This is a genomic window from Pantoea dispersa (assembly GCF_014155765.1).
GTDB classification, from domain to species: Bacteria; Pseudomonadota; Gammaproteobacteria; order Enterobacterales; family Enterobacteriaceae; genus Pantoea; species Pantoea dispersa.
The window spans coordinates 56,722-114,392 of sequence record NZ_SCKT01000004.1; the positions used below are offsets into that span (position 1 = coordinate 56,722).

A 57,671-nucleotide genomic window follows, 5' to 3' on the forward strand; every position below is an offset into this window, starting at 1 on the left:
CTGGCCAGCGTCACCAGCGCACCGGTCAGCGCCACCATGCCGACCAGCGGGCTGGCGAACAGGAACTGCACGCCGGTTGCCAGCGCCCGCAGCGGATGCTCGCGCGGCTGCGGAGGCGGGGGCAGCGCAGGTAGCTGCAGCAGCGTCAGCACCGTCAGCAGCGTGCCGAAGGCGGTCAGTCCGTAATTCCACAGCACGCCGCCGTGCGCGATCACCACACCAGCAATTGCCGGCGATAAAATCGAGCCGAAGCGCACCGTCAGCATGGTAATGGCGCCGGCCTGCATAATATTTTCGCGTCCCACCAGCGCTGGCGTTGCGGCCAGCAGCGCCGTGACGCCAATCGCGCCAAAAAAGCCGTCCCACAAGCCCAGCAGATAGACCGCCAGCAGCGAAGGCGCGGGCAGCGCGGCATTTATCGCCAGCGCGACAAAGCCCAGCCCGCAGGTGGTGCGGGCAAACAGGATCAACGTCTTACGCTCATAGCGATCGGCCAGCACGCCGCCGGTCAGCAGGCCAGTAAACATGCCGGCAGCGGACAGTGTGACGGCGAGGCCCACCAGCAGCGGTGAATGGGTCATCTGCTGGATCTGCACCGGCACGGCAACGGCCAGCATGCCGAGCGCCACAATCGAGATAAAACGCGCAATAAAAACCGCGCGAAACGCCGCGTGGGTTTTCAGCAGTGAGAGATCGATAAAGTGAGAGGGTTTGTTCATTGTTTCGCCTTTTTGCACCAATTTTCCTCATCATCCGCGAGGCGACTCATGGTAACATAGGCAAACGCGAGTAATAACGATAACAAATATCATTATCAAATTACGTTGCACCGCAACGAGGTCGAACAGTGAAGGTTTAGAACGCTATGCGCCAGATCCGTGCATTAGCAGGCTCAGGGATTCTGCTTTTGCTCCTCATGGCGCTCAGTCTGATGCTGGGTGCCAAATCAATACCGCTTTCCGATGTGTATCACGCTCTCACCGCTTCCTGCTCCAGCGCGGAGTGCATCATCGTGCGCGATGCGCGCCTGCCGCGCACGCTGGCCGGTCTGCTGGCGGGCGTGGCGCTGGGGCTGGCTGGCGCGCTGATGCAGAGCCTGACGCGTAACCCGCTGGCCGAGCCGGGCATTCTGGGCGTGAACGCCGGTGCCGGTTTTGCCATCGTGCTCGGCATCGCGCTGCTGGGGGCGGACTCCCCGCTGCAGTGGCTGACGCTGGCCTTCAGCGGCGCGCTGCTGGCGGCGCTGCTGATGACGGTGATTGGCGCGATGGGCGGCGGGTGCGTCAATCCGGTGCGTCTGACGCTGGCAGGCGTGGCGCTGGCGGCGGTGCTGGAGGGCTTAACCTCCGGCCTGTCGCTGCTCAATCCGGACATTTACGATCACCTGCGCTTCTGGCAGAGCGGCTCGCTGGATATCCGCGATTTCAGCGTGTTGCGCACCCTGAGCCCGGCGGTGCTGGCCGGTGCGGCGCTGGCGCTGGGGCTGGCGCAGTCACTGAACAGCCTGAGCATGGGCGGCGATATGGCGGCGGCGCTGGGCACGCGCGTGGTGCGCACTCAACTGCTGGGCCTGCTGGCGATTGCCTTACTGAGCGGCGCGGCGACCGCCGCCGTCGGACCGATCGCTTTTATCGGCCTGATGACACCGCATTTTGCCCGCTGGCTGGTGGGCAACGATCACCGCTGGCTGCTGCCGGCGACGGCGCTGATCACCCCGGCGCTGCTGCTGGCGGCGGATATTCTGGGGCGGATGATGGTGGCAGGCGAACTGCGTGTCTCAATTGTGACCGCCATCCTTGGCGCGCCGATGCTGATTTTGCTGGTGCGGCGCCAGCGCGGGCGAGGTGGACTATGACGCGGCGTGCCTGGTTGCATGGCGGCTGGCTGCTATTAGCGTGTGCGCTGCTGACATGGCTGGCGCTGACGCGCGGTGCGCTGCCGATTACGGCGGAGCAGGTGTGGCAGGCGCTGCGCGGGCAGGGAGCGGCTAATGTGCAACTGATTGTGGTGGAGTGGCGGCTGCCGCGCGTGCTGATGGCGCTGCTGATCGGTGCGGCGCTGGGTGTCAGCGGGGCAATTTTTCAGTCGCTGCTGCGTAACCCGCTCGGCAGCCCGGATATTCTCGGCTTCAATACCGGGGCTTACAGCGGTGTGCTGGTGGCGCTGGTGCTGTTCAATCAAAGTATTACCGCGATGACCGGGGCCGCGCTGATCGGCGGTATCGCGACGGCTGCGCTGGTGTATCTGTTTGCCTGGCGCAACGGGGTGGAAACGTTTCGGTTAATCATCGTGGGCATCAGCGTGCGCGCGCTGCTGATGGCGCTCAATGCCTGGCTGATTATCAGCGCTTCGCTGGAGTCGGCGCTCAGCGCCGGGCTGTGGAGCGCCGGCTCGCTCAACGGCATCACCTGGGCGAAAACGCCGCCGGTGGTGACGGTGCTGCTGCTGTCGCTGCTGCTGGTGGCGCTGTTAACGCGCCGCATGCGTCTGCTGGAGATGGGCGACGACACCGCCTGCGCGCTCGGCGTGCCGGTGGAGCGCAGCCGCCTGTGGCTGATGCTGCTGGGCGTGCTGCTGACCGCGGCGTCCACCGCGCTGGCGGGGCCGATCTCGTTCGTGGCGCTGCTGGCGCCGCAGATTGCGCGCCGGCTGAGCGGTGGGGAAAAAGGCGCATTATGGCTGGCGGCGCTGTGCGGCGCGCTGCTGTTGTGCGCCGCCGATTATGCCGCGCAGCATCTGTTCCTGCCTTATCAACTGCCGGTTGGCGTGATCACCGTCAGCCTGGGCGGACTCTATCTGATTGCGTTACTGGTGCGGGAGGCGCGACGCCAATGATCGATATTTCTTCACGGCTGTATGGCGAAGGCCTGACGCTGGGTTATGACAAAAAAGTGGTGGCGGAAAATCTGTCGGTGGCGATTCCGCAAGGGGAGCTGACCGTGATTATCGGCCCTAACGCCTGCGGTAAATCCACCCTGCTGCGTACTCTCAGCCGCCTGCAGGCACCGCTAAAAGGTGACGTGCTGCTGGACGGCGAGGCGATTGCACGTTATCCCACCAAAGAGGTGGCGCGCCGTCTTGGCCTGCTGCCGCAGAGTTCGAACGCACCGGCGGGCATCAGCGTGAGCGAGCTGGTGGCGCGCGGACGTTATCCGCATCAGTCACTGTTTGGCCGCTGGCGCGCGGAGGATGAAGCGGCGGTGCAGCAGGCGATGCTGGCCACCGGCGTGGCGGACCTGGCGCAACAGGCGGTCGATACCCTGTCTGGCGGGCAGCGTCAGCGCGTATGGATCGCCATGGTACTGGCGCAGCAGACGCCGCTGCTGCTGCTGGATGAGCCCACCACCTGGCTGGATATAACCCACCAGATTGAGCTGCTTGAGCTGATGCAGACGCTCAATCAGCAGCATGGCCGCACGCTGGTGGTGGTGCTGCATGACCTTAATCATGCCTGCCGCTACGCCACCCATCTGATCGCCATGCGTCACGGGAAGATCATTGCCGAGGGCAAGCCTGGCGAGATTGTGACGCCAGCACTGATTGAGCAGGTGTACGGATTACGCTGTGTGATTGTTGAGGATCCGGTGGCGCATACGCCAATGATTGTGCCGCTGGGGCGCGGGCGCTAAAGCAGAAGAAAGGGCTGTTGTTTAAACGTCTTCTGCCATACGGTTCCCTCTCCCGTCGGGAGAGGGTTAGGGTGAGGGCAAAACCGCTACGTCAGCAACTGCTGCAACAGCGGCCCGATCTGCTCAAACATGCGAGGCGAGATAATCTCGACGTGGGCGCAATCCATCGGCCACACCGTCAGCTCACCGACATAGGGCGCCCAGGCGCGGCGCGCATCCTGGCCTGGCTGCTGCGTCTGTTCGGCGAGGAACAGCGTAGCGCGGCCGCCGAAGCGTGCGCTGCGCGCCGTGGCCAGCAGACGCACCGAGCTGGCGTAGTTGGCTTCGATGGTATCGAACATGGCCTGCATCTCTTCACCGGCCTGATGGCGCTGCGCGGCGATAAACTGTTCGCGCTCGCGATTCACCTCCTCCAGCACCGCCGGATCCAGCACATTCTCGCCGCGCTTCTCATCCCAGTTCTGCGTTTCCGGCGGCCAGGTGTCGAGCAGGCCAAGGAAGGCGACCTCTTCACCCGCCGCTTCCAGCCGGGCAGCAATGCCCTGCGCCAGCGTACCGCCCAGCGAGTAGCCGAGGAAATAGTATGGCCCGTGCGGTTGTACCTCGCGCAGCGTACGCAAATGCGCCTCACAGACCTCATCGAGGTGCGCGCTCTGGTTCAGCGGTCCCTGCGTGTCAGGCGACTGAATGCCGACCAGTGACCAGCGTGGGTCAAGATAACGCTGCAGCACGCTGAACTGCCAGGCGAAGCCGGACGCCGGGTGGAAGCAGAACAGCGTCGGTCCGCTGCCTTTACGCAGCGGCAGCACCGCTTCAAAGCCCGCCTGCTGATGGGATTGTCCATCGCTCAGCAGCGTCGCCAGTTTTTCAACCGTCGGGGCAATCATGATCTGCCCAACCGAGACCGGCAGCTGGAGCTCGCGGCGCAGCTGCGCGGCCAGGCGCATCGCCAGCAGCGAATGGCCACCGAGCGCAAAGAAATCATCCTGCGCACCGATCGTGTCACAGGCCAGCAGGCGGCAGAACGCTGCGGCCAGCGTGCTCTCTAAACCGGGCAGTGGCGCGCGCCCCTGGGGCTGCGCGGTGCTCTGCGGCAGCGGCAGCGCTTTGCGATCCAGTTTGCCGTTGCTGCTGAGCGGCAGCGCCTCCAGCTGGACGATGGCCACCGGCACCATGTGTGCCGGTAGCTGCTGTGCCAGCGCATGACGCAGCGCGTCGCCATCCACCGGCTGAGGCGACACCACGTAGCCCACCAGCTGACGCGCATCGCCCTGTGCCGCCGCACTGCCCAGCACCACCGCATGCGTCACCGCCTGCTCAATGCCGGGCTGGGCGCACAGCGCATGATCGATTTCGTTCAGCTCAATGCGCTGACCGCGGATCTTCAGCTGGTCATCGCTGCGCCCGAGATACTCCACCGCACCGTTGTCCAGCCAGCGCGCTACGTCGCCGGTCAGGTACATGCGCTCGCCAGCGGCGTACGGGTCGGCGATAAAGCGGCTGGCGGTCAGCTCCGGCCGGTTGAGATAGCCGTGCGCCAGCTGAATGCCGGTAAGATAGAGATCGCCGGCCACGCCCGGCGGCACCGGCTGCATTTGCGCATCAAGAATGCGCAGGCCGGTGTTCCACACCGGGAAACCGATCGGTACGCTCGGGCCATCGACAGCGGCGAGCGCCGCGCCATACGCCGGATACCAGCTGACATCAACGGCCGCTTCGGTCGGCCCATACAGATTGTGCAGCGGCACGCGGGTCAATGTTTCCCAGCTGCGCGACAGATCGGTGGGTAATGCTTCACCGCTGCAGAACACGTTGCGCAGGCTGGCGCAGCACGCTATCGCGGCCGGGTGGTCGAGCGCCGCGACAAAGGCCGCCAGCATCGAGGGTACGAAATGCGTGGTGGTGACTTTGTAGCGGGCAAACAGTTGCTGTAAGGCTTCCGGATCGCGGTGTGCATCCGGCGGTGCCATCACCAGCTGCGCGCCGACCAGCAGCGGCCAGAAGAACTCCCATACCGAGACATCAAAGCTGCTCGGCGTTTTCTGCAGCACCACATCATCCGCCTGCAGCGGATAACGATCCTGCATCCACAGCAGGCGATTAACGATCGCCTGATGGCCGACCAGCACGCCTTTCGGCCTGCCGGTAGAGCCGGAGGTATAGATGATGTACGCGCCATCCTGCGGCGTCGGCGCACTGGCCGGGGCCGGTGCATGTTCGGCATTGTACAGGGTATCAAAGTGCAGCTGACTGACCGGCGCGATGGCGCGGAAGCGGGCACTGAGCGCAGCAGCGGTAATCAGCGTTTTGGGCGCGGCGTCTTCCAGCATCAGCTGGAGCCGCTCGTCCGGATAGCCGGTATCCAGCGGCAGATAAGCGGCCCCGAGCGTCACAATCGCCTGCAGCGCCAGCGACAGCTGCACCGAACGCGGCAGCGCCACGGCGACGATATCACCCCGCTGCACGCCGGCCGCACTGAGATCGGCTGCCAGCGCGAATACCTGCTGCTGCATCTGGCGATAGTTCAGCTGGTGCTGCGCATCGGCCAGCGCCGGTGCGTCCGGGGTGCGCTGCGCCTGCTGCGCCAGCAGCGACGCCAGGGTTTCCGCTGGCAGCGGATGGGCAGTCTGATTGATGGCCGCAATCTGCTGCTGCTCCGCTGGCGTCAGCAGATCCAGCTCGCCCAGCGCGCGCTGCGGCTGCGCGGCCAGCTGGCTGAGCAGCAGAGCAAAGCGGCTGGCATGGCGCTGCAGCGTCTCGGCAGCATAGCGCTGCGCGTTCGCCAGCAGCTCCAGCGTCAGATCGCCGTGCTCGCTGAGGTAAATCGCGATTTCCAGATCGCGCACCGGGCCGGAGGCCAGCTGATGCGTAATGCCTTCAATGCCGGCGAAATCGAGCTGGTAGTCAAACATCTTCAGGTTGATCACCGGGCCATACAGCGGATCGCTATCGCCGAGGCGGCCGAGATCGCGCTGCACCTGTTCAGCATCGTAGCGCTGATGACGGCGCATTTTTTTCACTTCCGCGGCCAGCTGAGCGGCGAGATCGCCGAGCGTTTGTCCCGGCTGATAATGCACCGCCATCGGCAGCACGTTGATCACCGGACCGGTGGCGCACAGCGCGGCGGAGCCGATGCGGCGCATGAAGATGAAGCCGGCAGCAAAATCATTTTGCCCGCTGAGGCGAGCCAGCCACAGCGCTACCAGTGCAAAGGCCAGATCGGCGGCGCTGTGCTGTGGATGCTGGCTGGTCAGCGTCTGGAAGCGGTGACGATCCAGCGTAACGCTGTGGCGCAGCAGATCGGTGCTGGCGCTCTGACCGGCCAGCGGCAGTGGCGACAGCGAGGCGGGCGCGGGCAGGGCGCGCCCTTTTTCGCGCCAGAATTCGCCGTCACGGGTGTAAGACGCCGATTGCTGATAGCGCTGATATTCGTCAACCACAGCGCTGAACGGAATAAACGGTGTTGGCTCAGGCGGCTGCTGCTGTACGGCGGCGCTGTACAGATTGGCGATGCGGCGCGTCAGCGCGGTAAAGCTAAAGCCATCCACCACCAGATGGTGATAGCGCTGATACCAGAACCAGTGATGTTCGCCGAGGCGGAACAGACGATGGTGCCACAGCGGGGCGCCACTCAGCACACGCAGGTCACCCTGCATATCGGCACGCATCAGGGCGCGCGCGGCGGCAGCGGCATCCGCTTCGCCGCGCAGATCAACGATGTCTGGCAGGCTGAAGGTCTGCGACTGCGGCCACTGCAGCGGCTCGCCGTCGATTTCGCCGAACGCCATATTCAGGGTATCGGCTTCCTGCATGCCGTCGACGATGGCCTGCGCCAGCAGCGCGCTGTTGATGTCGCCGCGCAGTTCGACAAAGTGCGCGACCGCGTAAGCGTTGTGATGGCGGCTGAGCTGGTCGGCGATCCAGATGCCTGGCTGCGCCGCCACCAGCGGCAGAGTTTGTTGGTCAATCATAGTGTCGTTCATCAGAGAATTTACTGTCGCTCCGGTTCACGTCTGGCGTGATGAATGAATTTGGATTGCGCCACAAAGCTTGCAGACCGTCGAGCAGGCCACCGCGCCAGCACAGCGCGTCATGGCCGCCCTCTACCGGCTGGTAATGCACCTGATAGCCGGCAGCGGTAAGTTGTTGTTGTAATTGTTGATTGGCTTGCAGAATCAGGCCTTCACGCTGGCCTGCTTCCAGCCAGAAACGCAGCGGCTGGCGAGGTGCCAGGCCATGGTCCAGCGCCTGCAGCAGCCAGCCATGCGGGTTACCACGCTCCGGCCACCAGAAGGAGCCGGACAGGCTGAGCGCATTACCAAAGGTGTGGGGAAAGTGCAGCGCGGCAAACACCGCGGCCAGACCGCCGAAGCTTTGTCCGGCAACCAGCGTGTGCGCCGGCTGCGCATCGTACGGCATCCAGCGTGCCACCTGCGGCAACAGCTCCTGCTGCACCGCCTGCCAGAATTGCGGATTGCATGGCAGCTCGCGGCTGCGGTGTTCGCGATCGATGATGTCGATAAACAGGTAGACCGCCGGCGGCAGCTTGCCCGCGGCGGTCAGCTGCTGCAGCGGGCCGGCGATCGGCATCTGCTGCGCCCAGAACTGACCATCGAGCAGTATCGCCAGCGGACGCGGGCCGTGCTGCGCCTCGCCTGTGGCGTACAGCCACACCCGGCGACGATTGCCGAGCAGCGCGCTGTCCCACTGCTGCACCTGCAGCGTCAGCGCCGGGGCGCGGCCCTCATCCACCGCACGCCACACCTGCTGGTCGGGCGCGTCAGGCAGGTGCAGCGGTGACACGCCCATGCCGCGTCCGCCGGACCAGCTGCGCAGCGGATTGAGCGCATCGGCCTGCGCGGCAGGGAATTTTTCGCGCCACCAGTGGCGCAGCGCATGCATGTCAGGCTCGCCGCTGAAATCGCTGGCCTGCCGATCCGGCATCAGGCAGTAGCTGCCGCGCCAGTGTGACGGCAGCACGGTTTGCCAGTACCAGACATCGCTACTGGCGACGCGCATCAGCGATTGCGGCGGGCGCCGCTGATGGTGATCGGTCACGCCGGTGATGTTGATCCACACGCGCTGGGTGTGGGAGGTGGTTTCACTGCCTTGCGGATCGCGCCAGAAGAAGGTCACCAGACAGGAGCCATCCTGCTGCGGCTCAATGCGCGGAATGCCCTGAGTCTGTTGCTCCTGCCACCAGGCTTCGCTACCAATTCCATCATTTCGCCAGGTCATAGGGGCTGCCAGTCGCCGTCTGTACGGGGAGGTTTACATAGGATTGATAAATAATACTATTGATAATTATTTGCATTTGCAATAGGGTGACTGCGCTCAAAATGAGCACGCACGTTCCGTCTGGCACCCGGTAAGTCATGGGATTCAGCAAAGGATGGCCCTGCCAGGTGTGAACGGCTGCGCGATAAAGACAGGGATCTTCTCACCGGCTCGCCAGTCACTCCGCTGTGGCGCAGAACTGGCCTTCCAGGAATGAAAAAAAATGAAGCATTACTCGCGGTTAACCTTCGCTATTTTGATCGAACTGGGGCTCAGCGCCTCACTGCTTTCCGGCAGCGCCTGGGCAGCAGAGACTTCCAGCAAGACGACTTCCAGCAACGCCTCTTCTCCCGACGCCAGCGCAATGGACGGTGGCACCTTAATGGTGACGGCCCAGCAGCAGACGCTGCAGGCACCGGGGGTTTCCACCATCACCGCCGATGAGATCAAAAAGCATCCGCCGGCGCGCGATGTTTCAGAAATTATCCGTACCATGCCAGGCGTCAACCTGACCGGCAACTCGACCAGCGGCCAGCGCGGCAACAACCGGCAGATCGATATTCGCGGCATGGGACCGGAAAACACGCTGATTATGGTGGACGGCATGCCGATCACCAGCCGTAACTCAGTGCGTCTCGGCTGGCGCGGCGAACGCGACACGCGTGGCGATACCAACTGGGTGCCACCGGAAATGATCGATCACATCGACGTGATTCGCGGGCCGGCCGCGGTGCGCTACGGTAACGGTGCGGCGGGCGGGGTGGTGAATATCATCACTAAAAAGTACAGCGATCAGCAGTGGCACGGTTCGTGGAACACCTACTTCAACGCGCCGGAACACAAATCGGAAGGGGCGACCAAACGCACCAACTTCAGCCTCGAAGGGCCGCTGGGCGACGACTTCAACTTCCGGCTGTATGGCGGTTTAGCCAAAACCCAGGCTGACGCTTACGACATCAATGAAGGGCACGCGGCAGCGCGCACCGGCAGCTATGCCGGCAGCTACCCGGCAGGCCGCGAAGGCTCGGTAAACAAAGACATCAATGCGTTGCTGAGCTGGGCGTTTGCCCCCATGCAGACGCTGGAGCTGCAGGCCGGTTACAGTCGTCAGGGCAACCTGTACGCGGGCGATACGCAGAACACCAACACTAACGCGCTGGTGAAGAGCCTGTACGGCGATGAAACCAACCGTCTGTATCGCCAGAATATTTCACTGAAATGGACCGGCGCGTGGGACAACGGCATCAGCACCAGCAACTGGGCGCGCTACGAGAAAACCCGCAATACGCGCATTAATGAAGGTCTGGCGGGCGGCACGGAAGGGATCTTCTCCAACAGCGGGTTCAATACCATCCAGCTGGACGATGTGCTGCTGCACAGTGAAATCAGCCTGCCGTTTGAGCTGGGCGTCAATCAGACCGCAACGCTGGGCACCGAATGGAACCAGCAGCGCATGAAAGATCCTTCGTCGACCACCCAGGCTGCCAGCAACGGCGCTGTTCCAGGCATCGCCAGCACCGGCCGCAGTCCTTATGCCCAGGCGGAGATTTTCTCCCTGTTTGCCGAAGACAACATGGAGCTGACCGACAGCACCATGCTGACGCCGGCGCTGCGCTTCGATCATCACTCCATCGTTGGCAACAACTGGAGCCCGTCGCTTAACCTGTCACAGGGGCTGGGCGATGACTTCACTCTGAAGATGGGGATTGGCCGGGCCTACAAAGCGCCGAGTCTGTACCAGACGAACCCGAACTACCTGCTGTACAGCAACGGCCAGGGCTGTGCCGCCAGCACCGGCGCCTGCTATTTGCAGGGTAATCCGGATCTGAAAGCGGAAAACAGCATCAATAAAGAAGTTGGGCTGGAGTGGAAGCATGAAGGTTATCAGGCCGGTCTGACCTGGTTCCGTAACGACTACCGCAACAAGATTGAAGCTGGCTATGCGCCTTCAGGTAAAGCCTCTAACGGCACCACGGATATCTATCGCTGGGAGAACGTACCGAAAGCGGTGGTGGAAGGGCTGGAAGGTACGGTCATTGTTCCTTTCTCTGACAGCGTGATGTGGAATAACAACTTCACCTACATGCTGCAGAGCAAGAACAAGGAGACCGGCGATCGTCTGTCGATCATTCCGGAGTATACGCTGAACTCGACGCTGAGCTGGCAGGCAACGCAGGATCTGTCGCTGCAAATCACCCTGACGTGGTACGGCACCCAGACGCCGAAGAAGTACGACTACAAAGGACAACCGGTGACCGGCAGCGCCACCGACAAAGTGAGCCCGTACTCGCTTGTCGGCCTGAGCGGTACTTACGATATCAATAAGTACGCCAGTGTGACGCTGGGCATTGATAACCTGTTCGATAAGCGCCACTTCCGTGAGGGCAATGCGCAAACCACCGGTAACGCCACCACCGGCGCTTATCTCTACGGTGCCGGTGCCAATACCTATAACGAATCAGGCCGTACTTACTATATGAGCCTCAACACCCACTTCTGATGGCGTTCAGCCAATCAGTTGCGTTGGCAAACAGCAGCGGGCGACCAGTCCGCTGCTGTCTTCGCGGTTGACCAGTTCCAGCCTGCCGCGATGCATCTGCACAATACGCAGCACAATGTTCAGGCCCAGGCCGCTGCCGCCATAGCGTTGATCGCGCCGCCGGAACGCCTGCGTCAGCTCTTCTGCCGCATCGGCATCAATACCCGGCCCCTGATCCGACACTTCAACCCAGACCTGCTGTTGCACCTGACGCAGCTTCACCTGCACGCTGCTGCCTTCCGGACTGTAGCGCGACGCGTTCTCCAGCAAATTGCGCAGCATCAGGCGCAGCAGCACCGCTTCACCCTGCTGTGGCACATCGTCGCCGTCTGGCCAGTGCAGCGTCTGCTGACGCTGAGCATACAGTTCAGCCATCTCCGGCATTAGCGGCTGCATGATGTCACGCTGCCACTGCAGCTGCTGATAGTGGCCGCCCGCCAGCGCCTGACCGGCGCGCGACAGCATCAGCAGCTGTTCGACGGTGTGCATCAGCTGGTCGATACGCTCAATCAGCATGGCGCTTTGCGGCACCTGCTGCTGATGCAGAAGCTCGAGATGCAGGCGCAGCCCGGCCAGCGGCGTACGCAGCTCGTGCGCGGCGTCGGCGGTGAATAATCGTTCCTGCTGCAAAGTGTGGTCGAGACGCGAAAACAGCTGATTGATGGAGGAGGTGACCGCAACGATCTCATCCATCTCGGAGTAAATCGGCAGCGGCGTCAGGTTGTCGGCAGAGCGGTGGGCAAGGCTGTCCTGTAGCGATTTGAGCGGACGGATAATCCAGTTGATGGCCCAGAACGACAGCAGTAGCGTCAGGCTTACCATCACCAGCGAAGGCAGCAACAGCGAAGCGATGGCCTCACGGATCTCATTCTCCACGCGATCGTTACGCGCCTGGGCCGACAGGGTTTCGTTGACGAGGAAACTGATCTGTTCGCGGCTTTCGTGCCACAGCCAGATGGCGCTCATCACCTGGCAGGTGAGGAGAATCAGCGCCAGCATGATCAGTAACCGCTGACGCATGCTGTTCATTCGCGCAGTTCCAGCCGGTAGCCAACGCCGCGCACGGTTTTGATGCGATCTTTCCCCAGCTTACGGCGCAGATTATGAATGTGAACTTCTAAAGTGTTGGAGCCGGGATCGTCGTTCCAGCTGTAGAGATCCTGCTGCAGCGTTTCGCGATGCACATTCTGCCCCACGCGCATCAGCAGGCGGGTGAGCAGGGCGAACTCTTTGGGGGTGATCTCCAGCGGCAGATTCTCCAGCAGCACCTGCTGCGAGCTGAGATTGAGCGTCAAATCACCCTGCTGCAGCAGGTTGTCGCTGTGCCCCTGATAGCGGCGGATCAGCGCGCGCACCCGCGCCTGCAGTTCTGCCAGCGCAAACGGCTTGACCAGGTAATCGTCGGCACCGGCGTCCAGCCCGTCGACGCGATCCTCCAGCGCATCGCGCGCGGTCAGGATCAGCACCGGCACCGCGATGCCGTCGCGCCGCCACTGGCGCAGCAGCGTGGCGCCATCGCGATCCGGCAGGCCGAGATCCAGCACGATCAGGCTGTACTGGCTGCTGCGCAGCAGGGCGTTGCTTTCCGCCGCGCTGCCAGCGCAATCCACGGCGTAGCCCTCGCTGCTCAGCGCCTGCGCCAGCCCCGATTGTAATAACGCATCATCTTCAACGATCAACAGTTTCATTAGTTGTTCTTGTTAATGTCGGTATAGAGGCGGCTCTCAAAGCGCACCAGCGGAATCCGCCGCGTTTTCTGGTCTTCCGGCGGTACCGCATAGCCAGAGAGGAACTGGACAAAGGCCACGCGCGCACCGCTCGACGTGGTGATGAACCCAGCCAGATTATAGACGCCCTGCAGCGAACCGGTTTTTGCCGACACTTTGCCATCCAGCCCCGCTTCGTGCAGACCGCCGCGATACTGCAGCGTGCCGTCATAACCCGCCAGCGGCAGCATCGAAATATAATTCAGCGTGGCGTCATTTTTGGCGATGAACTGCAGCACCTGCATCATGGTATCAGGCGCGATCAGGTCATGACGCGACAGGCCGGAGCCATCCACCTGAATGCTGTTGCCGAGGTCAACGCCAGCTTTTTCGCGCAGCACACGCCTGACCGCATCCGAACCGGCGCGGAAAGTACCCGGCACGTTAAAGTAGTGATGGCCGATGGTGCGGAACACAGTATCAGCGATCATGTTGTCTGACTTTTTCAGCATGGTGTGCAGCAGGTTGTGCAGCGGTGCGGACTGCGTCGAGGCCAGCACCGTACCCGGTGACGTCACCTGCGTCTGGCGCACTAAATGGCCGCTGTAATCAATATCGGCGTCGCGCAGCTGCGCTTTAAGGATCTCGCCGGCCCACGCGGCGCCATCCTGCACGGCAAACGCCAGGGGCAGTGGTTCCGCACGCTGGCGCATACAGCCGGTCAGCGTGTAGCGATTAAGCTCGCCGGGCACCACGTCGAGCTCGCAATACTGCCCGTCACCGCTGTTGCGTCCGATCGTGCGCACCTGACTGAACATGTGCGCCGGATAGTAAGAGGCGATGCGCACAAAGGCGTTTTCGCCGGGCGTATTGGCACTGTAGAGCGAAACCGAGAAGCAGTTTTTATCAACAATCGCCGCACCTGGCGGGGCGCTGAAGCACTGTGTCAGATCGTTCCACGGCCAGCCTGGCGCCATATCGTGACTGGCGAACACCGAGGTGTCGATCACCAGATTGCCTTTGATATGGTTGATGCCCTGCTTTTTCAGCGCCGCCACCATATTGCGCAGATCCTGGCGGCTGAGCGTCGGATCGCCGGCAAAGCGCGCCACCAGGTCGCCATTTAAGGTGCCATCGCTGACCGCGCCTTTGGTCTCCAGCGTGGTCTGAAAACGGAAGTCCGGGCCCAGCTCCAGCAGTGCCGCCAGCGCGGTGATCACTTTCATGGTACTGGCCGGCAACGCCATCTGTTTGCCGTGATAGTCGATTATCGGGGTGGATGCGCCCACTTTTTGTACCATCAGCGCCAGGTTTGCGCCGTCTGGCAAATACTGCATGTATTCTTCAACGGGTGCTGCTTGTGCCTGCAGCATAAACGCACAGGTTAATCCGGTAACAAGTCGTGAAAATCGCATAATCTCGCGGTAACTGACGGGTGAAGGCGTCAATACTATGTCCCCGGACGGTGCAAAGTAAACAATGACCCACAGGGAACTCTGGGGTAAAATACGTATCAAAATGCAAAACCGATACCTGACCCGGAAAGCTTTCCGGGTCAGGATTCTTTTGCTTGTGAAAAGAGGTTACGCGCCGCAGAAGCCGATCTTCTGCTGTCACCGGTCAGGATGACGCCGTTAACCAGGATAGATGACGAGGAGCCAAAATGAATCAGATTCCGATGACGTTGAAAGGCGCTGAGAAGCTGCGTGAAGAGCTGAACGAACTGAAAACCGTTAAGCGTCCGCGCATCATCGCCTCTATCGCCGAAGCCCGTGAGCACGGCGATCTGAAAGAGAATGCCGAATACCACGCTGCGCGCGAAGAACAGGGGTTCTGCGAAGGGCGTATTCAGGAGATCGAAGCCAAGCTCTCCAATGCACAGGTGATTGACGTGACCGCCATGCCGAAAACCGGCCGCGTGATTTTTGGCGCCACCGTCACCGTGCTGAATGTCGATACCGATGAAGAGTTTACTTACCGGATTGTCGGTGACGACGAAGCGGACTTTAAACAGAACCTGATTTCCGTGAATTCGCCGATGGCGCGCGGTCTGGTGGGCAAAGAGGCCGATGACGTGGCTATTGTCAAAACCCCAGGCGGCGACGTGGAATATGAAGTACTGAAAGTGGAATACATCTAAGATATTGCTACGCTTTGAAATGCGCAGCTGCATATTGTAAAGAAAGGAAAAAGGCCGCGTTGCGGCCTTTTATCCCATGCAGGAGCATGGCACTTTCTCTGCCCGTCGGACGAGCCGTAACGGTACGCTTAACGTGGCAGAGTAATTTTGCGCTCTTTGGCAGGGCGATACAGCACCAGCACGTTGCCGATGACCTGAACGTTGTTTGCCTTAGTTTCACGCACGATAGCGTCCACGATCAGCTGCTTGGTTTCACGATCTTCCGAGGCAATTTTTACCTTGATCAATTCGTGATGTTCGAGCGCCTGTTCGATCTCGGCGAGCACGCCTTCAGTCAGGCCATTACCGCCCAGCATGACCACTGGCTTCAGTGGATGGGCAAGGCCTTTCAGGTGCTGTTTTTGTTTGGTACTCAGATTCATCGTATTTTTTGCTTACTCAGGGATTGAAAACGGTTCATTCTACCGCCATCTCGGGTATATCGCCAAATCAACGCGACCTATTGCGTGCTGATTTATCGCTACGATGACGATTTAACTGGAAATATTATGACGGGTAAAAAGCGTTCGGCCAGTTCCAGTCGCTGGCTTCAGGAACACTTTAGCGATAAATATGTGCAACAGGCACAGAAAAAAGGGTTGCGCTCGCGCGCCTGGTTTAAACTGGATGAAATTCAGCAGGGTGACAAGCTGTTCAAACCCGGTATGACCGTAGTTGACCTTGGCGCTGCGCCCGGCGGCTGGTCGCAATATGTGGTACAACAGATTGGTTCGGGTGGCCGTATTATTGCCTGCGATCTGCTGCCGATGGATCCCATCGTTGGCGTTGACTTCCTGCAGGGCGATTTTCGCGACGAAGCGGTGTTGAAAGCGTTACTGGAGCGCGTGGGCGACCAGAAAGTGCAGGTGGTGATGTCGGACATGGCGCCGAACATGAGCGGTACGCCTGCGGTCGATATCCCGCGTTCCATGTATTTAGTTGAACTGGCGTTAGAAATGTGTCGGGATGTACTGGCACCTGGCGGCAGTTTTGTAGTGAAAGTGTTTCAGGGAGATGGCTTCGATGAATACCTGCGGGAAATTCGCTCCCTGTTTACGAAAGTGAAAATTCGTAAGCCGGACGCTTCGCGATCACGTTCGCGCGAAGTGTACATTGTGGCGACAGGGCGCAAACTGTAGCCCTCCATACCGGAATCAAAGCAAGGCGAAACGGCGTTTATTCTGATGCGTAATTCTGAGTTTCAGGCTAAACAGGCAAAATCATCAGCGCCGCGATTCCAGGTATGAAGGATATATAGTACCCTACGCTGTCTGTTAACACCGTTGTAATATGAGGTTAATCCCTTGAGTGACATGGCGAAAAACCTGATTCTCTGGTTAGTCATCGCGGTCGTGCTGATGTCAGTATTCCAGAGCTTTGGGCCCAGCGAGTCGAATGGCCGTAGGGTTGATTATTCAACCTTCCTGTCGGAAGTGAACCAGGATCAGGTCCGCGAGGCACGTATTAACGGGCGTGAGATCAACGTAACCAAAAAAGACAGTAATAAATACACGACCTACATTCCTGTCAACGATCCCAAGTTACTCGATAACCTGTTGACCAAAAACGTCAAAGTTGTGGGTGAACCACCAGAAGAGCCGAGCCTGCTGGCTTCCATCTTCATATCCTGGTTCCCGATGCTGCTACTGATTGGCGTGTGGATCTTCTTTATGCGGCAGATGCAGGGCGGCGGCGGCAAGGGCGCGATGTCCTTCGGCAAGAGCAAAGCCCGTATGCTGACCGAAGACCAGATCAAAACCACCTTTGCTGACGTTGCGGGTTGCGACGAAGCAAAAGAAGAGGTGGGTGAGCTGGTGGAATACCTGCGTGAGCCGAGCCGCTTCCAGAAGCTGGGCGGTAAAATCCCGAAAGGCGTACTGATGGTGGGTCCTCCGGGTACCGGTAAAACGCTGCTGGCGAAAGCGATCGCCGGCGAAGCGAAAGTACCGTTCTTCACGATTTCCGGTTCTGACTTCGTAGAAATGTTCGTCGGTGTCGGTGCATCACGTGTGCGCGACATGTTCGAGCAGGCGAAGAAAGCGGCACCGTGCATCATCTTTATTGATGAGATCGATGCGGTGGGTCGTCAGCGTGGCGCCGGTTTAGGCGGTGGTCACGACGAACGTGAGCAGACGCTGAACCAGATGCTGGTTGAGATGGATGGCTTCGAAGGCAATGAAGGCATCATCGTTATCGCCGCGACTAACCGTCCGGACGTACTGGACCCGGCGCTGCTGCGTCCAGGCCGTTTTGACCGCCAGGTGGTGGTAGGTCTGCCAGACGTGCGCGGCCGTGAACAGATTCTGAAAGTGCATATGCGTCGCGTGCCGCTGGCAACCGACATTGATGCCGCGATTATCGCACGTGGTACGCCGGGCTTCTCCGGTGCGGATCTGGCGAACCTGGTCAACGAAGCGGCGCTGTTCGCTGCGCGTGGCAACAAGCGCGTGGTGTCGATGGTCGAGTTCGAGAAAGCGAAAGACAAAATCATGATGGGTGCGGAACGTCGCTCCATGGTGATGACGGAAGCGCAGAAAGAATCCACCGCGTATCACGAAGCGGGCCATGCGATTATTGGTCGCCTGGTGCCGGAACACGATCCGGTGCATAAAGTGACGATTATCCCGCGCGGCCGTGCGCTGGGTGTGACCTTCTTCCTGCCTGAAGGCGACGCGATCAGCGCCAGCCGTCAGAAGCTGGAGAGCCAGATTTCAACGCTGTACGGCGGTCGTCTGGCAGAAGAGATCATCTACGGGGCGGAACACGTTTCTACCGGTGCTTCAAACGACATCAAAGTGGCGACCAACCTGGCGCGCAACATGGTGACGCAGTGGGGCTTCTCGGAAAAACTCGGTCCGCTGCTGTATGCGGAAGAGGACGGTGAAGTGTTCCTCGGCCGTTCAGTGGCGAAAGCCAAACACATGTCGGACGAAACGGCACGCATCATCGACCAGGAAGTTAAACACCTGATCGACAGCAACTACCAGCGTGCACGCCGTATTCTGGGTGAGAACATGGACATCCTTCACGCGATGAAAGACGCGCTGATGAAGTATGAAACCATCGACGCACCGCAGATCGACGACCTGATGGCGCGCCGCGAAGTGCGTCCGCCAGCAGGCTGGGAAGATCCAGGCAGCAACAACTCTGACAGCAACGGTACGCCAAAGGCGCCACGTCCGGTTGATGAACCGCGTACGCCAAACCCAGGCAACACCATGTCAGAACAGTTCGACAAGTAACAGGCCTGTTCCTAAGCAAAAACCCCGGCTGGTCCGGGGTTTTTTACATTCCACAATCCAGTGATCCCTCAGGGAGATTTTCGCCATGAAGTTGTACGCCCGTGATACCCATCTCGATCTGTCGTTTCCCCATGTGATGGGAATTTTAAATGTCACGCCGGACTCCTTTTCTGATGGCGGAACGCACAACACGTTGGTCGACGCGCTCACGCACACCAACGAGATGGTGAATGCCGGTGCCACGATTATCGATGTGGGCGGCGAATCAACCCGTCCCGGTGCCGATGAAGTCTCGGTGGAAGAGGAACTGGCGCGGGTGATTCCGGTGGTGGAAGCCATTGCGCAGCGCTTTGAAGTGTGGATTTCAGTTGATACGTCAAAAGCAGAAGTGATCCGCGAAGCCGCGCGAGTGGGCGCTCACATCATTAACGATATCCGCTCGCTGTCCGAGCCCGGTGCGTTACAGGCCGCCGCAGATAGCGGTTTGCCGGTATGCCTGATGCACATGCAGGGCGAACCGCGCACCATGCAGCAGGCACCGGAATATCAGCATATCGTAAGCGAAGTGGACGCTTACTTCGCTGCGCAGATTGCGCGCTGTGAAGCGGCCGGCATTAAAAAAGAGCGTCTGCTGCTCGACCCGGGCTTCGGTTTCGGTAAGAATCTCAGCCACAATTATGAGCTGCTGGCGCATCTCAGTGATTTTCACCATCATGGTCTGCCACTGCTGGTGGGCATGTCGCGTAAGTCGATGATTGGCCAGCTGTTAAACGTCGGCCCGGCACAGCGTCTGACCGGCAGCCTGAGCTGCGCGGTGATCGCCGCCATGCAGGGCGCGCAGATTATTCGCGTGCATGACGTTAAAGAAACTGTCGAAGCGATGCGCATCGTCGAGGCGACACGGAGAGCAAAAGGATAAAGGCATGAGCGATCGTAAATATTTCGGTACTGATGGGATTCGCGGCAAAGTGGGTGAAGCGCCCATTACCCCGGACTTTGTGTTGAAGCTGGGTTTTGCTGCCGGCAAAGTGCTGGCCCGTTCCGGCTCGCGCAAAGTATTGATTGGTAAAGATACACGGATTTCCGGCTACATGCTGGAATCGGCGCTGGAAGCCGGTCTGGCGGCTGCCGGGTTGTCTGCCGCTTTCACCGGCCCGATGCCCACGCCGGCCATTGCCTACCTGACGCGCACCTTCCGCGCCGAGGCGGGCATCGTGATCTCCGCGTCGCATAACCCGTTTGACGACAACGGCATCAAATTCTTCTCAGCCGAAGGCACCAAACTGCCGGACGACGTAGAAGCCGCCATTGAGCTGGAGCTGGAGAAGCCGCTGACCTGCGTCGAGTCCGCTGAGCTCGGCCGTGCCAGCCGCATCGTCGATGCCGCCGGGCGTTACATTGAGTTCTGCAAAGGCACTTTTCCCAGCGAGTTGAGCCTGAACGGGCTGAAGATCGTGGTGGACTGCGCCAACGGCGCGACCTATCACATTGCGCCGAATGTGCTGCGTGAACTGGGTGCGAAGGTAATTGCGATTGGCGTGCAGCCGGACGGCATGAACATCAACAAAGAGTGCGGCGCTACCGATTTGCGTCAGCTGCAGCAGCGCGTGCTGGATGAAAAAGCCGATCTCGGCCTGGCCTATGACGGCGACGGCGACCGCATCATGATGGTGGATCACCTTGGACAGAAGGTGGATGGCGACCAGATTCTCTACATCATTGCGCGTGAAGCGCTGCGTCAGGGCCAGCTGCGTGGCGGCGTGGTCGGCACGCTGATGAGCAACATGGGACTGGAGCTGGCGCTGAAACAGCTGGGGATTCCGTTTACCCGCGCCAAAGTGGGCGACCGTTATGTGCTGGAAAAAATGCAGGAGAAGGGCTGGCGCATGGGCGCGGAGAACTCCGGCCACGTGATCCTGCTGGATAAAATCAGCACCGGTGACGGCATCGTAGCAAGTTTGCAAGTACTTACTGCGATTGTGCGTAACCACATGAGTCTGCACGATCTGTGCAGCGGCATGAAGATGCTGCCACAAGTGCTGGTGAATGTACGTTTCAGCGGCAGCCACGATCCGCTGGAGAGCGACAGCGTCAAAGCGGCTGCCGCAGAGGTGGAAAAAACGCTGGCCGGGCGCGGGCGCGTGCTGTTGCGTAAATCCGGCACCGAGCCGCTGATTCGCGTGATGGTGGAAGGCGAGGATGAGGCGCAGGTGACCGAGCTGGCGCACAAAATTGCCGATGCGGTAAAAGCGGTTTAACCGCGTTACGGGCGGTCAGTTTGCTGCTTTCCGCCTGTAAAATCACCGGGATGGCGCTTTTTTCCGCAATCGCAAAACTTCGTGTAAATTGCGCTTGCAGAGGTATGCGCCTTTGGTTAGTATTCACACCCGCTTCTGATGGGTGATGACGAGACTCCCCGTCAATATTGGTTGAAGCTTTAACTGTGCGGATAACGCGCAAGGAAACAGGTTGATTATGTACGAAGCTCTGTTGGTTGTTTTCCTTATTGTAGCGATTGGCCTCGTTGGTCTGATCATGCTGCAGCAAGGCAAAGGCGCTGATATGGGAGCCTCATTCGGTGCAGGCGCTTCTGGTACGCTGTTCGGTTCAACCGGGTCTGGTAACTTCATGACTCGCATGACCGCAGTACTGGCTACGCTGTTCTTCATTATCAGTCTGATTCTGGGCAACCTGAACAGTAACAAGACTTCCAAAGGAAGCGAGTGGGAAAACCTCAGCGCGCCGGCTCAGTCTCAACAGCAGACTCAGCCAGCTAAACCGGCCACGCCGGGCAATGATATCCCGCAGTAAGATCGTCAGCGCTAAAGCGACATCGTATCGTCGCAGTCAGTGAAGTGCCGAGGTGGTGGAATTGGTAGACACGCTACCTTGAGGTGGTAGTGCCCGATTGGGCTTACGGGTTCAAGTCCCGTCCTCGGTACCAAATCTCAGTATAACTTGCATTTTTCGCAAGATCGGCGTAATATTCGCCACGTTTTCGGACGCGGGGTGGAGCAGCCTGGTAGCTCGTCGGGCTCATAACCCGAAGGTCGTCGGTTCAAATCCGGCCCCCGCAACCACTTTCCCTTAGAGTTCTTTTTCAAATATACTGTATGCATCGACGGACGCATCCGCAGTCAGTTTTGAAAAAAATTCTGCTGGAAGGTGTGCCGAAGCCGCATCGCGGCATACAGGGTCCAGTCACAAAAAGCCCCGAATTTTCGGGGTTTTTTGTTATCAGGAAATCGTAACACTGGGCTTTAGGCCCTTTTTTTATGTCTTGGGGGTGGGCTTGTCCACATTAGAGCAAAAGTTGACAGAGTTGATCTCTGCTCCGGTAGAAGCGCTTGGCTACGAATTGGTCGGTATTGAGTTCATTCGTGGTCGCACATCAACCTTGCGCATCTATATTGATAGTGAAGAGGGTATCAATGTTGATGATTGCGCCGATGTTAGCCACCAGGTCAGCGCTGTAATGGATGTGGAAGATCCTATTACGGTGGCTTACAACCTTGAAGTTTCCTCACCGGGTCTCGATCGCCCTCTGTTCACCGCGGAGCACTATGCGCGTTTCGCTGGCGAAGAGGTGAGCCTGGTACTGCGTATGGCCGTGCAGAACCGCCGTAAATGGCAGGGCATCATCAAGTCTGTCGAAGGCGAGATGATCACGGTAACCGTTGAGGGTAACGATGAAGTGTTCGCGCTGAGCAACATTCAGAAAGCGAACCTGGTCCCCCACTTTTAAAAGTCCGGATTGAGGCTAACCAGGATGAACAAAGAGATCTTAGCTGTAGTAGAAGCCGTTTCTAACGAAAAAGCCCTGCCGCGTGAGAAAATCTTCGAAGCGCTGGAGAGCGCTTTGGCCACTGCGACCAAGAAGAAGTATGAGCAGGAAATCGACGTGCGCGTCAGCATTGACCGTCGCAGCGGCGATTTCGACACCTTCCGTCGCTGGGTGGTTGTAGAAGAAGTCACGCAGCCAACGCGCGAGATCACGCTGGAAGCAGCACGCTTTGAAGATGAAGCCTTCAATCTGGGCGATTATGTTGAAGATCAGATCGAATCTGTCACCTTCGACCGTATCACCACGCAGACCGCGAAACAGGTTATCGTCCAGAAAGTGCGTGAAGCCGAGCGCGCGATGGTGGTCGATCAGTTCCGCGAGCAGGAAGGCGAAATCATCACCGGCGTGGTGAAGAAAGTGAACCGCGACAACATTTCACTGGATCTCGGCAACAACGCCGAAGCGGTGATTGTGCGTGAAGACATGCTGCCGCGTGAAAACTTCCGCCCGGGTGACCGTATTCGCGGCGTGCTGTATGCCGTGCGTCCGGAAGCGCGTGGTGCGCAACTGTTCGTTACCCGCTCCAAACCGGAGATGCTGATCGAACTGTTCCGCATTGAAGTGCCGGAGATTGGTGAAGAAGTTATCGAGATCAAAGCGGCAGCGCGCGATCCGGGTTCACGCGCCAAAATTGCGGTGAAAACTAACGACAAACGTATCGATCCGGTCGGTGCCTGCGTCGGTATGCGCGGTGCGCGCGTGCAGGCGGTGTCCAGCGAGCTGGGCGGCGAGCGTATTGATATCGTGCTGTGGGACGACAACCCGGCACAGTTCGTGATTAACGCCATGGCACCTGCCGATGTGGCGTCAATTGTGGTGGATGAAGACAATCACACCATGGATATCGCTGTTGAAGCCGGCAATCTGGCTCAGGCGATTGGCCGTAATGGCCAAAACGTGCGTCTGGCATCCCAGCTGAGCGGCTGGGAGCTGAACGTGATGACCGTCGATGATCTGCAGGCGAAGCATCAGGCCGAAGCCCATGCAGCGATCGATATGTTCACTAAACATCTCGACATCGACGAAGAGTTCGCCACCGTTCTGGTGGAAGAGGGCTTCTCTTCGCTGGAAGAATTGGCTTACGTGCCAATCAACGAGCTGCTGGAAATCGACGGCCTCGACGAAGAGACCATTGAAGCCCTGCGTGAACGAGCAAAAAATGCGTTAACCACCCTGGCATTAGCGAAAGAAGAGAGCCTTGGTAATCAGGAACCTGCTGAGGACCTGCTGAATCTTGAAGGCCTGGATCGTGCGCTGGCGTATCGCCTGGCGTCAAAAGGCGTTTGCACGCTGGAAGATCTCGCTGAGCAAGGTGTTGACGATCTGACAGATATTGAAGGGCTGGATGATGAGAAAGCCGGTGCGCTGATTATGGCTGCACGTAATATCTGCTGGTTCGGCGATGACGCGTAATAACAGGAAGGAACAGCATGACAGATGTAACCGTAAAATCGCTGGCCGCCGAAATTCAGACTCCGGTCGATCGCCTGGTACAGCAATTTGCTGATGCAGGGATCCGTAAGTCTGAAAACGACGCCGTATCCCAGCAAGAGAAAGAGACCTTACTGTCCCACCTGAATCGTGAGCACGGTCAGACCGGTTCAGGCAAACTGACGTTGCAGCGCAAAACGCGCAGCACCTTGAATATTCCAGGCACCGGGGGTAAAAGTAAGTCGGTGCAAATCGAAGTCCGCAAAAAGCGCACATACGTGAAAGGTGATGCCGACGCTGAGCAAGCTCAGGCGGAAGCAGAAGCCGAGGCGCAGCGTGAAGCGGAAGAGCAGGCGCGTCGCGAGGCTGAAGAACAAGCCCGTCGCGAAGCTGAACAAAAAGCGCAACGTGAAGCCGAAGAGAAAGCCAAGCGCGAAGCCGCTGACAAGGCTAAGCGTGAAGCAGCGGAAAATGAGAAAGTGACTAATCAACCTACCGACGAAATGACCAAGGCTGCGCAATCTGACAAAGCCCGTCGTGAAGCTGAAGCCGCCGAACTGAAGCGTAAAGCGGAAGAAGAAGCGCGCCGTAAGCTGGAAGAGAATGCGCGCCGCGCGGCGGAAGAAGCCCGTCGTCTGGCCGAAGAGAAAGCCGCTGAATGGGAAAAACCAGAGGAAGAAGATAAGGGTGACTACCACGTCACCACTTCAACTCATGCCCGACAGGCAGAAGACGAAAACGATCGCGAAGTTGAAGGCGGTCGTGGTCGCACCCGCACCACCAAGGCAGCGCGTCCGGCCAAAAAAGGCAACAAGCACTCTGAAGCCAAAACTGACCGTGAAGAAGCGCGTGCTCAGGTACGCGGCGGTAAAGGTGGCAAACATCGTAAACCAAGCACGCTGCAGCAGGGCTTCAACAAACCTGCTCAGGCGGTGAACCGTGACGTCATCATTGGCGAAACCATCACCGTTGCCGAACTGGCCAACAAAATGGCGGTGAAAGGCTCGCTGGTTATTAAAGCGATGATGAAGATGGGTGCCATGGCGACCATCAACCAGGTTATCGACCAGGAAACCGCCCAGCTGGTGGCTGAAGAGATGGGTCACAAAGTGATCCTGCGCCGCGAGAACGAGCTGGAAGAAGCGGTAATGGACGATCGTGATACCGATGCTGCGCAGGAAAGCCGTGCGCCGGTCGTGACCATCATGGGTCACGTTGACCACGGTAAAACCTCGCTGCTGGACTACATCCGCTCCACCAAAGTCGCCTCCGGCGAAGCGGGCGGGATTACCCAGCACATCGGTGCGTATCACGTTGAAACCGATAACGGCATGATCACCTTCCTCGACACCCCGGGCCACGCCGCGTTTACCGCAATGCGTGCACGTGGTGCGCAGGCCACGGATATCGTTATCCTGGTGGTGGCGGCTGACGATGGCGTGATGCCACAAACCGTCGAAGCTATCCAGCACGCGAAAGCGGCCGGTGTGCCGGTGGTCGTGGCCGTGAACAAGATCGACAAGCCAGAAGCCGATCCGGATCGCGTGAAGAACGAGCTCACCCAGTACGGTATCATTCCGGAAGAGTGGGGCGGCGAGAACATGTTCGTTAACGTCTCGGCGAAAGCCGGTACCGGCATCGACGACCTGCTGAACGCGATTCTGCTGCAGGCGGAAGTACTGGAGCTGACTGCAATTCGTCAGGGTATGGCGAGCGGCGTGGTGATCGAATCGTTCCTCGACAAAGGTCGTGGTCCGGTAGCAACCGTGCTGGTGCGTGAAGGTACGCTGAACAAGGGCGATATCGTACTGTGCGGCTTCGAATATGGCCGTGTGCGTGCGATGCGTGACGAACTGGGTCGCGAAGTGCTGGAAGCGGGTCCATCGATTCCGGTGGAAATCCTCGGTCTGTCCGGTGTGCCGGCAGCGGGTGACGAAGCGACCGTGGTGCGTGACGAGAAGAAAGCGCGTGAAGTGGCACTGTATCGTCAGGGCAAATTCCGCGAAGTCAAACTGGCGCGTCAGCAGAAGTCCAAGCTGGAAAACATGTTTGCCAACATGACCGAAGGCGAAGTGTCCGAGCTGAACATCGTCCTGAAGTCCGACGTACAGGGTTCTGTGGAAGCGATCTCCGACTCGCTGCTGAAACTCTCCACCGACGAAGTGAAGGTGAAGATTATCGGTTCTGGCGTGGGCGGTATCACCGAAACCGACGCCACCCTGGCCGCTGCGTCCAACGCGATCATCCTCGGCTTCAACGTGCGTGCGGATGCCTCTGCGCGTCGTGTGATTGACGCTGAAAACGTTGACCTGCGCTACTACTCCGTCATCTATAACCTGATTGACGAAGTGAAAGCAGCCATGAGCGGCATGCTGGCACCGGAGTTCAAACAGCAGATTATCGGTCTGGCCGAAGTCCGTGACGTGTTCAAGTCACCGAAATTTGGCGCGATTGCCGGCTGTATGGTCACCGAAGGCAACATCAAACGTCACAACCCGATCCGCGTACTGCGCGACAACGTGGTCATCTACGAAGGCGAGCTGGAATCTCTGCGTCGCTTCAAAGATGACGTCAACGAAGTGCGTAACGGCATGGAGTGTGGTATCGGCGTGAAGAACTACAACGACGTTCGCGTTGGCGATATGATCGAAGTGTTCGAAGTGATTGAAGTTAAACGCACCATCGAGTAATTGCTGGTCGATGTGATGCAATTTGGGAGGCCTCTGGCCTCCCGAATTATTTGGGAGAAATAGTATGGCGAAAGAGTTTGGTCGCCCACAGCGCGTGGCGCAGGAGTTGCAGAAAGAGATTGCGATCATCCTGCAGCGCGAAATCAAAGACCCGCGTCTGGGTATGATGGTCACCGTGTCTGGCGTTGAGGTGTCACGCGATCTGGCGTATGCCAAAGTGTTCGTGACCTTCCTGAACGACCAGGATGAAGAAGCGGTGAAAAACGGCCTCAAAGCGCTGAAAGAAGCGTCTGGCTACATCCGTATTCTGCTCGGTAAAGCGATGCGTCTGCGCATCGTGCCGGAGCTGACCTTCTTTTACGATAACTCGCTGATTGAAGGGATGCGCATGTCGAATCTGGTGTCTAACGTGATCAGAAACGATGCTGAGCGACGGGGTGAAAGCCCGGCGGAAGACGACAAGGAGGACTGATGAGTCGTCCTCGTCGCCGTGGTCGTGATGTCCACGGTGTTTTCCTGCTGGATAAACACCAGGGCGCATCCTCCAACGATGTGCTGCAAAAAGTAAAACGCCTGTTTAATGCTAACAAGGCGGGCCATACCGGCGCGCTCGATCCGCTGGCCACCGGTATGCTGCCGATTTGTCTCGGCGAAGCCACCAAGTTTTCCCGCTATCTGCTGGATTCGGACAAGCGTTACCGCGTGATTGCCCGTCTGGGCCAGCGCACCGATACCTCCGATGCGGACGGCAATATCGTCGAAACGCGGCCGGTGACCTTCAGCCAGGCTGAGCTGGACGCCGCGCTGGAGAGCTTTCGCGGCGAGACGCTGCAGGTGCCCACCATGTTCTCGGCGCTCAAGTATCAGGGCCGCAAGCTGTACGAATATGCGCGCGAAGGCATCACCGTGCCGCGTGAAGCGCGACCGATTACCGTGTTTGAACTGCAGTTTATTCGCTGGCAGGGCGACGAGCTGGAGCTGGAAATCCATGTTTCCAAAGGCACCTACATTCGCACCATCATTGACGATTTAGGTGAGAAGCTCGGCTGCGGTGCACACGTGATAATGCTGCGCCGTCTGCAGGTGGCGCGTTACCCGATTGCGCGCATGATGACGCTGGAACAGCTGCAGGCGCTGGCGGCGCAGGTTAATGCGGCGGAAACGCCGGATTACGCACCGCTGGATGCGTTGCTGTTGCCGATGGACAGCCCGGCGGAAGATTTTCCAGCGGTCAATCTGCCCACGCCGGTCGCGGCCTGGTTCAAACAGGGCATGCCGGTCCAGGCGGAAAACGCGCCGGCCAGCGGCCTGGTGCGGGTGACCGAGGGCGAGCAGCAGAAATTTATCGGCATGGCGGAAATCGCCGACGATGGTCGCGTGGCACCGCGTCGTCTGGTAGTGGAGTTTGCCGACTGACCGCGTATTACCGCTGGACGTTACAGCGCATTTGCGTTGCTACCGGGCGAAGAGTAGAATAGCGCGGCTTTAAAAGCGGGCTGCTGAATTAGAGATCGGCACCCATACATTCATTTTTTACTGGAGTTTATTATGTCTCTAAGCGTAGAAGCTAAAGCAGAGATCGTTGCTAAATACGGTCGTGGCGCTAACGACAGCGGTTCAACTGAAGTTCAGGTTGCTCTGCTGACTGCTCAGATTAACCACCTGCAGGGTCACTTCTCTGAGCACAAGAAAGACCACCACAGCCGTCGCGGTCTGCTGCGCATGGTATCCCAGCGTCGTAAGCTGCTGGACTACCTGAAGCGTAAAGACGTTGCACGTTACACCAGCCTGATCGAAAGCCTGGGTCTGCGTCGCTAAGTCTGAAGAATCTGATCAACGATGTAGCGCATGCAGTATGCAAAAAACCGCATCTGGCGATCAGATTTGTGCGAGTTTCGCGAAAAGGGGGCCTTTATGGCCCCTTTTTTCGAGCAATCCGCAGCAATCCGGACCAAACTCATGTATTGTTGCTGAGAGTGATCTTTGCTTGCAGAGGTTCGCGCGGCTAATGAGAGGCTTTACCGCAGGGGCGGTTAAGGGTTGTCATTAGTCGCGAGGATGCAACTAAAGATCGGTAATCCCCGGCGGGCCGAGCAGGCTTTGCCACGAATTTAAGGACTTAAATTTTGCTGAACCCGATCGTACGCAAATTCCAATATGGTCAGCATACCGTCACGCTGGAAACCGGCATGATGGCGCGCCAGGCCACCGCAGCAGTAATGGTAAGCATGGACGACACCGCGGTATTCGTTACCGTCGTGGGCCAGAAAAAAGCCAAAGCCGGTCAGGATTTCTTCCCTCTGACAGTGAACTATCAGGAGCGTACTTACGCCGCTGGCCGTATCCCGGGCAGCTTCTTCCGTCGTGAAGGCCGTCCAAGCGAAGGCGAAACCCTGATTGCGCGTCTGATTGACCGCCCGGTGCGTCCGCTGTTCCCGGAAGGTTTTGTTAACGAAGTACAGGTTATCGCGACTGTGGTATCCGTGAACCCGCAGGTTAACCCGGACATCGTTGCGATGATCGGTGCTTCTGCTGCGCTGTCACTGTCTGGTATTCCGTTCAACGGCCCAATCGGTGCGGCACGCGTTGGTTACATCAACGATCAGTACGTGCTGAACCCAACCGCGGATGAGATCAAACAGTCTCGTCTGGATCTGGTGGTTGCCGGTACGCAGAATGCAGTGCTGATGGTGGAATCTGAAGCGGACATCCTGACCGAAGATCAGATGCTGGGTGCTGTGGTATTCGGCCACGACCAGCAGCAGGTTGTGATTGAAAACATCAATGCGCTGGTGGCCGAAGCCGGCAAACCACGCTGGGACTGGCAGCCAGAGCCGGCGAACGATGCGCTGATCGCACGCGTTGCCGCCCTGGCCGAAGCGCGCATCAGCGATGCGTACCGCATCACTGACAAGCAGGAGCGCTATGCGCAGGTTGGCGTCATCAAAGACGAAACCATCGCCGCACTGCTGGCTGAAGACGAAACGCTGGATGATGCCGAAATCGGTGACATCGTACACAGCCTGGAAAAGAACGTGGTGCGTACCCGTATCCTGAACGGCGAACCGCGTATCGATGGCCGTGAAAAAGATATGATCCGTGGTCTGGACGTGCGCACTGGCGTACTGCCGCGTACCCACGGTTCTGCGCTGTTTACCCGTGGTGAAACGCAGGCGCTGGTCGCTGCCACCCTCGGTACTGCGCGTGACGCACAGAATCTCGATGAGCTGATGGGCGAGCGTACTGACAGCTTCCTGTTCCACTACAACTTCCCTCCGTACTCCGTGGGCGAAACCGGTATGGTTGGCTCACCGAAGCGTCGTGAAATTGGTCACGGCCGTCTGGCGAAGCGTGGCGTGCTGGCAGTGATGCCTAAACAGGATGCGTTCCCGTACACCGTGCGCGTCGTGTCTGAAATCACCGAATCGAACGGTTCTTCTTCTATGGCTTCCGTGTGCGGTGCATCGCTGGCACTGATGGACGCTGGCGTACCGATCAAAGCGGCCGTTGCCGGTATCGCGATGGGTCTGGTGAAAGAAGACGAGAAGTTCGTGGTGCTGTCTGACATCCTCGGCGACGAAGATCACCTCGGCGATATGGACTTCAAAGTAGCCGGTAGCCGTGAAGGTATCACCGCGCTGCAGATGGACATCAAAATTGAAGGTATCACCCGTGAAATCATGCAGGTGGCTCTGAATCAGGCCAAGGGTGCGCGTCTGCACATTCTGAGCGTGATGGAACAGGCGATCAGCACGCCGCGTCAGGAGATCTCCGAGTTCGCGCCGCGCATCTACACCATCAAGATCAACTCAGACAAGATCAAAGACGTCATCGGTAAAGGCGGTTCAGTAATCCGTGCGTTGACCGAAGAGACCGGCACCACCATCGAAATCGAAGATGATGGCACCGTGAAGATCGCAGCGACCGACGGCCTGAAAGCCAAAGAAGCGATTCGCCGCATCGAAGAGATCACCGCTGAGATCGAAGTGGGCCGTATCTACGCCGGTAAAGTGACCCGTATCGTTGATTTCGGTGCCTTCGTGGCGATCGGCGGCGGTAAAGAAGGTCTGGTACACATTTCTCAGATCGCCGACAAGCGCGTAGAGAAAGTGACCGATTACCTGCAGATGGGTCAGGAAGTGCCAGTTAAAGTGATGGAAGTGGATCGTCAGGGCCGCGTTCGTCTCAGCATCAAAGAAGCGACAGAGCAGAAGCCAGCAGAAGAAACCGCTGCGGTGACGACGCCTGACGCCGAGTAAGCGTTTTTCCTGATCAGCCGCTCCCTGCCAGCTGGCGGGGAGCGGTGTTTGTATACCCGGAATGCGTGGCGCGCTGGTCAGCGTGTCAGTGCAGCTGAAGCAGGACGGGTATCATCGCGAGGGCGGGAACCCTTGTGCATAGCAGGCGGATGACAGGATGGTTATCCCAATGTTTGTATTCGGGAGTGGGAAATGAAGCCTTTTTTGCGCTGGTGTTTTGTTGCGACAGCTATCACGCTGGCAGGATGCAGCAACTCCAATTGGCGTAAGAACGAAGTTCTGGCAGTACCTTTGCAGCCCACACTGCAGCAAGAGGTTATTCTGGCGCGAATGGAACAAATTCTTGCCAGTCGGGCCCTGACCGATGATGAACGCGCACAGCTGTTATATGAGCGCGGAGTGTTGTATGATAGTTTGGGTCTGAGGGCACTAGCGCGGAACGATTTCTCGCAAGCGCTGTCTATCAGACCGGATATGCCGGAAGTGTTTAACTATCTCGGCATTTACTTAACGCAGGCAGGCAATTTTGATGCTGCCTATGAAGCGTTTGATTCTGTACTTGAGCTTGATCCAACTTACAACTATGCGCATTTAAACCGTGGTATCGCCCTCTATTACGGCGGTCGATACAAGTTAGCGCAAGATGATCTGCTGGCGTTTTATCAAGACGATCCTAACGATCCGTTCCGCAGCCTGTGGCTCTACCTCGTTGAACGCGAGATGGATGCCGACAAGGCAAAAGTGACGCTACAACAGCGTTACGACAAGGCGGCTAAGGACCAATGGGGATGGAATATTGTCGAGTTCTACCTGGGCGACATCAGTGAAAAAACATTGATGGAACGTCTCAAGGCGGACGCAACGGATAACACCTCGCTCGCTGAACATCTCAGTGAAACCAACTTCTATTTAGGTAAGTACTACCTAAGTCTGGGGGAGAAGGACGACGCGAAAGCGTTGTTCAAACTGGCGGTGGCCAACAACGTCAATAACTTTGTTGAACACCGATACGCATTGTTGGAACTGGCGCAACTCGGCCAGACACAAGACGATTTATCAGAATCTGACCAGCAATAGCTGACGAACTTTTATTGCCTGATTTACCCGTAAAGTCATCGCCTGAACAGGTGAGGGCTTTTCTGTTCGTCAAAACTTCTAATTTGAGCCGGTTCACACTTTTTGATGAAAATGACTGAAAGTTTTCACGACGAGTTATGTAGACTGGCCGCCGCAATCTAAGAGGCACGTGTACTACATGACTGATATTCAAACCACTTTTGCTGATCTGGGCCTGAACGCCGACATCCTCGAATCACTGAACGGTATGGGCTACGTTAAGCCATCGCCAATCCAGGCTGAGTGTATTCCTCACCTGCTGGCGGGCCGTGACGTGCTGGGTATGGCGCAGACCGGTAGTGGTAAAACAGCAGCGTTCTCGCTGCCGCTGCTGAACAACGTTGATCCTTCTGTCCGCGCACCGCAAATCCTGGTGCTGGCGCCGACCCGCGAACTGGCGGTTCAGGTGGCTGAAGCGATGACAGAATTCTCTAAACACATGCGCGGTATTAACGTCGTGGCCCTGTACGGTGGCCAGCGTTATGACGTGCAGCTGCGCGCACTGCGCCAGGGTCCACAGATCGTGGTTGGTACCCCGGGCCGTCTGCTGGATCACCTGAAACGCGGTACCCTGGACCTGTCCAGCCTGCGTGGTCTGGTACTGGACGAAGCCGATGAAATGCTGCGTATGGGCTTCATCGAAGACGTTGAAACCATCATGGCGCAGATCCCGGAAGGTCATCAGACCGCACTGTTCTCTGCAACCATGCCGGAAGCGATTCGCCGTATCACTAAGCGTTTCATGAAGGATCCGCAGGAAGTGCGCATCCAGTCCAGCATCACTACACGCCCGGACATTTCTCAGTCTTACTGGACCGCTTACGGCCGTAAGTCTGACGCGCTGGTGCGCTTCCTCGAAGCGGAAGACTTCGATGCTGCCATCATCTTCGTGCGCACCAAAAATGCCACGCTGGAAGTTGCAGAAACGCTGGAGCGTAACGGCTACAACAGCGCCGCGCTGAACGGTGACATGAACCAGGCGCTGCGTGAGCAGACGCTGGAGCGTCTGAAAGACGGTCGTCTGGATATCCTGATCGCGACTGACGTTGCGGCCCGTGGTCTGGACGTTGAGCGTATTAGCCTGGTGGTTAACTACGACATCCCGATGGATGCCGAATCGTATGTACACCGTATCGGCCGTACCGGTCGTGCGGGTCGTGCTGGCCGTGCGCTGCTGTTCGTTGAGAACCGCGAGCGTCGTCTGCTGCGCAACATCGAACGCACCATGAAGCTGACTATTCCGGAAGTTGAGCTGCCTAACGCCGAGCTGCTGAGTCAGCGTCGTCTGGCGCAGTTCGCTGCCAAAGTTCAGCAGCAGCTGGAAAGCAGCGATCTGGATCAGTACCGTGCGCTGCTGGCTAAAATGCAGCCAGAAGAAGAGCTGGATATGGAAACGCTGGCCGCTGCACTGCTGAAAATGGCGCAGGGCGAACGTCCACTGATTCTGCCACCGGATGCACCACGTCCACAGCGTCGTGAATTCCGCGATCGCGATGAGCGTGGCGGCGACCGTCCACGTCGTGACAGCCGTGACAGCCGCGAAGGTGGCGATCGTCCACGTCGCGAACGTCGTGACGTTGGCGAAATGCAGCTGTACCGCATTGAAGTGGGCCGTGACGACGGTGTTGAAGTGCGTCATATCGTGGGCGCGATTGCTAACGAAGGCGACATCAGCAGCCGTTACATCGGTAACATCAAGCTGTTTGGTACTCACTCCACTATCGAGCTGCCAAAAGGCATGCCGGGTGAAGTCCTGCAGCACTTCACGCGTACGCGTATTCTCAACAAGCCGATGAATATGCAGCTGCTGGGCGATGCACAGCCACACGAGCGCACCGAGCGTCGTAGCGGCGGTCGTGACTTCGGTGGTGAGCGTCGTGGTAACCGCGAGGGGGGCAACCGTGAAGGTGGCGCACCGCGTCGTTTCTCTGAGCGTCGCGAAGGCGGTCGTGAAGGCGGACGTTTCAGTCGTGAAGGTGGCCGTGGCCCACGTCGCGACGAAGGTGCAGCTGCACCACGTCGCCGTGATGCATAAGCGTTAATCGCTTAAAAATAAAAAGGACGCGCAAGCGTCCTTTTTTTATGTCTGTAACGCGGGTTTTACACGCCGCCGGCAATCAGCACCCGCTCACCGGTAACATAAGCCGACTCTTCCGACGCTAGAAACAGCGCCACCTGTGCCACATCCTCCGGCAGGCCAAAGCGTCCCAGCGGCGTGGCCGCGATCAGCTGCGCTTTAAATTCCGCATTCATTTTTTTCGCTGCCAGCAGCCCTTCGGTCAGAATGATCCCCGGTGCCAGCGCGTTGACGCGAATGTTGCGCGGGCCCAGCTCACGTGCCAGCCCCTGCGTTAAGGTATCGATCGCGCCCTTGGTCGCTGACCACAGTACCGAGCCGGGCAGGCTACGCTGGCTGTTCAGCGCGCTGAGGTTAATGATGCAGCCGCCGCGCGCCGGAAAATGCTGCGCCGCCTGCTGGCACACCAGCAGCGTACCGAGCAGATTGACGTTGAGCTGCTGCTGCATGTCGCTGACGCTGAGGCTGGCGAAGTCGCCATGGTGAAACATGCCGGCGTTGTTGACCACGATGTCTGGCGCGCCAAACTGCGCAATACTGCTGGCGAACAGGCGTTGCACGTCAGCTTCACGGGATATATCGGCCTGTACGGCGATGGCGTCGCTTCCCAGCGCGCAGATATCGGTCACCACATCCGCCGCGCCCGCTTCATCCTGACGATAATTCACCACCACCCGGGCGCCGGCCGCGGCGAAAGTCATGGCGATGGCGGCGCCAATGCCTTTCGACGCGCCCGTCACCAGCGCAATTTTGCCTTCAAGTGCTTGCATTGTGTCTCTCCACCTGAGATTTCGGGTGAGTAAAGCATGCGCTGTTGCCGCTTTGTGCGGTAGCGCAATCCTGCAAGCTTTTTGCACGATCCTGCAAATCTGTGGCGCAGGGACTAGGCGCAACCGCATCGGCAGGTAAGAATGGGGATTCAGTGATTTTTCATCGCGGAGTGCATAACGCATGATTCATCAGGAACAGTGGCAGCAGCTGGTGGCGATGATTGCCCGTCACGCGCAGCAGGATGGGCGTACCGCCAGCGCGATTGATTTTCTCTCTTTTGGCCGCAGCTCGCACCCCTCCAGCCTGGCGCATATTGCCAGCTGGGCGGGGTTTGCGCTGATGGCCCAGGGCCAGAAAGCACTGCGCATGGGCGATGATGTGATGCATTACGGGCCGGGCGATCTGCTGCTGGTCACCATGGACATGCCGGTGCAGTCCTGCGTGGTGCTGGCGACGCCAGAGAAACCCTGTCTTGGCGTCGGCATCACCATCAACGAAGCGCGCCTGCTGCGCTATCTGGAACATTTTCCGCCGCAGCAGATTGGCAGCGCCGCCCCCGAACGCAGCATTACCGTCCATAAAGTCGCGCCGCCGCTGGTGGATGCGGTGATGCGGCTGGTGGCGCTGCTGGATCAGCCGCAGGATATCGCCGCGCTGGCACCGCTGATTGAGCAGGAGATTTTCTATCGCCTGCTGACCGGGCCGGAAGGGCCGCGCATTCTGAACATGGCGCTGACCGAGCGCCCGGGCAACAAAGTGGCGCGCGCGGCGCGCTGGCTGCGCGAAAACTTTCATCAGCCGCTGAAGGTGGATCAGCTGGCCAGCAGCGTTGGCATGAGCATTTCATCGCTGCACCATCACTTTAAAGCGGTTACGGCAATGACGCCGATGCAGTATCAGAAGCAGCTGCGGCTCAATGAAGCGCGGCGGCTGATGATGATTGAGAAGCTGGATGCCGGGACGGCGGGCTATCGGGTGGGCTATCAGAGTGCGTCGCAGTTCAGCCGGGAGTACAGCCGTTTTTACGGCCAGTCACCGGCGCGCGATGTGCGCAAGATGGCGGTGGGGCCGGAAGGACTCTCCCCACCGCAGTAAGGCTTACAGCGTGCGTGCGGCTTCCATCGCCAGCGCGAACGAACGCAGGCGCGCCTGCGGATCGTAAATCTGGCCGTTGACCATGATCTCATCCGCCTGGGTTTCGCGCAGCAGCGCGGCAAGGCCGTGGCGCACTTTATCTTTATCGCCCACCACCGACATGCTCAGCGCCTGCTGCACGCCATACTGTTCGGACGGCGACCACAGGTTATCCATGTTCTCCACCGGCGCCGGCAGCGGGCCGGGCTTGCCGCGACGCAGATTAATGAACTGCTGCTGCATCGAGGTGAACAGGAAGCGCGCATCACGATCGCTATCTGCCGCCACCACGTTGACACACACCATAGCGTAAGGTTTTGCCAGACGCGCAGAGGGCTGGAATTTTTCGCGATACAGGTGCAGCGCCTGCAACAGCAGGTCTGGCGCGAAGTGCGAAGCAAAGGCAAACGGCAGACCAAGCTGCGCCGCCAGCTGCGCGCTATACAGGCTGGAACCCAGCAGCCACACCGGAATTTTCAGCCCGAGGCCAGGCACCGGCTGTACCGGCGGATGTTCGCCCTCTTCGGCATCGAACCAGCGGATCAGATCGGCCACATCTTCCGGGAAGCTGTCGGCCTGGGCGCTCGAAAGATGACGGCGCAGCGCCAGCATGGTGCGCTGATCGGAGCCGGGCGCGCGGCCCAGTCCGAGATCGATACGGCCAGGGTAGAGGGATTCCAGGGTGCCAAACTGTTCGGCAATCACCAGCGGTGCGTGGTTGGGCAGCATGATCCCGCCGGAGCCGAGGCGCAGCGTTTCGGTGTTAGCGGCGAGATAGCCAATCAGCACCGATGTTGCGGCGCTGGCGATGCCGGTCATGTTGTGGTGTTCGGCCAGCCAGTAGCGATGAAAGCCAAGGGCTTCAGCCTGACGCGCCAGCGCCAGCGAATTATGGAAGGCATCGCGCGCAGACGAGCCTTGCGGAATGGGGGCCAGATCCAGCACGGACAGGCGAACAGTTTTCTTCTCAGACATGGGTACTCCAGCAAAGGATGGCGCAGGTGATAAGTAAACCTGCACCAGTCAGTATTACGCATCATTACCCATATTAAAACTGCTAATAACGGCAGGAATATAGCCGGAATGTGCCTTTAACCGCCGCTATCCAGCGCCATTCCGGCCAGGCGGCGCCAGTAACCGTTGCTGTCGCTGCCGCGCGCCATCATCAGCGGCGCTTCACCCGCTTCGTTAGCGCGGAAGCGATCAACCTGTGCCAGCGTGCTCTCATCCTGCGGCGACAGGCGCACAATATCGATCCAGCCATGCATACCGGCGAGATCGTTGCCAAGGTTGTAACAGTAGCCGCTCATGGTCTGAATGCCGTTGAGGACAAACACCTGCTGGCCCTCCTGCGACAGCACGCGGCGTCCGGTGGGATAATCAATACAGCAGGTCTGGCAATCATCTTTGGCACGGTTTTCGGAACGCGCGGTAAAGCAGCGCGCCGACAGCGCCAGCGGCAGATGGCCATAGCCGAGCACTTCAACCTCAAACCGGTCGCGCAGGCCAGCGTCATGGCACTGCTGCAACAGCTGAATCAGCCAGTCGCGTGACATCTCCACCGGCATGCACCAGCGCGTCATGCCCTCCTGTAGCAGCAGCTGGAGCGTCTGCGCGTTATACACATTCAGGGTGGGACCGGCGACAAACGGCAGTTTGCGCTCTGCCGCCATGTTCACGGTGCCGATATCGTTGGCTTCCAGTAAGAACTCACCGTTTTCAACATAGCGGCGCAGCTCTTTGACTTCCGAAGGCGACTGCAGCAGCGCCAGCGTGCTCAGCACCACCTGTTTGCCGCTGGCCGCCAGCGTGCGGCCCATCTCCATCCACTGACTGAACGCAGTGGCGCGGCGTTTGCTGCACACCGCTTCGCCGAGGTAGACAATCTCTGCGCTGCTCTCTGCGGCGCGCTGGTAGAACTGTTCCAGCGTATCGGTAGGCCAGTACCACAGCACCGGGCCGATGGCATATTTCATACGGTCTCCTTATTGCCAGTCGCGGTGATAGGCACCGAGCGTGGTCTGGCTGCCTTCGGAAAGCTCACCGAGCGCGCGCATCCACGGATCCTGCACTGTGAACTGTTGCGGATCGGCCATACAGCGATCGATCGCCTGACGCCACACTTTAGCCACCTGTGCCACATAGGCCGGGCTGCGCTGACGTCCTTCAATTTTCACCGACGCGATATTGGCGCGCAGCAGCTCTGGCAGCAGCGCCAGGGTATTGAGGCTGGTGGGCTCTTCCAGCACGTGATAGCGCTGGTTATCCACCTCGTAGCGCCCTTTACACAGCGTCGGATAGCCCGCGCTCTCATCGGCGGCGTAACGGTCAATCAGCACTTCGTTCAGGCGCGACTCCATGCCCTGTGCCGTCTGCTGCCAGCGCACAAATTTGGCCGGTGAACAGGCGCCCGCGCTGTTCGGCGACTCGCCGGTCAGCCACGACGAGAGATAGCAGCGGCCTTCGGCCATGATGCACAGGCTGCCAAAGGCGAACACCTCAAGCGGCACCGGCGTTTCACGCGCCAGCTGCTTTACCTGGTGCATCGACAGCACGCGCGGCAGCACCACGCGACTCAGCGCAAAGTGGCGGTGATAAAACTGAATGGCCTGCAGATTGGTGGCGGACGCCTGCACTGACAGGTGACGTTCAACCTGTGGATAGCGGCTGGCGGCATACTCCAGCGTGGCGATATCGGCCAGAATCAGCGCATCGGCACCGTTCTGTGCGGCGACGTCGATGGCGCTTTGCCAGCGGTTAAGGCCGTCAGGATGGGCGAAGGTGTTGATCGCCACGTGCAGTTTACGCCGGTGCTGATGCAGGAAGCGCGCGGCTTCTGCCAGTTTCTTATCGGTAAAATTGAGGCCAGCAAAGTGGCGGGCGTTGGTGTCATCTTTCAGGCCGACGTACACCGCGTCAGCGCCGTGCTCCACCGCCGATTTCAGCGCAGGTAAATTCCCCGCCGGACACAGCAGTTCCATACAATTTCCTCCCCCGGATTCTGAACGCCGTTGAGTGTAAGGAAGCGCAGGTGCTGCAATGTTGATTTAAGGCAGTGAAAGCGGGATTGCCAGGGCGGAATGGAGAATTTTCGCACAGACGCGGGGCGATTTCCTTGATCCCGGTTGAGGCGAAAGCCGACGGATGTGGCAATATAGATAAAATTTTCTCAAGGGAGTGCAGCGCATGTTCGCACGCTTACGCGGCCTGTTAATTGAAAAAGGGCCGGAATTCCTCGCTTTACCGGTGTCGCTAACACCATTCGCCGTGAAAAAAACGGTTTTGCAACAACTCCTAAACTGGCAATTTCGTCATGCTTTGGCTGAAGGTGAGTTAGACTTTCTGCAAGGGCGCTATCTCGGCATTGAGATCGCGGACGTCAATCTGCGCTGGATCACCACGCTGCAGGACGGGCGCCTGACCGTTTCGCGCGATGCCGTAGCAGATGTCTGGTTTCGTGGCGAAGCCAACGATCTGCTGCTGGTAGCAGCACGCAAAGCCGACCCCGATATGTTGTTCTTTCAGCGCCGTCTGGTGATTGAGGGCGACACGGAGCTGGGACTGGAGGTGAAGAATCTGATGGATGCCATAGAACTGGACGCCATGCCCACGCCATTGCGCACGGGGTTGCTGCAGCTGGCTGCTTTTGTTGAGGCAGGAATGACACAGGACGCGAAGGCCGCTGAGGCGCGCGCGGGGATCTCATGTTGATTCGTACTGAAATTGGTGTGGACGCGGCAGGCATCGACAGCCTGTTAAAGCGCAGTTTTGCCACCGCAGCCGAAGCGGAACTGGTACAGCAGCTGCGTGAAGACGGTTTACTCACGCTGGGTGTGGTGGCCACCGATGACGAAGGCCAGGTGCTGGGTTATGCCGCCTTCAGTCCGGTGACGTTGCAGGGCGAGGATCGTAACTGGGTGGCGCTGGCGCCGCTGGCGGTTGATGCCTCGGTGCGCAGTCAGGGCATTGCTAAACAGCTGGTGTATGAAGGGCTCGATTCGCTCAATGAGTTCAGCTACAGCGCCGTGGTGGTGCTGGGCGATCCGCAGTTCTACAATCCGCTCGGCTTTGAACCGGCGGCGCGTCACGGCCTGCACTGCCGCTGGCCCGGCAGCGAAGCGGCGTTTCAGGTGTATAAACTGGCGGACGATGCATTCGATGGGGCAGAAGGGCTGATCGCCTTCTCGGCACCTTTCAATCGTATCGACTAAACCACGCCGTTAAGCAGGCCGGCTGCTGGGCAACCAGCAGCAGTTTCTGCGCCCGGCTCAGCTGTTTTACCTGATACTCCAGCCGGGAAGCCGCCGCGCGATCGCCAGCCGCGCAGTGAAACACCAGCGTCAGTGGACCTTTGCCGCGCAGCGCACGGGCACCGCGCCCCTGCTGGTGCTGCTGCAGGCGACGGTTGACGTCAGTGGTGATGCCGGTATAAAGCATCCCGGCGGCGGTTTGCAGCATATACAGCTGCCAGCCCTGTTCCATTTACAAACCTCGTTCATGTGCTGGCGGGCAGTGTAACGCGCCTGCGGCCGCATCGCTATCAACGCACGGAGTTGCTCTTGTCTGATCATTCTCATCTGATTCGCTATCTGAAAAAACAGCACGTGCTGTCGCTGTGTGCCAGCGACGGCGATGCGCTATGGTGCGCCAACTGTTTCTACGTATTCGATGAAGCGCGCATGGCGTTCTGGCTGATGACCGAAGCGGATACGCGCCACGGCGTGCTGATGGCGCGTTATCCACGCGTCGCCGGTACGGTGAACGGCCAGCCGAAAACGGTGCTGCTGATTAAAGGCGTGCAGTATCGCGGGCGTATACAACTGACCGATGAGGCGCAGGCGCTGAAGGCCTATCAGTCGCGCTTTCCGGTGGCAAAAAAAGTCACCGCGCCGCTGTGGGAAATTACGCTGGATGAGTTGAAAATGACCGATAACGCGCTGGGGTTTGGCAAAAAGATTGTCTGGCAGCGTTAGCCCGGCACGCGCGCAGGCGCACCGGGCGACCGCCTTACGCTGCGTTCAGAATGCGCAGGGATTCGCGGTTAAACGCGGGCAGGTCTTCAGGCGTGCGGCTGGTAACCAGCTTGTCATCATCAACCACCACCTCTTTATCGTAAAAGTCCGCGCCGGCATTACGCAGATCGATGGCGATAGCTTTCACGCAGGTCATTTTGCGACCGCGCACGCCGTTCGCGCTGATCAGCAGCTGCGGACCGTGACAGATGGCGAAAATCGGTTTGCCGCTGGCGACAAACTCTTTGGTAAAGGTGACAAAGCGATCGTCACCGCGCAGCGCGTCAGGCGAATGACCACCGGGCAGCAGCAGCGCGTCGAACTCGGCCGGGCTGACATGGTCAATATCCTTGTCGATTTTGACTTCGGCTTTGCCCTGTTTTCCCTTCACGGTTTTGCCCGCCTGCATCTCAATAGTGACCACTTCATGGCCCGCTTTGGTGAAGGCCTCGGCCGGTGAGGTAAACTCTGAGTCTTCAAATTCATCGGTAATCAGAACCGCTATTTTCTTGCTCATCTTTCTCCTCCTTGCTGGTCACGCACCTGCTGTGCGTGACACGTTTCAACAGACAAGTCTGGACCCTGAGCGCGGAAACGCAAGCCAGCCGGCGCAGGCGGGATTGGTTAAATTCCGGAGACAGATCAAGTTTAAGCGTGACGACGCTGGCACACAGTCATAACCTGAATAACACTGTGGGATCTGCGTCGCGCCCTCCGCGCGGCATACGTTATTCAGTTGAATACGGAACCGGTTATGACCCAATTCGCCTCACCTGCACCAGCGGCCCGCTTCGCCTGGTGGAAACCGCTGCTGTTCCTCGCCGTGGTGCTTATCGGCCTGTGGTACGTAAAATGGCAGCCTTACTATGGCAAAGCCTTCACGGCCGCAGAAACCCATTCCATCGGCCGCTCTATTCTTGCCAATGCCGCAGATTCGCCGTGGCGCGCCGCGCTGGATTACGCCATGGTCTATTTTCTCGTGGTGTGGAAAGCCGCGGTGCTCGGTGTGGTGCTGGGCTCGCTGGTGCAGGTGCTGATTCCGCGCCGCTGGCTGCTGCGCCTGATGGGCAGCAACCGGCTGGGGGCCACGCTGGTCGGCACCGGTTTTGGCCTGCCGGGCATGATGTGCAGCTGCTGTGCCGCGCCGGTGACCGTCGGCCTGCGCCAGGCGCAGGTTTCAAGCGGCGCGGCGATGGCGTTCTGGCTGGCGAATCCGCTGCTCAATCCGGCAACGCTGGTGTTTATGGGCTTTGTGCTCGGCTGGCAGTTTGCCGCCATTCGGCTGGTGGCGGGTGGGGTGATGGTGCTGGGGATTGCCATGCTGGTGCAGCGCAGCGTGCCGGAAACCGCCGTTGCCGCGCCGCTGTTGCCGCAAGAAAGCCATGAACGGTTTGTGACGCGCTGGCTGCGCGTGATGTGGCGGCTGTTCTGTAACACCATTCCGCTCTACATCGTGGCGGTGCTGCTGCTCGGCGCCGCGCGCATCTGGCTGTTTCCGCACGCGGACGGCGCGGTAGGGAATACGCTGTTCTGGGTGATGCTGATGGCCATCGCCGGCTGCCTGTTTGTGATCCCGACCGCCGCCGAGATCCCCATCGTGCAAACCATGATGCTGGCGGGCATGGGCGTCGCACCGGCGCTGGCGCTGCTGGTGACGCTGCCCGCGGTCAGCGTGCCGTCGCTACTGATGCTGCATCGCGCGTTCCCACCGCGCGCGCTGTGGATCGCCTTCTGCGGCGTGGCCGTCAGCGGCATGCTGCTCGGCATCCTCGCACTGTGGCTGGCGTAGATACCAGATAGTCTGATTGCGGCTGCCGCGCCACAGCAGCCGCGCATCTTTCTCCGCTTCGATGAAACGTCCATCAATCAGCACGTCGATTTCCGCAATCACTTCACGCTGCGCCGCCGTCAGTTCCGCCAGGGTGTAGCCGGTCCACAGCCAGATATCTTTATCCGGACAGTCGCGCCGCACGCGTTTCACCAGCCGGCGAATATGCGGCACATTGTGCGGATGCAGCGGATCGCCGCCGCTCAGCGACAGCCCCTGACGTGGAATGCGTTGATCCTGCAGATCGGCGATCAGCTGCTCCTCCAAGGCCAGCGTAAACGGCACGCCGGAGTCAGGCCGCCAGGTGCTCTGGTTGTAGCAGCCGCGACACTGATGTTCGCAGCCCGCGACAAACAGCGTGCAGCGCGTGCCGGGACCATTCACGATATCCACATCGTAGTAGCGATGAATGTGCATCATCCCAGCTGTCCGGTATCAAGGTGTTTGACGCGGCGCTGCACCTCTTCCTGCTTGCCAGCGTTGAACGGCCGCGCATCCGGGCTGCCAAGATAGCCGCAGACGCGGCGCGTGACCGAAACGCGCGCCGGATCGTGATTGCCGCAGCTCGGACAGGTAAAGCCTTTGCTGGTACAGCTGAACTCGCCGCTGAAGCCGCACTCGTAGCACTCATCGATCGGCGTGTTGGTGCCGTAGTAGGGCACGCGGTCGTAGCTGTAATCCCACACATCTTCCAGCGCCCGCAGGTTGTGCTGAATGTTGGGGTATTCGCCGTAACAGATGAAGCCGCCGTTAGCGATGGCCGGGTAGGGCGCTTCAAAGTCGATTTTGTCGTACGGATTGACCTTTTTCTCTACGTCGAGATGGAAGCTGTTGGTGTAATAGCCCTTGTCGGTCACGCCCGGCACCACGCCAAATTCGGCGGCATCAAGGCGACAGAAGCGATCGCACAGGTTTTCACTGGGCGTACTGTACAGGCTAAAGCCGTAGCCGGTTTCCGCTTTCCACGCATCCACCGCCTGGCGCAGATGCGTCACAATCGCCACGCCGGTTGCGCGCAGGTGCGCGGCATCATACGGATGCACGGCGTTGCCGCTTAGCGCGTTAAGCGTTTCATGCAGACCGATATACCCCAGCGAGATCGAGGCGCGGCCGTTGCGAAAGATCTTGCCCACCTCGTCGTCCGCGTTTAGCCGTACGCCGCAGGCGCCTTCCATGTAAAGAATCGGTGCGACGCGCGCTTTGGTTTTTTCCAGCCGGGCAATGCGGGTCATCAGCGCCCGCTTCGCCAGCGCCAGGCGTGCATCCAGCAGCGTCCAGAAGCGGGCTTCGTCTCCCTGAGCTTCTAACGCAATGCGCGGCAGGTTGAGGCTGATCACGCCGATGTTGTTACGGCCCTCATGAATCTGCTCGCCGTTTTCCTCGTAAACGCCGAGGAAGCTGCGGCAGCCCATCGGCGTTTTGAACGAGCCGGTGACTTCCACCACTTTGTCGTAGTTGAGGATATCCGGATACATGCGCTTGCTGGCACACTCCAGCGCCAGCTGTTTGATGTCGTAGTTGATGTCGCTGGTGCGGCGATTGACGCCTTCACGAATGGCAAACACCAGCTTAGGAAACACCGCGGTTTTATGGTTTTTGCCCAGCCCGGCAATGCGGTTGCGCAGAATTGATTGCTGAATCAGGCGCGCCGCCCAGTCGGTGCCGAGGCCAAAGCCAAAAGTGACGAACGGCGTCTGGCCGTTGGCGGTGTGCAGCGTATTAACCTCGTACTCCAGCGACTGAAACGCGTCGTAGCACTCTTTTTCCGTGCGCGCGCGCGCGTAAGCTTCCACGTCAGCAATCTGCCATTCGCGGGCAATCTGGCGATGTTTTTCAAGGCTGAGGGTGACAAACGGCGCCAGCACTTCGTCAATGCGGTTAATGGTGGTGCCGCCGTAAATATGGCTGGCGACCTGCGCAATGATCTGCGCCGTCACCGCGGTGGCGGTGGCGATGGATTTTGGCGGTTCAATCTCGGCGTTACCCATTTTGAAGCCGTGCGTCAGCATGCCGTGCAGATCGATCAGCATGCAGTTAAACATCGGGAAGAAGGGAGAGTAGTCGAGGTCGTGATAGTGGATCTCCCCACGTTCATGCGCCAGCACCACATCGCGCGGCAGCAACTGCTGCTGGGCATAATGTTTGGCCACGATGCCGGCCAGCAGGTCGCGCTGCGTCGGGATCACTTTGCTGTCTTTGTTGGCGTTCTCGTTGAGCAGCGCCGCGTTGGTCTGTTCCACCAGGCCGCGAATGGCATGGTGCAGCTTGCCGCGCTGCTCGCGCGCCAGATCGCGGTCGTGACGGTATTCAATATAGGCGCGCGCCAGCTGCGGCCAGCGTCCGCTCATCAGCGCCTCTTCCACGGCACACTGGATGTCACGAATATCGACTTCAGCCTGCGTTGCCAGCTGCGCGCTGACCTGCTGAGCGACCATCGTGCACCAGGCCAGGTCGTCAACCTGCGCGGCCTGCGCGGCGGCCCGCACTGCAGCTTCAATGCGCCGGGCATCAAACGGCACCCTGCAGCCGTCACGCTTAATCACTACCGTTGCCATCTTCCCTTTCTCCGCTGGAAACTACATGTAGATAATTTTAAGGAGTGTAATCGCAACATGTGGTGTTTCAGAGGGAATTAATCGCACTGTTTTTGACCTGTCGCAAAGAAGCGTGGCCAGCGCCTGAAAGCCGTGCAGTGGTCAACAGCCGCTACACTGAAAAGTTTTAAGCCGCACAAACTTCAGCCGGTTGCAACTTGCTTTGCGTTGCGAAACAGGTTTAATGAGCGTTTTGCGCCATTTCCGGCCCATCGTTTTGCCTTACAAGGATGCCCACCATGCTTCTGCCCCGTACGTTGCTGGCCGTTTTGTGTTCCCTGACGTTTTCCACGCAGGCCGCACCGGCAGGCGATCTGCCGCTGATGCCGTGGCCACAGCAGGTGACGCAGCCCGCAGGCGGTGGCGCGTTTACCCTGACGCCGCAATTTTCGCTGCACATCACCGGCGATCACCTGGAAGGGGCCGAAGCGCGCTGGCGCGCCCGCATTGCGCGGCAAACCGGCTGGGCGCTGCTGCCCGCCAGCCCGGCCAGCGATCGTCCCGCCATTCAGGTCCGGATTGCCGACGCGGTCGATCCGCTACCGCAACCGGACAGCGACGAAAGCTACCGTCTGGAGGTCAGCAGCAGTGGCGTACTGCTGCAGGCCCCTACCCGTTTTGGCGCGATGCGCGGCATGGAAACCCTGCTGCAGCTGATCGCCAACACCGCCAGCGGCACGCAAATTCCCTTTGTCACCATTGACGATCGGCCGCGCTTCCCGTGGCGCGGCGTGCTGATCGACCCGGTGCGCCACTTCCTGCCGCTGGAAACCCTCAAGCGGCAGATTGATGGTATCGCCGCGGCGCGCATGAACGTGTTTCACTGGCACCTCACCGACGATCAGGGCTGGCGCTTTGCTTCCAGTCACTATCCGCAGCTGCAGCAGCAGGCCAGTGATGGCCTGTTCTACAGCCAGCAGCAAATGCGCGAGCTGGTGCACTATGCCACTCTGCGCGGCGTGCGCGTGGTGCCGGAAATCGATCTGCCCGGCCATGCTTCCGCACTGGCCGTAGCGATGCCGGAGCTGATGAGCGCGCCGGGGCCATATGCCATGGAGCGCGGCTGGGGGGTATTTAAACCCTTGCTCGATCCCAGCAATGAAGCGGTGTTTCGCTTTATCGATACGCTGATTGGCGAAGTCGCGGCGATCTTTCCCGATCCCTACATTCACATCGGCGGGGATGAAGTCGATCCCAGTCAGTGGAACGCCTCACCGAAGATTCAGCAGTTTATGCGTGACCACGGCCTGCAGGACGCCCATGCGCTGCAGGCGTGGTTCAACCAGCGGGTGGAGAAGATTCTCGCCGCGCATCAGCGGCGCATGCTTGGCTGGGATGAGGTGTACCATCCCGACCTGCCGAAAAGTATTGTGATTCAGTCGTGGCAGGGGCAGGACGCGCTGAGCGAAGTGGTAAAGCAGGGGTATCGCGGCATTCTTTCCACCGGTTTTTATCTCGACCAGCCGCAGAGCGCCGCGTATCACTATCGCAACGAGCTCTGGCCGCAGGGGCTGAACGGCGTCGATCAACTGCGCGCCGACGAGCAGGCGCAAAGCTGGCAGTTCACTATGCCGCGTCTGAAAGGCAGCGCGGTGCAGGGCAGTTTCACCCTGATTGAGAGCAAAAACGGCTGGCGCGGCTTTATCGATTTCAGCGGCAAGGCGCGGCGCCAGGTCAGCGACATTCGCTGGCTATCACCGACGCAGCTGACCTTCAGCGTCGACAGCTGGATGGGGCCGTTTCAGCCGGTGGTGACGCTGACGCGTGACAGCCTGACCGGCTACGTGCTGGTGGGCAACGTGCGCTATCCGACCACAGGCAGCAGGCTGGCGCAGATACCGGCCGGTATTGCCCCGGTACTGCCCACGCCCGCTCAGCTGCAGCGTGATTTGCTGGGCGGTGAAGCGGCGCTGTGGGCGGAGAACGTGAATAGCCGGGTGATTGATACGCGGCTGTGGCCGCGCGCCTTTGTGGTGGCGGAGCGGCTGTGGTCGGCGCAGGATGTGACCGACAGCGAGAATATGTACCAGCGGCTCAGCGCGATTGATCGCTGGGGGACGGTGTCGGTCGGCCTGCAGCAGCATCAGCAGGCCGAGGTGCAGATGATGCGACTGGCCAACAGCAGCGATATCACTCCGCTGCGCGTGCTGGCGGAAGTGCTGGAACCGGCGCAGTATTACACCCGCCAGCACCTGAAGTTTCAGGCCGGGCATTATGACTATTTTGAGCCGCTGAACCGGCTGGCGGACGTACTGCCGGCCGAGAGCGAGCCGGTGCGGCTGCTGGATAAGCAGGTGGATGCGCTGATTGCCAATCGCGGCGATCATGCTGCCGCCAGCGCCCTGCGCCATCAGCTGCAGCGCTGGCAGCGCAACAGCGATGCGGTGATGCCGCTGGTGCTGGGCAATTATCAGCTGAAAGCACTGCAGCCGCAGGTGCGCCAGGTCGCAGAGCTGAGCCGGATGGGGCTGGATCTGGTGAACGCGCTGGAGCGTAACCAGGCCTACGGCGCAGGCGAGGTGGCGCAGATGCACGCCCAGCTGGATGCGGCGGCGCAGGTGCAGGATGAAACGGTGCTGGCGCTGGTGCGACCGCTGGAGAAACTGCTGCGATCGTCGAGATAGGGAAGATCGGAAGTCACGAACTATGCAGGGTCGTCATTGATGACGACCTGGCGATCTCGCCAGGTGCGCACGGATGCGACCCTGCATGCTGTGTGATTGATGACCGCTAAATCAGCGGCGTACCGCGATGGCTTCGATCTCAATCTTCACGTCTTTCGGCAGACGCGCCACTTCCACGCAGGAGCGCGCCGGGAAGCTGGCCTGATGCTCGGTGAAAAACGCTTCATAGGTGGCGTTGACCGTGGCGAAATCGTTCAGGTCTTTGACGAACACGGTGGTCTTCACAATGTCGCCCACCTGCAGGCCAGCGGCCAGCACAATCGCCTTCACATTCTCCAGCGACTGGCGCGCCTGCGCGGCGATGTCGTCCGGAACCGCACCGGTGGCCGGATCGACCGGGATCTGGCCGGAGGTGATAATCATGCTGCCGAGATCCACGCCCTGGACGTACGGGCCAATCGCTGCCGGGGCTTTTTCAGTACTGATTTCGCGAGACATTGTTTCTCCTTAGGCATGCGCGGCGAACCCTTGCCCGCCGCGAAAATGTTCGCCCCATTATAGGGAGGAAACGGGCGATTACCAGTGACCGAGCACCACGTGGCGCGCGAACTCTTTCTCGCAGTATTTACACTTCAGGTGCACATCGTCATCGCGCTGCTTCACCGCAAAGCTGGAGAACACCGGCTCGCTGCGGCTGATGCAGTTGCCGTTGGGGCAGGTCAGCACGCGCTCGATGCGTTCCGGCAGCGTCGGTGCGATCTTCGCCACCACTTCATACTCATCAATGCGATTCACCGTGGCGTGCGGCGCGTACACCGCCAGCTGATTGATCTGATCATCAGTCAGAAAAGTATTTTCGATTTTGATCAGATCCTTACGCCCCATCTCGCCCGACGGCAGATTAAGGCCGATGGTGATGCGCTGATCGGTTTCAGTGAGGCGGAACAGTGACAGTAGCTTAAAGCCGACCTGCGCCGGAATATGGTCGATCACCGTGCCGCGTTTGATGGCTTCAACCTGCAGTTTGTTATCGTGGGTCATCGTTCTGCTCCTTACAGTGCCAGTTCGCTATTCAGTACCAGCGCCAGCAGGGCCTGGCGGGCATAGATGCCGTTGCCGGCCTGCTGGAAATACCAGGCGTGCGGCGTGCTATCGACATCGGTGGTGATCTCATCAATGCGCGGCAGCGGATGCAGTACCTTCATGTTATCGCGCGCACCGGCCAGATCGGCCGCCCGCAGGATGAACTGCGCTTTCACGTTGGCATACTCTGAGGGATCGAGACGCTCTTTCTGTACGCGCGTCATGTAGAGAATATCCAGCTCCGGCATCACTTCTTCGATGCTGTCGTGGCGCGACCAGGCAATGTTCTGTTCATCCAGCATATCGGTGATGTAGGACGGCATCGCCAGCGCATCCGGTGCGATGAAGTAGAAGCGGTTGCCGCTGAACTTCGCCAGCGCCTGGGTCAGCGAATGCACGGTGCGGCCATATTTCAGGTCGCCGACCATCGCCACGTTGAGGTTATCGAGGCGGCTCTGGGTTTCCCGGATGGTGAACAGATCGAGCAGCGTCTGCGTCGGGTGCTGGTTGGCGCCGTCGCCGGCGTTAAGGATCGGCACGCCGCCCGAAAACTCCGTGGCCAGCCGCGCCGCCCCTTCCTGCGGATGGCGCATCACGATGGCATCCACATAGGTGCCAATCACCGAGATGGTATCGGCGAGGGTTTCCCCTTTCTTGCCCAGCGAGGTGTTGCTGCCGTCGGCAAACCCCACCACCGACGCGCCCAGCCGGTGCATCGCGGTTTCAAACGACAGGCGGGTGCGCGTTGAGGCCTCAAAGAAGCAGCTGGCGATAACGTTGTGTTTCAGCAGCTCCGGCTGCGGATGGGCTTTCAGCTGGGCGGCGGTATGCAGCACCAGCTCCAGCTCATCGCGGTTGAGGTCGTTGATGGAAATAATGTGCTTGCGATATAGCGGGTTGGCCATAGCTCTCTCCTCTGCGCTGCCGGATTGCGGACAAAAAAAAGCCCCTTTACAGGGGCTTTCTGGCGATCGATGAATGACGGAAAGAAACAGGTGCGCCGCCTGCATTCAGGCGTACGGGAGCGGCAAATTGTGCGCTGCGCTGTTGCATGTTTCCTCCGGCAAATTGTGGCGCATTATACGCATTCACTGAGCCGCATCAAGCAGAAATCACGCGCGAGGTAAACGTTTGCGCCGCGCGGGCTTAGCGCTGACTCAGCGTCGCCACCATCACCGCTTTGATGGTGTGCATGCGATTTTCCGCCTGGTCAAACACCACGCTATGGTCGGATTCAAACACCTCGTTGCTGACTTCCATGCCGTCGTGCAGACCATACTGTTCGGCCATCTGCCGTCCGAGCGTGGTTTGGTCATCATGAAACGCGGGCAGGCAGTGCAGGAATTTCACCTGCGGATTGCCGGTCAGCGCCAGCATCGCGCTGTTCACCTGATAGGGACGCAGCAGGGCGATGCGCTCTTCCCACACTGATTTCGCTTCGCCCATTGATACCCAGACGTCGGTATAGATGAAATCAGCACCCTGCACGCCTTCGGCAATCTCTTCTGTCAGGGTGATTTTGCCGCCGGTGTGCTGTGCTGCCGCGCGGCACTGCGCCACCAGCTCCTCTTCTGGCCAGCAGCCTTTCGGCGCCACCAGCCGCAGGTCCAGCCCCACCAGCGCCGCCGCTTCCAGCATGCTGTTGCCCATGTTGTTGCGCGCATCGCCGACGTACACCAGCGTCATCTCGTTCAGCGCTTTGCCCGGCAGATGCTCCTGCATGGTTAGCAGGTCAGCCAGCAGCTGCGTCGGATGGAACTCGGTGGTCAGGCCGTTCCACACCGGCACACCGGCATATTCGGCTAGCGTTTCCACCAGCGCCTGGCCGTAGCCGCGATACTGAATGCCGTCATACATGCGTCCCAGTACGCGCGCGGTATCTTTCATCGACTCTTTATGGCCGATCTGGCTGCCGCTCGGGCCGAGATACGTCACGTTAGCGCCCTGATCGTAGGCGGCAACTTCGAAAGAGCATCGGGTACGGGTCGAGTCTTTTTCGAAGATGAGCGCGATGTTTTTGCCTTTCAGGTACTGGGTTTCGCTGGCGTTTTTCTTTGCCTGTTTTAATTCACTGGCGAGTGATAACAGACCGGTGATTTCGGCTGGGGTGAAATCCAGCAATCTCAGGAAATGTCTCGAATACAGCTGACTCATACTGCGCTCCGCATTACATCAATAATGAATTAAAATTCAATCTAACCGTATGAATATGCATTTTCAACCCCAGCGCTAAGAAACTTTCTGTTTTGTGTAGTGGCGCGCGAGGCAGTGTGGGAAAATAATTGCATTCACTGCCACCATTTTGAGGACACGCCCATGGCATACGAAGCATTGCTGGAAGAACAGCGCGAAGAGACGCGCCTGATCATTGAAGAGTTGCTGGAAGACGGCAGCGATCCGGATGCGCTTTACACCATCGAGCATCATCTCTCCTGCAACAACTTCGACTCGCTGGAGAAGGCCGCGGTAGACGCGTTCAAGCTGGGCTATGAAGTCACCGAGCCGGAAGAGCTGGAGCTGGAAGACGGTAGCACCGTGATGTGCGTCGACATCCTGAGCGAATCGGCGCTGAAGCCGGAGCTGATTGACGCGCAGGTCGAGCAGCTGGTGAATCTGGTCGGGAAATACAACGTCGATTACGACGGCTGGGGCACCTACTTTGAAGATCCGGATGCCGAAGATGAAGACGACGGCGAAGAGATCGACGACGAAGACGATGACGGTGTACGTCACTAAGCCCTGACGGGCGGCACGTGCCGCCCGGTAATTTTCCTGCCAGTTAAGAACTTCCGATGAATTACGCTTCGCTATTAGACCCCATTCACCAGTTTTTACAGTGCCGCACGCCGCAGGCGTGGATTGATGAAGCGCGCAAGCCGGAAAATCTCACGTTGCTGCTTACCGATCATATGGTATGCGAGTTGAAAGCGGCGCAGACCGCGGTGTGGCTGATCCGCAAATACGTCGCGGATAAACCCAGTGGCGACGCGATCCTGGCGTGGCTGCAGCCGTACGAAGATTTTATTTTCGGCGAGAATCACGACAGCGATTTTATCAATGCCCACAAGAATCTCAGCAAAAGCATTATTGTGCGCAATGAACTGCCGTGGGCTGACGAGATGGTGGAAAAGATGGTGCTGCTGATCAAAGAGGAGCTGCACCATTTTTATCAGGTGTGGGAAATCATGCAGGCCCGCGGTTTGCCCTATCGCAAGATCACCGCCAGCCGCTACGCCAAAGGGCTGCTGCGTGAAGTGACTACCCATGAACCGGATACGCTGGTGGATAAACTGATTTGCGGGGCGTATATCGAAGCGCGTTCCTGCGAGCGCTTCGCCAGCCTGGCGCCGTATCTGGATGCGCAGCTGGAGAAGTTTTATATCTCGCTGCTGCGCTCAGAGGCGCGCCACTATCAGGATTACCTGACGCTGGCGGCACAGATTTCACCGAAGGATATCGCGCCGCGCGTGCGGGCGATTGGGGCAGCGGAAGCGCGCTTGATCAGCGAACCGGACGCTGAGCTGCGCTTTCACAGCGGCGTGCCGGCGTTTTGATTTTGTGCGCGCTGGCGCTGTCACGATCAAAAGCCGCAGCCTTGAGGCCGCGGCTCTGCTGACATTTAAAGATGTGTTATCAGGTGTCAGTAAACGATAGGGTAATAGAGGACAACTCAATTTCAGGTGAGTTTAGCCTGCACAGCAAGCAGCGCAATAATGCTTTTTAACCGCTTAACCTCATCCATTAAATCGCGATTAGTTTTCTCAAGATCTTTAAATAGTTGATGTTGCTTGGCCTGTGCTTTTTTATCCGGAATATCCTGACCTTGCTCACGGCGAAACTTCCTGACCCAGCCCTCAAGAGTTGTCTTACTAACCTCCTTATCTTCGCATACCTTTCTGTAAGTATGTCCTTCACGAACAATCATTTGAACACATTCATCTATCAGTTCTGGGGTAAAAATCTTTTTAGCAGGACGACTCATCTGTAACCTTTTTCGTATGAGGTAAAGGCAGCGATAATCAAGCCTGGCTTTTTTTGTTTCATTGAATTAAGTCAAATTTTTTACTTAAAAAGGGAATTATGTGGGGTCATGAATGGAGGCTCTTAACTGTGCTTAGTGCATTGCCTCAGTCAACAGGAATCTCATGTACTATATGAACAGGTTCACTGGAGCACAGCTCCCTTAGCAGTCCTGTAAGCATCTGAGGCTGCGATATCCTCGCCAAACCAATCCATGTAAACCTGACGCGCGACATTTCCGCAGCGGAGGCGCCATGGCCAAATACCAGCAGCTGGTAGATCAGCTACGTACGCAAATCGAAGCACGCATCTGGCCGCCGGGTGAAAAGCTGCCTTCGCTGCGCCAGCAGGCGGAACAGAGCGGACTTAGCCTGATGACGGTGATGCACGCTTACGAAGTGCTGAAGAGCCAGGGCTGGATTGTGTCGAAGCTGCAGACGGGCTAATACGGCTTCCGCTTCAACACCGCCTGGCCGTGGGATGCACGCGCCGAGGCGGCGGTGGAAACGCTGGGGATAGTAATTAAGCAGTGAGTCATTAAAGACTTATAAATACCATGGAAGTATGAATGAATTTGCCCGTTCAAATCTTCGCGGCGCGCTGATGGCCCCAGGTCAGATAGTAGACATCATAAAAATCCACTTCCCCTTTCTGCTGCATCAGGCGATCGATGCCGCTGCGCACGCGCTCGGGCGTGCCCGGATTCTCAAGGATCTTGTCCAGCGCCTGCTGTGAGACCGGCTGCACGTAATACCACTCGCCGTTGTAGCACACGCGCAGATCCAGCGTATCAATGTCCTCGAAGCGGTATTTCGGGTTGATGTCCAGCAGCATCAGAAAACTCATCACCAGCACGAACACCGTGGCGAACCAGAAGGCTGGCCAGCCGAGCATCTCAGTCGAGAAAATCAGCGCCACGCACAGGCCGTAGCACAGGTACATCACGCCCCACAGCCCCGGATGGGTTTTCAGGAAGTTAAAGCTAAAACGCGGCAGATTATCGCGCCGCTCTTCGCGGTTGAGCGTGTCGATTTCATCGATCAGAATTTGTTTAATCGCGTCCATTATTCACCTCTGAATATCACTGCATGCCAGTAAATCACATAGCAGTACAGTAAGTCAGACACAGATTTCCACTATTTTTCTATAACAGTTATTTTGGGCGCATCTATTAAAAATGCGGTATTTAGCAATTAAACAGCTAAATTATTTTCATGCAACGAATGGGACTGGCGCGGCAAACTCGTAAATTACGCAAGGGAAATGTAAAGGATTTCTTGTTAATAGAATGAGTTAAAACAGTTTCGAGATTTTTCTTTACGTGTGTTCGGGACAAGTCTTGTGAACGAACTGGCTTTCCGCTGTTAAAAATCTTCCCGACCTGCAATCGCAGATAATGATTTTTAACCAACAGGAAACCAACATGAGCGTGACCCATTACGATCCCATCAGCGCGGGGCAAACCTCCTACAGCAACACCCCTTATCAGTACTGGAAGGGCCACGTCAGCGACAGCCGCCTCAAGACTATCGAGTTCTCACTGAACAACCGCACCTTCCTGGTAGAAATTGACAAGGACGGCAACTGGGAGCTGCAGCTGCCGCTGCGCCTGGAAGAGGGCAGCCACAACCTGGCCGTGCGCTATATCTCCCACTCCGGCGTCTACGGCGAGTTGCTGCAGCGCCAGATTATGGTGGATTTCAGCCCGCCGGAGAAACCGGTTATCACCGCGGTGCTGGACGACGTGGGCAGCGTGAAGGGGCCGGTTGCGCCGGGCGGCTTCACCGACGATGAAAAACCGACCATCACCGGCTTCGCCGAGCCGGACAGCGTCGTGCGCGTCTACAGCAACGGCGAGCTTATCGGCAGCGTGCAGGCGGCGAAAAACGGCTCGTGGCAGCTGGATGCGCCGCTGGGCAAGGGCCTGCACAACGTGTACGTGACCGCCAGCGATAATTACAATCAGGTCAGCGAGCCTTCCGACACCTATCCGCTGCGCATTAACGTGCCGCTGGTCGACCAGCCGGTGCTGCTCAGCGTCACCGACAACGAGGGCCTGAAGCAGGGCGCGATTGCCCACAACGGCCAGACCGACGACAAAACTCCGCAGCTGAGCGGCGCGGCGCCGCTGGACGCCATCCAGGTCAACATCTACGTCAACGGGCTGTTCGTGGCGGGCGTGCCGGTGCACGACGGCAAGTGGAGCTGGACCAGCAGCTACCCGATACTGAACGACGGCAGCAACGTCATCACGCTGCGCGCGCAGAACATCCGCGGCGAGGTCAGCGAGGAGACGTCGCCGTTTAACGTGACGGTCTCGCCTGACCCCATCGAGACCCCGCAGATTCTGAAAGCCGTGGACGATTTCGGCAGCGTGAAGGGCGACCTGAAAAGCGGCGGCCTGACGGACGACACCACGCCGGTGCTGCACGGCACCGGCACGCCGGGCGCGATCATTGAAATTCAGTACGGCCTGTCGACCGAGGGCTGGCGCGCGGCCGGCACGGCGGTGGTGGACGCGCGCGGTAACTGGAGCTTCACCTCGCCCATCCTCACCAGCGAAGGCACCTGGGAATACCGCGCCCGCGCTAACGTGGACGGGCGCACCGGGGGCTACACCGGCAAGTTTAAAGTGGTGCTGTCAACGGAGGCGCCTGAGGCGCCGCAAATCCTCTCGGCGTTCGACAACGCGGGGCCGGTGACCGGCGTGGTGGGCAATAAGGGCCTGACCGACGACCGCACGCCGGAGCTGGGCGGCAAAGGCGCGCCGGGCAGCATTATTTATTTCAACATGGGCAAGCCGGGCGGAAGCTGGATCGCGGCGGGATCAACCGTGGTCGCGGCAGACGGCACCTGGAAATACACGCCGCCTCAGGTCTCAGGCGACGGCACGTGGCAGTACCGGGCACAGTCGGCGCACGGCGGCAAGCTGAGCGCGTGGAGCGGGTCGTTCTCGCTGAACATCAGCAAGGATGCGGCCAGCGCGCCGGAAATCACCCACGCGGCAGACAACGCGGGCGCGGTGCAGGGCGACGTGAAGCACGGCGGCATCACTGATGATAAGACGCCGACGCTGCACGGTAAGGGCGTGCCGGGCGCGGTGGTTGAGGTGAAGTACAGCAAGGCCGGCGGCGAGTGGGTCGTGGCTGGCTCAGCGGTGGTGGACGCCAGCGGCAACTGGCGCCTGACGTCTCCGGACCTGAAGACCGACGGCAGCGTTTCTTTTGCGGCGCGCACGGTTAACGGAGTAAAAATCAGCGACTGGTCAAACACCTTTACGCTGAAGGTTTACGCCACGGCCGACAAGGCGCCGGAAATCACCCACGCGGTGGACGACGCGGGCGCGGTGCAGGGTAACCTGAAGAACGGTGACATCACGGACGACCGAACCCCGACGCTGCACGGCAAGGGGGTGCCGGGCGCGGTGATTCAGGTCCAATACAACAAGGCCGGTACCAGCGGATGGACTGTGGCGGGGTCAGCGGTGGTTGATGCCAGCGGCAACTGGCGCTTCACGACCCCGGACCTGAAGGCCGACGGCACCGTTTACTTCATCGCGCGCTCCGTGAACGGTGCAAAAGTCAGCGACTGGACAGACTATTTCACGGTGAGAGTATACGCCAGTGCTGATAAAGCTCCGGAAATCACCCACGCTGTGGATAACGCGGGCGCGGTGCAGGGCGACGTGAAGCACGGCGGCTTTACCGACGATAAAACGCCGACGCTGAAGGGCAAGGGCGTGCCGGGTGCTGTTGTCGAGTTTGAGTATGGCAAATACGGCGAAGCGTGGAAAGCCGCGGGCAGCGCCGTGGTTGATGCGAATGGAAACTGGTCGTTCACCTCTCCGGCCCTGGGTTCAGATGGCACATGGGAGTATCGCGCGCGCAGCGTGAACGGCGCGAATAAAAGCAGCTGGACGGGCAAATTTGTCATTAATCTTGACACGACCCCGCCAGCCGAGCCGGTCATCACCGGCGCGTATGATAACGAAGGCTCACTGAAGCTCATTGCAGACCAGGGCGTGACGAAGGATAAAACGCCGGAGCTGCGCGGCAAGGCCGAGCCAAACAGCAAGCTGATACTGGTTCTGGCATTTAACGGCGAGAACTGGGGGAGCTGGAACAAGTCCTATGAAGTTATGACGGACGCCAACGGAAACTGGAAAATAAAAATTCCGGACGAGCTGGCTGATGGCCGGTGGCATTTCCGTGTCAAATCAGTTGACGCGGCAGGCAATACTACCGGGCTGTCCCCGCAGTACTACTTTGAAGTCATTGCCGCACCGGTGATTACCCACGTACTGGATGACGCAGGTACGGTGAAGGGTAACGTGCAACATGGTGGCGTTACCGATGATAAAACGCCAACGCTGAAGGGTAAGGGTGAGCCTGGCGCAATTATTGAGGTGATCTTCGGCCTGTCAAGCGACGGCTGGAAATCGGCTGGCAGCGCGAAGGTTGATGCCAGCGGCAACTGGTCACTGACTTCTCCGGAGCTGGCTAAAGACGGCGTCTGGGAATACCGCGCCCGCAGCATCAGTGGCTCGAAGGTAAGCCCTTATACCGAGAAATTTATCTTCAATCTCGACACAACTCCACCTGTTGAGCCGGTCATTA

49 protein-coding genes, 2 tRNA genes and 2 pseudogenes (2 of these 53 only partly in view) are annotated in these 57,671 nt (G+C 59.0%); 32 read left to right on the forward strand and 21 right to left on the reverse strand.

The window, feature by feature from the left end; genetic code table 11:
• Window positions 1-719, reverse strand: the 5' portion of a protein-coding gene (gene entS, locus H7K56_RS13570) for an enterobactin transporter EntS (RefSeq protein ID WP_182689025.1). The gene continues 532 nt to the left of window position 1, outside the view; the window shows 719 of its 1,251 coding nt (coding positions 1-719); the start codon lies at window positions 717-719; the stop codon falls past the left edge of the window.
• Between the two features lie 146 nt (window positions 720-865).
• On the opposite strand from entS, the gene fepD reads away from it, so the two are divergent.
• Genes fepD through H7K56_RS13585 form a run of 3 tightly spaced genes read left to right on the forward strand, consistent with a single transcriptional unit; the run spans window position 866 to window position 3,629 of the window.
• Window positions 866-1,855, forward strand: coding sequence for a Fe(3+)-siderophore ABC transporter permease (gene fepD, locus H7K56_RS13575; protein ID WP_182689026.1), 990 nt, complete (start codon window positions 866-868; stop codon window positions 1,853-1,855).
• Window positions 1,852-2,835, forward strand: coding sequence for an iron-enterobactin ABC transporter permease (fepG, locus tag H7K56_RS13580; RefSeq protein WP_058759584.1), 984 nt, complete (start codon window positions 1,852-1,854; stop codon window positions 2,833-2,835). The genes fepD and fepG overlap by 4 nt, the downstream gene beginning before the upstream one ends.
• Entirely contained in the window at window positions 2,832-3,629 is a 798-nt protein-coding gene (locus H7K56_RS13585; RefSeq protein WP_150361919.1) for an ATP-binding cassette domain-containing protein, read from the forward strand. Before fepG ends, H7K56_RS13585 begins: the two co-directional genes overlap by 4 nt.
• An 86-nt stretch (window positions 3,630-3,715) precedes the next feature.
• On the opposite strand, the gene H7K56_RS13590 is transcribed toward H7K56_RS13585, so the two are convergent.
• Both H7K56_RS13590 and fes read right to left on the reverse strand, forming a co-directional pair.
• Window positions 3,716-7,600, reverse strand: coding sequence for an enterobactin synthase subunit F (locus H7K56_RS13590; RefSeq protein WP_249042771.1), 3,885 nt, complete (start codon window positions 7,598-7,600; stop codon window positions 3,716-3,718).
• Window positions 7,593-8,867 (reverse strand): enterochelin esterase, encoded by a 1,275-nt coding sequence (fes, locus tag H7K56_RS13595; RefSeq protein ID WP_182689027.1) that lies wholly within the window; start codon window positions 8,865-8,867, stop codon window positions 7,593-7,595. The genes H7K56_RS13590 and fes overlap by 8 nt, the downstream gene beginning before the upstream one ends.
• Window positions 8,868-9,129: 262 nt before the next feature.
• Here fes and H7K56_RS13600 point away from each other — a divergent pair, with 262 nt between their 5' ends.
• Entirely contained in the window at window positions 9,130-11,406 is a 2,277-nt protein-coding gene (locus H7K56_RS13600) for a TonB-dependent siderophore receptor (protein WP_150361179.1), read from the forward strand.
• Between the two features lie 6 nt (window positions 11,407-11,412).
• Here the strand turns inward: H7K56_RS13600 and pmrB are convergent, their stop codons facing one another.
• Genes pmrB through dacB form a run of 3 tightly spaced genes read right to left on the reverse strand, consistent with a single transcriptional unit; the run spans window position 11,413 to window position 14,566 of the window.
• A complete protein-coding gene (pmrB, locus tag H7K56_RS13605; protein WP_058759579.1) occupies window positions 11,413-12,474 on the reverse strand; it encodes a two-component system sensor histidine kinase PmrB in 1,062 nt (353 codons plus the stop codon).
• Window positions 12,471-13,133, reverse strand: a complete 663-nt coding sequence (gene pmrA, locus H7K56_RS13610; RefSeq protein WP_021507711.1) for a two-component system response regulator PmrA — start codon at window positions 13,131-13,133, stop codon at window positions 12,471-12,473. The genes pmrB and pmrA overlap by 4 nt, the downstream gene beginning before the upstream one ends.
• Entirely contained in the window at window positions 13,133-14,566 is a 1,434-nt protein-coding gene (gene dacB / locus H7K56_RS13615; RefSeq protein WP_031279733.1) for a serine-type D-Ala-D-Ala carboxypeptidase, read from the reverse strand. The genes pmrA and dacB overlap by 1 nt, the downstream gene beginning before the upstream one ends.
• 248 nt (window positions 14,567-14,814) lie before the next feature.
• On the opposite strand from dacB, the gene greA reads away from it, so the two are divergent.
• Entirely contained in the window at window positions 14,815-15,291 is a 477-nt protein-coding gene (gene greA / locus H7K56_RS13620) for a transcription elongation factor GreA (RefSeq protein ID WP_021507709.1), read from the forward strand.
• Window positions 15,292-15,419: 128 nt separating this feature from the next.
• Here the strand turns inward: greA and yhbY are convergent, their stop codons facing one another.
• Complete coding sequence (gene yhbY, locus H7K56_RS13625) at window positions 15,420-15,713, reverse strand: ribosome assembly RNA-binding protein YhbY (RefSeq protein WP_010617345.1); 294 nt, start codon at window positions 15,711-15,713, stop codon at window positions 15,420-15,422.
• A 126-nt stretch (window positions 15,714-15,839) separates the two neighbouring features.
• Here yhbY and rlmE point away from each other — a divergent pair, with 126 nt between their 5' ends.
• The 17 genes from rlmE (at window position 15,840) to H7K56_RS13710 (ending at window position 33,947) form a co-directional block, all read left to right on the forward strand.
• On the forward strand, window positions 15,840-16,469 hold the full coding sequence (gene rlmE, locus H7K56_RS13630; protein ID WP_021507708.1) for a 23S rRNA (uridine(2552)-2'-O)-methyltransferase RlmE: 630 nt from the start codon (window positions 15,840-15,842) through the stop codon (window positions 16,467-16,469).
• A 174-nt stretch (window positions 16,470-16,643) separates the two neighbouring features.
• Window positions 16,644-18,572 (forward strand): ATP-dependent zinc metalloprotease FtsH, encoded by a 1,929-nt coding sequence (ftsH, locus tag H7K56_RS13635; protein WP_021507707.1) that lies wholly within the window; start codon window positions 16,644-16,646, stop codon window positions 18,570-18,572.
• Window positions 18,573-18,657: 85 nt separating this feature from the next.
• On the forward strand, window positions 18,658-19,491 hold the full coding sequence (folP, locus tag H7K56_RS13640; protein WP_150059187.1) for a dihydropteroate synthase: 834 nt from the start codon (window positions 18,658-18,660) through the stop codon (window positions 19,489-19,491).
• Window positions 19,492-19,495: 4 nt separating this feature from the next.
• Window positions 19,496-20,830 carry a phosphoglucosamine mutase gene (gene glmM, locus H7K56_RS13645; RefSeq protein WP_021507705.1) on the forward strand — a complete coding sequence of 445 codons (1,335 nt, stop codon included), beginning with the start codon at window positions 19,496-19,498 and terminating at the stop codon, window positions 20,828-20,830.
• Between the two features lie 217 nt (window positions 20,831-21,047).
• Complete coding sequence (gene secG, locus H7K56_RS13650) at window positions 21,048-21,383, forward strand: preprotein translocase subunit SecG (protein WP_010617340.1); 336 nt, start codon at window positions 21,048-21,050, stop codon at window positions 21,381-21,383.
• Window positions 21,384-21,429: 46 nt separating this feature from the next.
• Window positions 21,430-21,516: transfer RNA gene (locus H7K56_RS13655), tRNA-Leu, on the forward strand.
• Window positions 21,517-21,575: 59 nt separating this feature from the next.
• A tRNA-Met gene (locus H7K56_RS13660) sits at window positions 21,576-21,652 on the forward strand.
• A gap of 212 nt (window positions 21,653-21,864) precedes the next feature.
• A complete protein-coding gene (gene rimP / locus H7K56_RS13665) occupies window positions 21,865-22,317 on the forward strand; it encodes a ribosome maturation factor RimP (RefSeq protein WP_031279732.1) in 453 nt (150 codons plus the stop codon).
• Window positions 22,318-22,341: 24 nt separating this feature from the next.
• Window positions 22,342-23,829 (forward strand): transcription termination factor NusA, encoded by a 1,488-nt coding sequence (nusA, locus tag H7K56_RS13670; RefSeq protein WP_021507703.1) that lies wholly within the window; start codon window positions 22,342-22,344, stop codon window positions 23,827-23,829.
• Between the two features lie 17 nt (window positions 23,830-23,846).
• On the forward strand, window positions 23,847-26,537 hold the full coding sequence (gene infB / locus H7K56_RS13675) for a translation initiation factor IF-2 (protein WP_021507702.1): 2,691 nt from the start codon (window positions 23,847-23,849) through the stop codon (window positions 26,535-26,537).
• A 64-nt stretch (window positions 26,538-26,601) separates the two neighbouring features.
• Window positions 26,602-27,009, forward strand: a complete 408-nt coding sequence (gene rbfA / locus H7K56_RS13680) for a 30S ribosome-binding factor RbfA (protein WP_021507701.1) — start codon at window positions 26,602-26,604, stop codon at window positions 27,007-27,009.
• Window positions 27,009-27,953, forward strand: coding sequence for a tRNA pseudouridine(55) synthase TruB (truB, locus tag H7K56_RS13685; RefSeq protein ID WP_104093961.1), 945 nt, complete (start codon window positions 27,009-27,011; stop codon window positions 27,951-27,953). The genes rbfA and truB overlap by 1 nt, the downstream gene beginning before the upstream one ends.
• 132 nt (window positions 27,954-28,085) lie before the next feature.
• Window positions 28,086-28,355, forward strand: coding sequence for a 30S ribosomal protein S15 (rpsO, locus tag H7K56_RS13690; protein WP_010615981.1), 270 nt, complete (start codon window positions 28,086-28,088; stop codon window positions 28,353-28,355).
• Window positions 28,356-28,663: 308 nt separating this feature from the next.
• The gene (gene pnp, locus H7K56_RS13695) at window positions 28,664-30,796 is read left to right on the forward strand and encodes a polyribonucleotide nucleotidyltransferase (protein WP_058770684.1); all 2,133 of its coding nucleotides are present in this window, start codon (window positions 28,664-28,666) and stop codon (window positions 30,794-30,796) included.
• Between the two features lie 192 nt (window positions 30,797-30,988).
• A complete protein-coding gene (gene nlpI / locus H7K56_RS13700; protein ID WP_021507697.1) occupies window positions 30,989-31,873 on the forward strand; it encodes a lipoprotein NlpI in 885 nt (294 codons plus the stop codon).
• Window positions 31,874-31,978: 105 nt separating this feature from the next.
• Window positions 31,979-32,035: a protein YrbN gene (yrbN, locus tag H7K56_RS23535; protein WP_098053093.1), complete on the forward strand. Its 57-nt coding sequence runs from the start codon at window positions 31,979-31,981 to the stop codon at window positions 32,033-32,035.
• Window positions 32,036-32,051: 16 nt separating this feature from the next.
• Window positions 32,052-33,947 (forward strand): DEAD/DEAH family ATP-dependent RNA helicase, encoded by a 1,896-nt coding sequence (locus H7K56_RS13710; RefSeq protein WP_058759574.1) that lies wholly within the window; start codon window positions 32,052-32,054, stop codon window positions 33,945-33,947.
• 65 nt (window positions 33,948-34,012) lie between these two features.
• Here the strand turns inward: H7K56_RS13710 and H7K56_RS13715 are convergent, their stop codons facing one another.
• The gene (locus H7K56_RS13715) at window positions 34,013-34,759 is read right to left on the reverse strand and encodes an SDR family NAD(P)-dependent oxidoreductase (RefSeq protein ID WP_021507695.1); all 747 of its coding nucleotides are present in this window, start codon (window positions 34,757-34,759) and stop codon (window positions 34,013-34,015) included.
• Between the two features lie 181 nt (window positions 34,760-34,940).
• On the opposite strand from H7K56_RS13715, the gene H7K56_RS13720 reads away from it, so the two are divergent.
• Window positions 34,941-35,855 carry an AraC family transcriptional regulator gene (locus H7K56_RS13720; protein WP_059009545.1) on the forward strand — a complete coding sequence of 305 codons (915 nt, stop codon included), beginning with the start codon at window positions 34,941-34,943 and terminating at the stop codon, window positions 35,853-35,855.
• Window positions 35,856-35,858: 3 nt separating this feature from the next.
• Here H7K56_RS13720 and H7K56_RS13725 read toward each other — a convergent pair whose 3' ends face one another.
• From H7K56_RS13725 to ubiU, 3 genes are all read right to left on the reverse strand, one after another.
• Window positions 35,859-36,869 (reverse strand): luciferase-like monooxygenase, encoded by a 1,011-nt coding sequence (locus H7K56_RS13725; RefSeq protein ID WP_021507693.1) that lies wholly within the window; start codon window positions 36,867-36,869, stop codon window positions 35,859-35,861.
• A 116-nt stretch (window positions 36,870-36,985) separates the two neighbouring features.
• Window positions 36,986-37,870, reverse strand: coding sequence for a U32 family peptidase (locus H7K56_RS13730; protein WP_058780386.1), 885 nt, complete (start codon window positions 37,868-37,870; stop codon window positions 36,986-36,988).
• 9 nt (window positions 37,871-37,879) lie between these two features.
• Complete coding sequence (gene ubiU, locus H7K56_RS13735; RefSeq protein WP_021507691.1) at window positions 37,880-38,875, reverse strand: ubiquinone anaerobic biosynthesis protein UbiU; 996 nt, start codon at window positions 38,873-38,875, stop codon at window positions 37,880-37,882.
• 205 nt (window positions 38,876-39,080) lie between these two features.
• Here ubiU and ubiT point away from each other — a divergent pair, with 205 nt between their 5' ends.
• Window positions 39,081-39,605: a ubiquinone anaerobic biosynthesis accessory factor UbiT gene (ubiT, locus tag H7K56_RS13740; RefSeq protein WP_150361181.1), complete on the forward strand. Its 525-nt coding sequence runs from the start codon at window positions 39,081-39,083 to the stop codon at window positions 39,603-39,605.
• A complete protein-coding gene (locus H7K56_RS13745) occupies window positions 39,599-40,105 on the forward strand; it encodes a GNAT family N-acetyltransferase (RefSeq protein ID WP_021507689.1) in 507 nt (168 codons plus the stop codon). Before ubiT ends, H7K56_RS13745 begins: the two co-directional genes overlap by 7 nt.
• Here the strand turns inward: H7K56_RS13745 and H7K56_RS13750 are convergent.
• Entirely contained in the window at window positions 40,089-40,376 is a 288-nt protein-coding gene (locus H7K56_RS13750) for a GIY-YIG nuclease family protein (RefSeq protein WP_021507688.1), read from the reverse strand. The genes H7K56_RS13745 and H7K56_RS13750 overlap by 17 nt on opposite strands.
• A 77-nt stretch (window positions 40,377-40,453) precedes the next feature.
• On the opposite strand from H7K56_RS13750, the gene H7K56_RS13755 reads away from it, so the two are divergent.
• Window positions 40,454-40,867: a YhbP family protein gene (locus H7K56_RS13755; protein WP_150361183.1), complete on the forward strand. Its 414-nt coding sequence runs from the start codon at window positions 40,454-40,456 to the stop codon at window positions 40,865-40,867.
• A 34-nt stretch (window positions 40,868-40,901) separates the two neighbouring features.
• On the opposite strand, the gene H7K56_RS13760 is transcribed toward H7K56_RS13755, so the two are convergent.
• On the reverse strand, window positions 40,902-41,423 hold the full coding sequence (locus H7K56_RS13760; RefSeq protein WP_021507686.1) for a type 1 glutamine amidotransferase domain-containing protein: 522 nt from the start codon (window positions 41,421-41,423) through the stop codon (window positions 40,902-40,904).
• A 237-nt stretch (window positions 41,424-41,660) separates the two neighbouring features.
• Here H7K56_RS13760 and H7K56_RS13765 point away from each other — a divergent pair, with 237 nt between their 5' ends.
• Window positions 41,661-42,695, forward strand: coding sequence for a permease (locus tag H7K56_RS13765; protein ID WP_150361185.1), 1,035 nt, complete (start codon window positions 41,661-41,663; stop codon window positions 42,693-42,695).
• Here H7K56_RS13765 and nrdG read toward each other — a convergent pair.
• Together nrdG and nrdD are read right to left on the reverse strand one after the other, a co-directional pair.
• Window positions 42,690-43,154, reverse strand: a pseudogene (nrdG, locus tag H7K56_RS13770) (anaerobic ribonucleoside-triphosphate reductase-activating protein); the annotation flags it as partial. The gene H7K56_RS13765 and the pseudogene nrdG overlap by 6 nt on opposite strands.
• Window positions 43,151-45,289: an anaerobic ribonucleoside-triphosphate reductase gene (gene nrdD, locus H7K56_RS13775; RefSeq protein WP_150361188.1), complete on the reverse strand. Its 2,139-nt coding sequence runs from the start codon at window positions 45,287-45,289 to the stop codon at window positions 43,151-43,153. The gene nrdD and the pseudogene nrdG, both read right to left, overlap by 4 nt.
• A 278-nt stretch (window positions 45,290-45,567) precedes the next feature.
• On the opposite strand from nrdD, the gene H7K56_RS13780 reads away from it, so the two are divergent.
• Entirely contained in the window at window positions 45,568-47,952 is a 2,385-nt protein-coding gene (locus tag H7K56_RS13780) for a beta-N-acetylhexosaminidase (protein ID WP_150361190.1), read from the forward strand.
• Window positions 47,953-48,063: 111 nt separating this feature from the next.
• On the opposite strand, the gene ridA is transcribed toward H7K56_RS13780, so the two are convergent.
• The 4 genes from ridA to argF all read right to left on the reverse strand — a co-directional run bounded on the left by ridA (window position 48,064) and on the right by argF (window position 51,189).
• Window positions 48,064-48,450, reverse strand: coding sequence for a 2-iminobutanoate/2-iminopropanoate deaminase (ridA, locus tag H7K56_RS13785; protein ID WP_010615965.1), 387 nt, complete (start codon window positions 48,448-48,450; stop codon window positions 48,064-48,066).
• Between the two features lie 78 nt (window positions 48,451-48,528).
• Window positions 48,529-48,993, reverse strand: a complete 465-nt coding sequence (pyrI, locus tag H7K56_RS13790; RefSeq protein WP_010615964.1) for an aspartate carbamoyltransferase regulatory subunit — start codon at window positions 48,991-48,993, stop codon at window positions 48,529-48,531.
• A gap of 11 nt (window positions 48,994-49,004) precedes the next feature.
• Window positions 49,005-49,940 (reverse strand): aspartate carbamoyltransferase, encoded by a 936-nt coding sequence (pyrB, locus tag H7K56_RS13795; RefSeq protein WP_058770675.1) that lies wholly within the window; start codon window positions 49,938-49,940, stop codon window positions 49,005-49,007.
• Window positions 49,941-50,181: 241 nt separating this feature from the next.
• The gene (gene argF, locus H7K56_RS13800) at window positions 50,182-51,189 is read right to left on the reverse strand and encodes an ornithine carbamoyltransferase (RefSeq protein WP_150361192.1); all 1,008 of its coding nucleotides are present in this window, start codon (window positions 51,187-51,189) and stop codon (window positions 50,182-50,184) included.
• Window positions 51,190-51,351: 162 nt separating this feature from the next.
• Between argF and rraB the strand changes: the two genes are divergently transcribed.
• A complete protein-coding gene (gene rraB, locus H7K56_RS13805; RefSeq protein WP_010615961.1) occupies window positions 51,352-51,771 on the forward strand; it encodes a ribonuclease E inhibitor RraB in 420 nt (139 codons plus the stop codon).
• Window positions 51,772-51,827: 56 nt separating this feature from the next.
• Window positions 51,828-52,589 carry a tRNA isopentenyl-2-thiomethyl-A-37 hydroxylase MiaE gene (miaE, locus tag H7K56_RS13810; protein ID WP_088516037.1) on the forward strand — a complete coding sequence of 254 codons (762 nt, stop codon included), beginning with the start codon at window positions 51,828-51,830 and terminating at the stop codon, window positions 52,587-52,589.
• Between the two features lie 122 nt (window positions 52,590-52,711).
• Here the strand turns inward: miaE and H7K56_RS13815 are convergent, their stop codons facing one another.
• On the reverse strand, window positions 52,712-53,017 hold the full coding sequence (locus H7K56_RS13815) for a transposase (protein ID WP_150361194.1): 306 nt from the start codon (window positions 53,015-53,017) through the stop codon (window positions 52,712-52,714).
• 292 nt (window positions 53,018-53,309) lie between these two features.
• On the opposite strand from H7K56_RS13815, the pseudogene H7K56_RS13820 reads away from it, so the two are divergent.
• Window positions 53,310-53,498 (forward strand): annotated as a pseudogene (locus H7K56_RS13820) (GntR family transcriptional regulator); the annotation flags it as partial.
• A 139-nt stretch (window positions 53,499-53,637) separates the two neighbouring features.
• Here H7K56_RS13820 and H7K56_RS13825 read toward each other — a convergent pair.
• Window positions 53,638-54,120: a YlaC family protein gene (locus H7K56_RS13825; protein ID WP_021507677.1), complete on the reverse strand. Its 483-nt coding sequence runs from the start codon at window positions 54,118-54,120 to the stop codon at window positions 53,638-53,640.
• Between the two features lie 358 nt (window positions 54,121-54,478).
• On the opposite strand from H7K56_RS13825, the gene H7K56_RS13830 reads away from it, so the two are divergent.
• Window positions 54,479-57,671 carry the 5' portion of an Ig-like domain-containing protein gene (locus H7K56_RS13830; RefSeq protein ID WP_170264761.1) on the forward strand. 1,085 nt of this gene lie beyond the right edge of the window, so 3,193 of the gene's 4,278 nt are visible here — the first part of the coding sequence; it begins with the start codon at window positions 54,479-54,481; the stop codon falls past the right edge of the window.

Bases quoted from the DNA above. Each gene is read 5' to 3' on its own strand.
- fepD (WP_182689026.1), top strand. From the start codon at position 866: ATGCGCCAGATCCGTGCATTAGCAGGCTCAGGGATTCTGCTTTTGCTC.
- fepG (WP_058759584.1), top strand. From the start codon at position 1,852: ATGACGCGGCGTGCCTGGTTGCATGGCGGCTGGCTGCTATTAGCGTGT.
- H7K56_RS13585 (WP_150361919.1), top strand. From the start codon at position 2,832: ATGATCGATATTTCTTCACGGCTGTATGGCGAAGGCCTGACGCTGGGT.
- H7K56_RS13590 (WP_249042771.1), bottom strand. From the start codon at position 7,600: ATGATTGACCAACAAACTCTGCCGCTGGTGGCGGCGCAGCCAGGCATC.
- fes (WP_182689027.1), bottom strand. From the start codon at position 8,867: ATGACCTGGCGAAATGATGGAATTGGTAGCGAAGCCTGGTGGCAGGAG.
- H7K56_RS13600 (WP_150361179.1), top strand. From the start codon at position 9,130: ATGAAGCATTACTCGCGGTTAACCTTCGCTATTTTGATCGAACTGGGG.
- pmrB (WP_058759579.1), bottom strand. From the start codon at position 12,474: ATGAACAGCATGCGTCAGCGGTTACTGATCATGCTGGCGCTGATTCTC.
- pmrA (WP_021507711.1), bottom strand. From the start codon at position 13,133: ATGAAACTGTTGATCGTTGAAGATGATGCGTTATTACAATCGGGGCTG.
- dacB (WP_031279733.1), bottom strand. From the start codon at position 14,566: ATGCGATTTTCACGACTTGTTACCGGATTAACCTGTGCGTTTATGCTG.
- greA (WP_021507709.1), top strand. From the start codon at position 14,815: ATGAATCAGATTCCGATGACGTTGAAAGGCGCTGAGAAGCTGCGTGAA.
- yhbY (WP_010617345.1), bottom strand. From the start codon at position 15,713: ATGAATCTGAGTACCAAACAAAAACAGCACCTGAAAGGCCTTGCCCAT.
- rlmE (WP_021507708.1), top strand. From the start codon at position 15,840: ATGACGGGTAAAAAGCGTTCGGCCAGTTCCAGTCGCTGGCTTCAGGAA.
- ftsH (WP_021507707.1), top strand. From the start codon at position 16,644: ATGGCGAAAAACCTGATTCTCTGGTTAGTCATCGCGGTCGTGCTGATG.
- folP (WP_150059187.1), top strand. From the start codon at position 18,658: ATGAAGTTGTACGCCCGTGATACCCATCTCGATCTGTCGTTTCCCCAT.
- glmM (WP_021507705.1), top strand. From the start codon at position 19,496: ATGAGCGATCGTAAATATTTCGGTACTGATGGGATTCGCGGCAAAGTG.
- secG (WP_010617340.1), top strand. From the start codon at position 21,048: ATGTACGAAGCTCTGTTGGTTGTTTTCCTTATTGTAGCGATTGGCCTC.
- nusA (WP_021507703.1), top strand. From the start codon at position 22,342: ATGAACAAAGAGATCTTAGCTGTAGTAGAAGCCGTTTCTAACGAAAAA.
- infB (WP_021507702.1), top strand. From the start codon at position 23,847: ATGACAGATGTAACCGTAAAATCGCTGGCCGCCGAAATTCAGACTCCG.
- rbfA (WP_021507701.1), top strand. From the start codon at position 26,602: ATGGCGAAAGAGTTTGGTCGCCCACAGCGCGTGGCGCAGGAGTTGCAG.
- truB (WP_104093961.1), top strand. From the start codon at position 27,009: ATGAGTCGTCCTCGTCGCCGTGGTCGTGATGTCCACGGTGTTTTCCTG.
- rpsO (WP_010615981.1), top strand. From the start codon at position 28,086: ATGTCTCTAAGCGTAGAAGCTAAAGCAGAGATCGTTGCTAAATACGGT.
- nlpI (WP_021507697.1), top strand. From the start codon at position 30,989: ATGAAGCCTTTTTTGCGCTGGTGTTTTGTTGCGACAGCTATCACGCTG.
- H7K56_RS13710 (WP_058759574.1), top strand. From the start codon at position 32,052: ATGACTGATATTCAAACCACTTTTGCTGATCTGGGCCTGAACGCCGAC.
- H7K56_RS13715 (WP_021507695.1), bottom strand. From the start codon at position 34,759: ATGCAAGCACTTGAAGGCAAAATTGCGCTGGTGACGGGCGCGTCGAAA.
- H7K56_RS13720 (WP_059009545.1), top strand. From the start codon at position 34,941: ATGATTCATCAGGAACAGTGGCAGCAGCTGGTGGCGATGATTGCCCGT.
- H7K56_RS13725 (WP_021507693.1), bottom strand. From the start codon at position 36,869: ATGTCTGAGAAGAAAACTGTTCGCCTGTCCGTGCTGGATCTGGCCCCC.
- H7K56_RS13730 (WP_058780386.1), bottom strand. From the start codon at position 37,870: ATGAAATATGCCATCGGCCCGGTGCTGTGGTACTGGCCTACCGATACG.
- ubiU (WP_021507691.1), bottom strand. From the start codon at position 38,875: ATGGAACTGCTGTGTCCGGCGGGGAATTTACCTGCGCTGAAATCGGCG.
- ubiT (WP_150361181.1), top strand. From the start codon at position 39,081: ATGTTCGCACGCTTACGCGGCCTGTTAATTGAAAAAGGGCCGGAATTC.
- H7K56_RS13745 (WP_021507689.1), top strand. From the start codon at position 39,599: ATGTTGATTCGTACTGAAATTGGTGTGGACGCGGCAGGCATCGACAGC.
- H7K56_RS13750 (WP_021507688.1), bottom strand. From the start codon at position 40,376: ATGGAACAGGGCTGGCAGCTGTATATGCTGCAAACCGCCGCCGGGATG.
- H7K56_RS13760 (WP_021507686.1), bottom strand. From the start codon at position 41,423: ATGAGCAAGAAAATAGCGGTTCTGATTACCGATGAATTTGAAGACTCA.
- H7K56_RS13765 (WP_150361185.1), top strand. From the start codon at position 41,661: ATGACCCAATTCGCCTCACCTGCACCAGCGGCCCGCTTCGCCTGGTGG.
- nrdD (WP_150361188.1), bottom strand. From the start codon at position 45,289: ATGGCAACGGTAGTGATTAAGCGTGACGGCTGCAGGGTGCCGTTTGAT.
- H7K56_RS13780 (WP_150361190.1), top strand. From the start codon at position 45,568: ATGCTTCTGCCCCGTACGTTGCTGGCCGTTTTGTGTTCCCTGACGTTT.
- ridA (WP_010615965.1), bottom strand. From the start codon at position 48,450: ATGTCTCGCGAAATCAGTACTGAAAAAGCCCCGGCAGCGATTGGCCCG.
- pyrI (WP_010615964.1), bottom strand. From the start codon at position 48,993: ATGACCCACGATAACAAACTGCAGGTTGAAGCCATCAAACGCGGCACG.
- pyrB (WP_058770675.1), bottom strand. From the start codon at position 49,940: ATGGCCAACCCGCTATATCGCAAGCACATTATTTCCATCAACGACCTC.
- argF (WP_150361192.1), bottom strand. From the start codon at position 51,189: ATGAGTCAGCTGTATTCGAGACATTTCCTGAGATTGCTGGATTTCACC.
- rraB (WP_010615961.1), top strand. From the start codon at position 51,352: ATGGCATACGAAGCATTGCTGGAAGAACAGCGCGAAGAGACGCGCCTG.
- miaE (WP_088516037.1), top strand. From the start codon at position 51,828: ATGAATTACGCTTCGCTATTAGACCCCATTCACCAGTTTTTACAGTGC.
- H7K56_RS13815 (WP_150361194.1), bottom strand. From the start codon at position 53,017: ATGAGTCGTCCTGCTAAAAAGATTTTTACCCCAGAACTGATAGATGAA.
- H7K56_RS13825 (WP_021507677.1), bottom strand. From the start codon at position 54,120: ATGGACGCGATTAAACAAATTCTGATCGATGAAATCGACACGCTCAAC.